Annotated in this window: 45 protein-coding genes (1 of these 45 running past the window's edge); 31 read left to right on the forward strand and 14 right to left on the reverse strand. The window is 65.6% G+C overall.

What is annotated here, in order from left to right; translation table 11 throughout:
- Positions 1–829 (forward strand): plasmid replication protein RepC (gene repC, locus RA26_RS21310; protein WP_039187391.1); only part of this gene is annotated, 829 nt, incomplete at its 5' end.
- Between the two features lie 320 nt (positions 830–1,149).
- On the opposite strand, the gene RA26_RS21315 is transcribed toward repC, so the two are convergent.
- Entirely contained in the window at positions 1,150–1,965 is an 816-nt protein-coding gene (locus RA26_RS21315; protein WP_241482712.1) for a FadR/GntR family transcriptional regulator, read from the reverse strand.
- 288 nt (positions 1,966–2,253) lie between these two features.
- Here RA26_RS21315 and RA26_RS21320 point away from each other — a divergent pair, with 288 nt between their 5' ends.
- The 7 genes from RA26_RS21320 to lpdA all read left to right on the forward strand — a co-directional run bounded on the left by RA26_RS21320 (position 2,254) and on the right by lpdA (position 12,334).
- Positions 2,254–3,306 carry a TRAP transporter substrate-binding protein gene (locus tag RA26_RS21320; RefSeq protein ID WP_039187394.1) on the forward strand — a complete coding sequence of 351 codons (1,053 nt, stop codon included), beginning with the start codon at positions 2,254–2,256 and terminating at the stop codon, positions 3,304–3,306.
- 122 nt (positions 3,307–3,428) lie between these two features.
- Complete coding sequence (locus tag RA26_RS21325) at positions 3,429–5,495, forward strand: TRAP transporter large permease subunit (RefSeq protein ID WP_039187396.1); 2,067 nt, start codon at positions 3,429–3,431, stop codon at positions 5,493–5,495.
- A gap of 19 nt (positions 5,496–5,514) precedes the next feature.
- Entirely contained in the window at positions 5,515–7,197 is a 1,683-nt protein-coding gene (gene dld / locus RA26_RS21330) for a D-lactate dehydrogenase (RefSeq protein WP_039187397.1), read from the forward strand.
- Positions 7,198–7,449: 252 nt separating this feature from the next.
- A complete protein-coding gene (locus RA26_RS21335; protein ID WP_039187398.1) occupies positions 7,450–8,685 on the forward strand; it encodes a 3-methyl-2-oxobutanoate dehydrogenase (2-methylpropanoyl-transferring) subunit alpha in 1,236 nt (411 codons plus the stop codon).
- Position 8,686: 1 nt separating this feature from the next.
- Entirely contained in the window at positions 8,687–9,700 is a 1,014-nt protein-coding gene (locus RA26_RS21340) for an alpha-ketoacid dehydrogenase subunit beta (RefSeq protein WP_039187400.1), read from the forward strand.
- Between the two features lie 3 nt (positions 9,701–9,703).
- Positions 9,704–10,975: a dihydrolipoamide acetyltransferase family protein gene (locus RA26_RS21345; RefSeq protein ID WP_039187402.1), complete on the forward strand. Its 1,272-nt coding sequence runs from the start codon at positions 9,704–9,706 to the stop codon at positions 10,973–10,975.
- Positions 10,976–12,334, forward strand: a complete 1,359-nt coding sequence (gene lpdA / locus RA26_RS21350; protein WP_039187403.1) for a dihydrolipoyl dehydrogenase — start codon at positions 10,976–10,978, stop codon at positions 12,332–12,334. It begins immediately after the preceding gene.
- Between the two features lie 16 nt (positions 12,335–12,350).
- Here lpdA and RA26_RS21355 read toward each other — a convergent pair whose 3' ends face one another.
- From RA26_RS21355 to RA26_RS21365, 3 genes are all read right to left on the reverse strand, one after another.
- The gene (locus tag RA26_RS21355; RefSeq protein ID WP_052272527.1) at positions 12,351–13,154 is read right to left on the reverse strand and encodes a VOC family protein; all 804 of its coding nucleotides are present in this window, start codon (positions 13,152–13,154) and stop codon (positions 12,351–12,353) included.
- A 4-nt stretch (positions 13,155–13,158) separates the two neighbouring features.
- A complete protein-coding gene (gene rsgA, locus RA26_RS21360) occupies positions 13,159–14,235 on the reverse strand; it encodes a ribosome small subunit-dependent GTPase A (RefSeq protein WP_039187405.1) in 1,077 nt (358 codons plus the stop codon).
- A gap of 263 nt (positions 14,236–14,498) precedes the next feature.
- A complete protein-coding gene (locus RA26_RS21365; RefSeq protein ID WP_052272528.1) occupies positions 14,499–15,074 on the reverse strand; it encodes an exopolysaccharide biosynthesis protein in 576 nt (191 codons plus the stop codon).
- Positions 15,075–15,380: 306 nt separating this feature from the next.
- Here RA26_RS21365 and RA26_RS21370 point away from each other — a divergent pair, with 306 nt between their 5' ends.
- The 8 genes from RA26_RS21370 to RA26_RS21405 all read left to right on the forward strand — a co-directional run bounded on the left by RA26_RS21370 (position 15,381) and on the right by RA26_RS21405 (position 27,041).
- Complete coding sequence (locus tag RA26_RS21370; RefSeq protein WP_039187455.1) at positions 15,381–15,965, forward strand: ANTAR domain-containing response regulator; 585 nt, start codon at positions 15,381–15,383, stop codon at positions 15,963–15,965.
- A complete protein-coding gene (locus RA26_RS21375; protein ID WP_039187407.1) occupies positions 15,962–17,140 on the forward strand; it encodes a CmpA/NrtA family ABC transporter substrate-binding protein in 1,179 nt (392 codons plus the stop codon). Before RA26_RS21370 ends, RA26_RS21375 begins: the two co-directional genes overlap by 4 nt.
- Positions 17,141–17,405: 265 nt before the next feature.
- Complete coding sequence (locus RA26_RS21380; RefSeq protein WP_039187409.1) at positions 17,406–18,773, forward strand: CmpA/NrtA family ABC transporter substrate-binding protein; 1,368 nt, start codon at positions 17,406–17,408, stop codon at positions 18,771–18,773.
- A gap of 85 nt (positions 18,774–18,858) precedes the next feature.
- The gene (locus tag RA26_RS21385; protein WP_039187410.1) at positions 18,859–19,947 is read left to right on the forward strand and encodes an ABC transporter permease; all 1,089 of its coding nucleotides are present in this window, start codon (positions 18,859–18,861) and stop codon (positions 19,945–19,947) included.
- Between the two features lie 6 nt (positions 19,948–19,953).
- Entirely contained in the window at positions 19,954–21,636 is a 1,683-nt protein-coding gene (locus RA26_RS21390; RefSeq protein ID WP_039187412.1) for an ABC transporter ATP-binding protein, read from the forward strand.
- Positions 21,637–21,640: 4 nt separating this feature from the next.
- Positions 21,641–24,082: a nitrite reductase large subunit NirB gene (gene nirB / locus RA26_RS21395; protein WP_039187414.1), complete on the forward strand. Its 2,442-nt coding sequence runs from the start codon at positions 21,641–21,643 to the stop codon at positions 24,080–24,082.
- Complete coding sequence (gene nirD / locus RA26_RS21400) at positions 24,079–24,411, forward strand: nitrite reductase small subunit NirD (protein WP_039172797.1); 333 nt, start codon at positions 24,079–24,081, stop codon at positions 24,409–24,411. The genes nirB and nirD overlap by 4 nt, the downstream gene beginning before the upstream one ends.
- Positions 24,411–27,041 carry a nitrate reductase gene (locus RA26_RS21405; protein ID WP_039187415.1) on the forward strand — a complete coding sequence of 877 codons (2,631 nt, stop codon included), beginning with the start codon at positions 24,411–24,413 and terminating at the stop codon, positions 27,039–27,041. The genes nirD and RA26_RS21405 overlap by 1 nt, the downstream gene beginning before the upstream one ends.
- 144 nt (positions 27,042–27,185) lie before the next feature.
- Here RA26_RS21405 and RA26_RS21410 read toward each other — a convergent pair whose 3' ends face one another.
- Positions 27,186–28,769, reverse strand: a complete 1,584-nt coding sequence (locus RA26_RS21410; RefSeq protein ID WP_039187417.1) for an ABC transporter substrate-binding protein — start codon at positions 28,767–28,769, stop codon at positions 27,186–27,188.
- Between the two features lie 129 nt (positions 28,770–28,898).
- Here RA26_RS21410 and pdxR point away from each other — a divergent pair, with 129 nt between their 5' ends.
- The 8 genes from pdxR (at position 28,899) to RA26_RS21445 (ending at position 38,824) form a co-directional block, all read left to right on the forward strand.
- A complete protein-coding gene (gene pdxR, locus RA26_RS21415) occupies positions 28,899–30,407 on the forward strand; it encodes a MocR-like pyridoxine biosynthesis transcription factor PdxR (protein ID WP_052272529.1) in 1,509 nt (502 codons plus the stop codon).
- Between the two features lie 623 nt (positions 30,408–31,030).
- Entirely contained in the window at positions 31,031–31,222 is a 192-nt protein-coding gene (locus RA26_RS22835; RefSeq protein WP_152612684.1) for a hypothetical protein, read from the forward strand.
- A complete protein-coding gene (locus RA26_RS22240; RefSeq protein WP_052272530.1) occupies positions 31,200–33,161 on the forward strand; it encodes a serine/threonine-protein kinase in 1,962 nt (653 codons plus the stop codon). Before RA26_RS22835 ends, RA26_RS22240 begins: the two co-directional genes overlap by 23 nt.
- 124 nt (positions 33,162–33,285) lie before the next feature.
- Positions 33,286–34,428, forward strand: coding sequence for a transporter substrate-binding domain-containing protein (locus RA26_RS21425; RefSeq protein ID WP_193747650.1), 1,143 nt, complete (start codon positions 33,286–33,288; stop codon positions 34,426–34,428).
- Positions 34,429–34,510: 82 nt separating this feature from the next.
- On the forward strand, positions 34,511–35,608 hold the full coding sequence (locus RA26_RS21430; RefSeq protein WP_152612685.1) for a LysM peptidoglycan-binding domain-containing protein: 1,098 nt from the start codon (positions 34,511–34,513) through the stop codon (positions 35,606–35,608).
- A 138-nt stretch (positions 35,609–35,746) separates the two neighbouring features.
- Entirely contained in the window at positions 35,747–36,571 is an 825-nt protein-coding gene (locus RA26_RS22245) for an FHA domain-containing protein (RefSeq protein WP_052272531.1), read from the forward strand.
- Entirely contained in the window at positions 36,555–37,505 is a 951-nt protein-coding gene (locus RA26_RS21440; RefSeq protein WP_082015907.1) for a PP2C family protein-serine/threonine phosphatase, read from the forward strand. The genes RA26_RS22245 and RA26_RS21440 overlap by 17 nt, the downstream gene beginning before the upstream one ends.
- A gap of 2 nt (positions 37,506–37,507) precedes the next feature.
- Positions 37,508–38,824 (forward strand): hypothetical protein, encoded by a 1,317-nt coding sequence (locus RA26_RS21445; protein WP_052272532.1) that lies wholly within the window; start codon positions 37,508–37,510, stop codon positions 38,822–38,824.
- Between the two features lie 39 nt (positions 38,825–38,863).
- Here RA26_RS21445 and RA26_RS21450 read toward each other — a convergent pair whose 3' ends face one another.
- From RA26_RS21450 to RA26_RS21470, 5 genes are all read right to left on the reverse strand, one after another.
- On the reverse strand, positions 38,864–39,652 hold the full coding sequence (locus RA26_RS21450) for a hypothetical protein (protein ID WP_039187421.1): 789 nt from the start codon (positions 39,650–39,652) through the stop codon (positions 38,864–38,866).
- A gap of 39 nt (positions 39,653–39,691) precedes the next feature.
- Positions 39,692–40,057, reverse strand: a complete 366-nt coding sequence (locus RA26_RS21455; RefSeq protein ID WP_039187423.1) for a hypothetical protein — start codon at positions 40,055–40,057, stop codon at positions 39,692–39,694.
- A 90-nt stretch (positions 40,058–40,147) separates the two neighbouring features.
- Positions 40,148–41,065 carry a dynamin family protein gene (locus RA26_RS21460; protein WP_052272533.1) on the reverse strand — a complete coding sequence of 306 codons (918 nt, stop codon included), beginning with the start codon at positions 41,063–41,065 and terminating at the stop codon, positions 40,148–40,150.
- Positions 41,062–43,164 (reverse strand): dynamin family protein, encoded by a 2,103-nt coding sequence (locus RA26_RS21465; RefSeq protein ID WP_052272534.1) that lies wholly within the window; start codon positions 43,162–43,164, stop codon positions 41,062–41,064. Before RA26_RS21465 ends, RA26_RS21460 begins: the two co-directional genes overlap by 4 nt.
- 235 nt (positions 43,165–43,399) lie before the next feature.
- Positions 43,400–43,816 carry a c-type cytochrome gene (locus tag RA26_RS21470; protein WP_039187425.1) on the reverse strand — a complete coding sequence of 139 codons (417 nt, stop codon included), beginning with the start codon at positions 43,814–43,816 and terminating at the stop codon, positions 43,400–43,402.
- A 174-nt stretch (positions 43,817–43,990) separates the two neighbouring features.
- On the opposite strand from RA26_RS21470, the gene RA26_RS21475 reads away from it, so the two are divergent.
- From RA26_RS21475 to RA26_RS21485, 3 genes are read left to right on the forward strand one after another with little or no spacing between them, the layout of a single operon-like run.
- Positions 43,991–44,986 (forward strand): HlyD family secretion protein, encoded by a 996-nt coding sequence (locus tag RA26_RS21475; protein ID WP_039187426.1) that lies wholly within the window; start codon positions 43,991–43,993, stop codon positions 44,984–44,986.
- Positions 44,983–47,673 (forward strand): ribosome-associated ATPase/putative transporter RbbA, encoded by a 2,691-nt coding sequence (rbbA, locus tag RA26_RS21480; RefSeq protein ID WP_039187427.1) that lies wholly within the window; start codon positions 44,983–44,985, stop codon positions 47,671–47,673. Before RA26_RS21475 ends, rbbA begins: the two co-directional genes overlap by 4 nt.
- On the forward strand, positions 47,674–48,798 hold the full coding sequence (locus tag RA26_RS21485; protein ID WP_039187429.1) for an ABC transporter permease: 1,125 nt from the start codon (positions 47,674–47,676) through the stop codon (positions 48,796–48,798).
- Here RA26_RS21485 and RA26_RS21490 read toward each other — a convergent pair.
- On the reverse strand, positions 48,795–49,202 hold the full coding sequence (locus RA26_RS21490) for a universal stress protein (RefSeq protein ID WP_039187431.1): 408 nt from the start codon (positions 49,200–49,202) through the stop codon (positions 48,795–48,797). The genes RA26_RS21485 and RA26_RS21490 overlap by 4 nt on opposite strands.
- 181 nt (positions 49,203–49,383) lie before the next feature.
- Here RA26_RS21490 and RA26_RS21495 point away from each other — a divergent pair, with 181 nt between their 5' ends.
- The gene (locus tag RA26_RS21495) at positions 49,384–50,229 is read left to right on the forward strand and encodes a universal stress protein (protein ID WP_039187433.1); all 846 of its coding nucleotides are present in this window, start codon (positions 49,384–49,386) and stop codon (positions 50,227–50,229) included.
- A gap of 40 nt (positions 50,230–50,269) precedes the next feature.
- Positions 50,270–51,088 (forward strand): formate/nitrite transporter family protein, encoded by an 819-nt coding sequence (locus RA26_RS21500; protein WP_039187435.1) that lies wholly within the window; start codon positions 50,270–50,272, stop codon positions 51,086–51,088.
- Between the two features lie 10 nt (positions 51,089–51,098).
- Here RA26_RS21500 and RA26_RS21505 read toward each other — a convergent pair whose 3' ends face one another.
- The 3 genes from RA26_RS21505 to RA26_RS21515 are packed head-to-tail and all read right to left on the reverse strand — an operon-like array spanning position 51,099 to position 55,678.
- Complete coding sequence (locus tag RA26_RS21505; RefSeq protein ID WP_039187437.1) at positions 51,099–52,244, reverse strand: site-2 protease family protein; 1,146 nt, start codon at positions 52,242–52,244, stop codon at positions 51,099–51,101.
- Between the two features lie 57 nt (positions 52,245–52,301).
- Positions 52,302–53,015 carry a VIT1/CCC1 transporter family protein gene (locus RA26_RS21510; RefSeq protein WP_039187466.1) on the reverse strand — a complete coding sequence of 238 codons (714 nt, stop codon included), beginning with the start codon at positions 53,013–53,015 and terminating at the stop codon, positions 52,302–52,304.
- Positions 53,016–53,059: 44 nt separating this feature from the next.
- Positions 53,060–55,678: a cation-translocating P-type ATPase gene (locus RA26_RS21515; protein ID WP_039187439.1), complete on the reverse strand. Its 2,619-nt coding sequence runs from the start codon at positions 55,676–55,678 to the stop codon at positions 53,060–53,062.
- A gap of 289 nt (positions 55,679–55,967) precedes the next feature.
- Here RA26_RS21515 and RA26_RS21520 point away from each other — a divergent pair, with 289 nt between their 5' ends.
- Together RA26_RS21520 and repA are read left to right on the forward strand one after the other, a co-directional pair.
- Positions 55,968–57,176, forward strand: coding sequence for a Fic family protein (locus RA26_RS21520; protein ID WP_039187441.1), 1,209 nt, complete (start codon positions 55,968–55,970; stop codon positions 57,174–57,176).
- A gap of 174 nt (positions 57,177–57,350) precedes the next feature.
- A protein-coding gene (gene repA, locus RA26_RS21525) for a plasmid partitioning protein RepA (protein ID WP_039187443.1) crosses the window boundary here: on the forward strand, positions 57,351–57,671 show its 5' end (the start). 867 nt of this gene lie beyond the right edge of the window; 321 of the gene's 1,188 nt are visible here — the first part of the coding sequence; it begins with the start codon at positions 57,351–57,353; its stop codon lies beyond the right edge, outside the window.

Genomic DNA, 57,671 nt, shown 5'->3' on the forward strand with positions numbered 1-57,671 from the left:
CGCCCGCCGCTACGCCGAGTTTTCGGACGCAGCAGAGGAGGAGCGCATCCAGGCAACCCGCATCAAGGCACTGCGCGAGACCGTCAGCCTAATGCGCCGCGACCTGTTGAACCTGGCGCTGCTCGGCGCGGCGGAGCGTCCTGAGATTGCCGTCTGGGACCAGTTCCAGGACCTCGCGCATCTCACCGCCCGCGACTTGCGCCGCAAGCTCGGGCTGACGGACCTGGCTCACATCCAGGCATCCCTCTCCGCCGCACTGGAGGAAGCCAAACGCCAATTAGAGACCCTTTTTGCAGAGGAACCGGGCACCAGTGACGCCCAAATTGAGCACCACTATCAGAATTCTAAGAAAGACTCTTTTGAATCTGAACAGGCCGTTAAGCCAGCGCACGCGCCGCATACGGAATCGAAAGAGGATACCGGCTATGCTGAGAAATCCTCAGAACAAGGTTCCGTGAACCATGAAACTTTGCCCCAGTCACCAAAGGCCCCTGCCCCCAGCGGCCCAAACCTCCCCCTGCGCCTGATCCTCTCGGCCTGCGGTGAAATCCAGAGCTATGCGGATGGCCCCATCCGCCATTGGCCCGACCTCCTGCGGGCGGCCGATACCGTACGCCCGATGATGGGGATTTCCGCGGCCGTCTGGGAAGAGGCCAAAGCCACCATGGGCGCGGCAGAAGCAGCAACCGTGGCCGCTGCCATGCTCGAACGGTTCCAGGATATCCGCTCGCCCAGCGGATATCTCCGTCATCTGAGCGCCAAGGCAGATTCGGGAACCTTCACCAGTGCCCCGATGGTCATGGCACTGGCCCGCAAGGCCGCAGCCTAGAGAGTTCACAGCTGTGAACTCCTTGCCCAGTCCTTGCCGCTGTGAAAACAGCCAAGCCGGTTTACGGCGGCAAATGCGGGGATCCGGAACCGGCCGAAACTGGCGGTATGGCGATTCAGCTGGAACTTGGCATCGCGTGCTACCAGCGGTCGAAGCGGAGGATTGCGATCCCAGTCTGTCCAGGAAAAACGGGGCTTTGAAATGCGGGGCCAATTACCCGAATTGCAGGGAGCAGAATACTGGGGCAGGGCGGCTTTGCCGACTGGGTAGGGCGTCGGGCGCGGTTGAGGTAGAAACGCTCGTGCGGGCGGGACGCGGGCCTATCTGGTCAGCTGCCGCCGCTTGGCAGCGCGGATTTCGCGGGCTTGCTGCTCCTGGCCGGTGCGGAAGGATTCCTCCACGAAATCCATGTGGCGCCGGGCAGCAGCCTCGGCGCGTTCCGGGTCGCCGTCGATGATTGCCTGGGCGATCTCCTTGTGCTGCTTCAGCAGATCCGCGCCGGTGCCATCCATGGTGCGCAGGAATTCCCGGTTGTAGAACACCCCCTGCCGGGTCAGATCGTAGACCGAGGCCATCATGTGAATCAGCGTGGTGTTCTGGCTGGCATCGACGACGGCGGTGTGCAGGCGGAAGTCGGCCTCCTGGCTGACATCCTGATCGTCCTGTTCCCAGGCTTTCTGCATATCGGCGATGATCTCGGCCAGCCGTGCCTTGTCGGAGTCCGTGGCGCGGGCGGCGGCCAGGCGGCTGGCAAAGGCCTCCTGCTCGCGGCGGTATTCCAGGTAGTCGTAGAAGGCGCCGCCGTGGCGGGTGTAGAGGGACAGAAGGGCAGGGGACATGGCCCGGCCGGTGAGCGGCGCGATGAAGGTGCCCTCGCCATGGCGGACATTGACCAGGCCGCGGCTTTCCAGCGTTTGCAGCGCCTCGCGCAGTTTGGGGCGCGACACCCCCATGGCCTCTGCCAGCTCCCGCTCGGAGGGCAGTTTGCGGCCTTCCTTGAGGATGCCGTCGACGATCATCGTCTCAATCTGCTCCACCACGGCATCGGCAATCGATTCGTGTCCAACTGGGTCAAACGGGCGGATATCGGTCATGGCGTCCACTTTGATGCAGGGAAACCTCAAGCCAGAGGTCATTCCGAAACTTTACCACTGCGCCGCAAAACTGCAAGCCGCGGTACCCAGAAATACGGATATCCGGGGTTGAGACAATAGCATGAAAGAAAACAATCTTTTCTGAACCTGTCTTCAAAGTGCGAAAAATGCATGCGGTTTTGCGCGCTTCACGTTCCCGCGGTCAGTCTGCTCAGTGGTAAATAAAGTTGTTGACTGATTTGTGTGGTCAACAATATTTACCAGTCATGCCGCATCAGCGGTTGGAATTGCGGCCGGAGGAGCGGCCGGACTGAACCCGGAGGAGATCCCATGAAGAAGACCCTGACCTCGCTGGCCGTGGCCGCATCGCTGCTGACGGCCCCTGCCGCACAGGCCGCCGACAAGCTGCTGCTGAAAACCCCGATTGCGTTTTCGACCGCGCTGCCGGGCCTCGGCACGCCGATCCCGCGGGTGGCTGAGCAGCTGGAACTGATGTCCGGCGGCAGCCTCAAGATGAAGGTCTATGAGCCCGGCAAGCTGGTGCCGCCGTTCGAGATCCTTGATGCGGTGTCCTCGGGCAAGATCAACTCCGGCTACACCACCGCCGGCTATTGGGCTGGCAAGATCCCCGCCGCACCGCTGTTCTCCGCAGTGCCGTTCGGCCCGGAGGCGGGCGAATACATGGCCTGGCTCTACTATGGCAACGGCATGACCCTGTATCAGGAGATGTACGACCAAGCGGGTTATAACGTGAAGGTGCTGCCCTGCGCGGTGATCGCGCCGGAGACCTCCGGCTGGTTCGCCAAGGAGATCAACAGCGCCGAAGATCTGAACGGCCTGAAGATGCGGTTCTTCGGCCTGGGCGGCAAGGTGATGCAGAAGCTGGGTGTGGCCACATCGCTGCTGCCCGGCGGCGAGATCTTCCCGGCGCTGGAGAAGGGCGCGATTGACGCGACCGAATTCTCGATGCCTGCCATCGACGCCCGCCTCGGTTTTCACAAGCTGGTGAAATACAACTACTTCCCCGGCTGGCACCAGCAGGCCACCGTGTTTGAACTGCTGGTCAACAAGGACGTCTGGAACGAAGCCAGCGACCAGCACAAGGCGATCATCGAGAACGCCTGCAAGGCGTCGATGGCCGACAGCTTTGCCGAGGGCGAGGCGATCCAGCACGCGGCACTGATTGACAACGTTGAAAACAACGGCGTCCACATCAAACAGTGGGACGCGCAGATGCTGGAGCTGTTCCGTGCCACCTGGGACGAGGTTGCCGCGGAAGAGGCCACCAACGACCAGTTCTTCGGCCGGGTGCTGCTGGACATGCAGACCTTCCGCGAAGGCTATGCGGTCTGGAAGGAAAACGCTTTCCTCCCGCGCAAGTAATCCGCTTGCGCACCTTGGGGCGGCAGTATTTCCGCCGCCCCGCCTTTCCCGATTTTCGTCATTTCCCTGACTGACACGGGCGCATTCACGTCCGCGCACGCCACGTTCCGGAGGAGGAAACCATGGCTGAGAATCTGCACCTGCAGGACGACCCGATCGAACGCTACGAAGAGATCCTGGAGCATGGCGACGAGGACCGGCAGCAGCTGGCGGTGTGGATCGACAACGCGGTCAAGGGGACCGGCAATCTGGTGATGTGGACCAACCTGCTGCTGGTGCTGGCCATCGTGTCGCAGGTCGCGCTGCGCTACTTGCTGAACCAGAACTATCCCAAGCTGGACGAGATCCAGTGGCATTTCTATGGGCTGGTGACGATGATCGGCATTTCCTATGCGCTGGTCACCGACAGCCATGTGCGGGTGGATGTGCTGCATATGCAGCTGAGCCGCCGCGCCCGGCGGATCATCGAGGTGATCGGCATCCTGACCCTGCTGGTGCCGTTCATCTATCTGATGATCGATCAGGGCTATGATTATTTCTACGAAAGCTGGCGGGTGAGCGAACGTTCCGACAGCCCCACCGGCCTGCCGGCCCGCTGGGCGCTGAAGGCGGTGATCCCGCTGAGTTTTCTGCTGCTGGCGGCAGCGGCGCTGGCGCGGCTGATCCACGACGGCCACGCGCTGCTGACAGGCCCGGCAGAGGAGCGCGCGGGCAAAAGCCTGCGGCTGGTGATCTGGGCGCTGGTTGGCTTTGCCATTGTGGCCACCGCGCTGACCTTCCTGGTGGAGACCACCGAGGAAAAGCTGGTCATCGCCATGTTCCTCACCTTCATTGCGCTGTTGTTCACCGGCTTTCCGGTGGCCTGGACGCTGGCCGGTGTGGGCGTGGCCTATTGCGGGCTGGCCTATCTGTTCGACAACGGAATGATGAACTGGACCGGGCTGGAGGAAACCCTGACCGGGCTGGACTATCTGACCCTGGGGGCGGTGGTGAACCGGGTCTATGCCACCATGTCGAACGCGGTGCTGGTGGCGCTGCCGATGTTCATCTTCATGGGTCTGATGCTGGATGAAAGCGGCGTGGCGGAACGGCTGATGGGGGCGATGCAGCGCCTGTTCGGCACCGTGCGCGGCGGGCTGGCGATCACCGTCACCATGATCGGCATCATCCTGGCGGCATCTACCGGCATTATCGGTGCCTCTGTTGTGCTGCTGGGTGTCTTGTCGCTGCCGTCGATGATGGAGCAGAAGTATTCGCCTGCGCTGGCGGCAGGCGTGGTCTCGGCCTCCGGCACGCTGGGCATTCTGATCCCGCCCTCGATCATGCTGGTGATCATGGCCGACCAGATGGCGCTGAGTGTGGGCGACCTGTTCATGGCCGCGGTGTTCCCCGGCGTGATCATCGGTGCGCTGTACCTCACCTATATCTTCGTGATTGCGCTGATCAAACGCGACGTCGCGCCGGTGCCTGCAGGGGCCAAGCGCCCGGACTGGGCGGCGGTCAAGGACGTGCTGATTGCGGTGCTGCCGACGCTGGGGCTTATTCTGGCGGTGTTAGGCTCTATTTTTGCGGGCCTCACCACGCCGACCGAGGCGTCGGGCGTGGGCGCATTGGGGGCGACCCTGCTGGCGCTTGGCTACCGCAAGCTGACGCTGGCGAAGCTGGTCAATGTGCTCAAGGCGACCTTCAACACCACCGCCTATATCTTTGCGATCTTCCTCGGCGCGACGGTGTTTTCCTATGTGCTGCGGGAGCTGGGCGGCGACGCGCTGATCGAGGAGATGATCCAGGGCACCGGTTTCGGGCCTGAGGGCACCGTCTTCATGATCCTGTTCATCGTGTTCCTCTTGGGGTTTGTACTGGACTGGATCGAGATCACCCTGATCGTGCTGCCGCTGATGCGCCCGATCGTGAACGGGCTGGGGCTGGATATTCCTGGTTTCGGCGCCATTGATGAGCCGGCCCTGGTGTGGTTCGTGATCCTGGTGGCGGTGACATTGCAGACGTCCTTCCTGACGCCACCGGTTGGCTTTGCGCTGTTCTACCTCAAGGGCGTCTGCCCGCCGGAAATCCGCCTGGGCCATATCTACAAGGGCATCATTCCTTTCGTGCTGCTGCAGCTGACCGGGCTGATGTTCGTCTACCTGTGGCCGGCACTGGCGACCTGGCTGCCATCTGTGGCTTACTGAGCAGGGGAGGGCGGCTGTCATGAGCGATGCAGAGCTGATCCGGACGCTGAAATCCATTTGCGGGCGCCGCCACGTGCTGACCAGCGCCCGCGCCACACGGCGGTTCCGCAAGGGGTTCCGCTCCGGCGAGGGGGAGGCGCTGGCGGTGGTCCAGCCCGCAACCCTGCTGGAGCAATGGAAGGTGCTGCAGGCCTGTGTGGCGGCGAACAAGATCGTCATCATGCAGGCGGCCAATACCGGGCTGACCGAGGGGTCCACCCCCAAGGGCAGCTATGACCGCGATGTGGTGCTGATCAACACCCGGCGGATGGACCAGCTGCAGCTGCTGGACGGCGGCAGGCAGGTCATCAGCTTCCCCGGCAGCACGCTGTTTGCGCTGGAAAAGCTGCTGGCGCCTCTGGACCGGCAGCCGCATTCGGTGATCGGGTCCTCCTGCATCGGGGCGTCGATTGTGGGCGGGGTCTGCAACAACTCAGGCGGATCTCTGGTGGAGCGGGGGCCGTCCTATACCGAGCTGTCGCTGTTTGCCCGCATCACCGGGGACGGCCAGCTGGAGCTGGTCAACCATCTGGGCATCAACCTGGGCGCCAGCCCGGAGGAGATCCTGACCCGGCTGCAGAACGGCGATTACAGCCCTGAAGATATCGAGACCGGCAACAAGAAGGCCTCTGACACTTCCTATGCCCGCAGGGTCCGCGACATCGACGCGCCGACCCCGGCGCGTTTCAATGCCGACAAGTCGCGGCTTTATGAGGCGGCGGGCTGCGCGGGCAAGCTGGCGGTGTTTGCGGTGCGGCTGGACACCTACGCCAGGAACAGTGAAGAGCTGACGTTTTACGCCGGCAGCCGGACCACGGCGGCGCTGACCGTCCTGCGCCGCCGCATTCTGGCGGAGTTTGCCACCCTGCCGGTCAGCGCCGAATACATGCACCGGGATGTCTTTGACCTGTCGGACCGCTATGGCAAGGACACCATGGTGATGATCGACAAGCTGGGTACGGACCGGCTGCCCATGTTCTTTGCGCTGAAAGGCGCAGTGGATGCGCGGCTGGCCGGCATTCCCGGCCTGGGCAATCTGACCGACCGGGTGATGCAGATGCTGTCGCGCCTGTGGCCGGATATCCTGCCGCGGCGGATGCGGGCGTTCCGCCAATCCCACCCGCATCACCTGATCCTCAAGATGCGCGATGGCGGCATCGCCGAGGCCCGCGCCCTGCTGGCGGAGATGGCGGGCGACGGCAGTCTCAGCTACTTCGAATGCACCCCGCGCGAGGCCAAGATGGCCGGGCTGCACCGCTTTGCCGCGGCTGGCGCCGCGGTGCGCTACATGGCCGTGCACCGGGCCGAGGTGGAGGACATAATCGCGCTGGATATCGCCCTGCGCCGCAACGATCAGGACTGGTTCGAGGAACTGCCGCCGGAGATCGGGGATCAGCTGGTTAGTAGGCTCTATTACGGGCATTTCATGTGCCATGTGCTGCATCAGGATTACATCGTGAAGAAGGGTGCAGACGTGAAGGCGTTGAAGGACGCGATGCTGGCTCTGCTGGACAAACGCGGGGCCGAATACCCGGCAGAGCACAACGTCGGCCACCTGTACCCGGCCAAGCCGGATCTGGCGGCGTTCTACAAATCGGTGGACCCCACCAACAGCATGAACCCCGGCATCGGCAAGATGTCCCGGAACAAGCATTACGCCTGACCGGCCGGCGGCACTCCCGGAACCGAAAAGTTGCGTTAAACCAGCTGCCTGGGCCGCCGCCCGGGCGGTTTTCTGTCATGCAAAGGTTGCCGCGGCGGCGCGGTTCTGCAACCGTGGCAGCCATTGGTTACCGGACTATGTGGTAAAAAACGGGGCAGGGCAGACGGCAGCGGCACAGACCGGCGGCGTCCGCCCGGCACGGAGCAGCCCGCCCGACGGCGTCCCGGGGCTGCACAGCCAGAAAGGTGCAGCATGACCAGTGACACCCGACCGCTTTCGCTGAATGTTCCTGAGCCGGGCTGCCGCCCGGGCAATACGCCGGATTTTTCCGGTTTTGAAATTCCGCGTGCGGGCGCGGTGCCGCGGCCGCCGGTGGATGTGGACCCGGATGCGATCCGGGACATGGCGTTTTCCATTGTGCGGGTGCTGAACAAGGACGGCGAGGCGGTGGGCGACTGGGCCGGCGCGCTGAGCACCGAAGAGCTGCACGAGGGGCTGCGCCACATGCTGCTGCTGCGGACCTTCGATGCGCGGATGCTGAATGCGCAGCGGCAGGGCAAGACCAGTTTCTATATGCAGCATCTGGGCGAGGAGGCGGTCAGCTGCGCCTTCAGCCGGGCGCTGGAGCCGGGCGACATGAATTTCCCGACCTACCGGCAGGCCGGGCTGCTGATCGCCAGCGGCTATCCGATGGTCACGATGATGAACCAGATCTACTCCAACGCCGAGGACCCGCTGCACGGGCGGCAGCTGCCGATCATGTATTCCTCCAAGGAACACGGGTTTTTCACGATTTCCGGCAATCTGGGCACCCAGTTCGTGCAGTCGGTGGGCTGGGCGATGGCCTCTGCCATTTCCGGCGACACGCGGATCGCGGCTGGCTGGATCGGCGACGGCTCCACCGCAGAGAACGATTTTCATGCGGCGATGGTCTTTGCCTCGACCTACACCGCGCCGGTGGTGCTGAATATCGTCAACAACCAATGGGCCATCTCGACCTTTCAGGGCATTGCCCGCGGCGGGGTCGGCACCTTTGCCGCGCGCGGCCACGGGTTCGGCATCGCCTCTGTCCGGGTGGATGGCAACGACTATCTGGCAGTGCATGCGGTGGCGAAATGGGCCTGTGAGCGGGCGCGGCGGGGGCATGGGCCGACCTTGATCGAACATGTGACCTACCGGGCGGGCGGCCATTCCACCAGCGACGACCCGTCCGCCTACCGGTCCCGGCGCGAGGCGGCGGCCTGGCCGCTGGGCGACCCGGTGGAGCGGCTGAAAAAGCACCTGATCGCCATCGGGGAGTGGAGCGAGGAGCGCCACGCCCAGGCCGAGGCAGAGGTGCTGGACACGGTGCGCACGGCGCAGAAGGAGGCGGAGGCCATCGGCACGCTGAGCGCCGGCAAGGTCCCCAGCCCGCGCGACATGTTCGAAGGCGTCTATGAAACCATGCCGCCGCATCTGATCCGGCAGCGCCAGGAAGCGGGGTTCTGAGATGGCGCGGATGACGATGATCGAAGCCATCCGCGAGGCCCATGACGCGGCGATGGCGGCGGACGAAAGGGTGGTGGTTTTCGGCGAGGATGTGGGATTTTTCGGTGGTGTCTTCCGCTGCACCGCGGGGCTGCAGGAAAAATACGGCAAATCCCGCTGCTTTGACGCGCCGATCAATGAATCCGGCATTGTCGGCACCGCCATCGGCATGGCGGCCTATGGGCTGAAGCCGGTGATCGAGATCCAGTTCGCGGATTACGTCTATCCGGCCTATGACCAGATCGTCTCGGAGGCGGCGCGGCTGCGGCACCGCTCGAACGCGGATTTCACCTGCCCGCTGGTGATCCGGATGCCCACCGGCGGCGGCATTTTCGGCGGCCAGACCCACAGCCAGAGCCCGGAGGCGCTGTTTACCCATGTGTCGGGGCTGAAGGTGGTGATGCCCTCCAATCCGCGCGACGCCAAGGGGCTGCTGCTGGCGTCGATTGCCGACCCGGATCCGGTGATCTTTTTCGAGCCGAAGCGGCTCTATAACGGGCCATTTGACGGCCATCACGACCAGCCGGTGGAAAGCTGGAAGTCCCATCCGCTGGGTGAGGTGCCGGACGGGGACGACATCGTGCCGCTGGGCAAGGCGGCCATCCGCCGCGAGGGCGCGGAGGTGACGGTGCTGGCCTATGGCACCATGGTGTTTGTGGCCGAAGCCGCGGCTGAGGAGACCGGCGTGGACGCCGAGGTGATCGACCTGCGCAGCCTGATGCCGCTGGACCTGGAGGCCATCGTGGGTTCGGTGCAGAAGACCGGGCGCTGCGTGATCGTGCATGAGGCGACCCGCACCTCCGGTTTCGGGGCGGAGCTGATGGCGCTGGTGCAGGAGCATTGCTTTTACCACCTGGAGGCGCCGGTGATCCGGGTGACGGGCTGGGACACGCCCTATCCGCATGCGCAGGAGTGGGAGTATTTTCCGGGGCCTGGCCGGGTGGGCGAGGCGCTGAAGAAAGTCATGGAGGACTGATCCATGGGGGTGTTTGAAATCCGGCTGCCCGATGTGGGCGAGGGCGTTGCCGAGGCGGAGCTGATCGAGTGGCATGTGAAGCCGGGCGACGTGGTGCGGGAGGATGACATCCTGGCCGCGGTGATGACCGACAAGGCGGCGGTGGAGGTGCCGTCCTCGGCCGACGGCACGGTGCTGGAGCTGGGCGGTGACATCGGCGCGATGATCCCGGTAGGCGGGGTTCTGGTGCGGCTGGAGGTTGAGGGCGCGGGCAATGCCGCCGCCCCCGCACCGGAGGCAGAAGCTGAGCGGGCTGCTGAGACAGCGCCAGAGACACAGCCAGAAACAAGGCCAGAAACAGGGCCAGAGCCGGCGCCGGAGCCTGCGGCAAAGAAACCGGGGCGCCGGATGCCGCCGCCGGAAGGCGCCAAGCCGCTGGCTGCGCCCTCGGTGCGGGCGCGGGCACGGGCCGAGGGGGTGAACCTGCGGCAGGTGCCGGGCAGCGGCCCGGCGGGGCGCATCAGCCATGAGGACCTGGACAACTGGATTGCCTCGGGCGGCATCAAGCAGGGCGGCGTCACCCGCGGCCGCAACACCGGGGTCGAGGAGATCCGGGTGGTCGGCATGCGCCGCAAGATCGCCGAGAAGATGGCGCAGGCGAAACGGCAGATCCCGCATATCACCATCGTCGAGGAGGTGGAGATGGGGGCGCTGGAGGATCTGCGGGCGGCGCTGAACAAGAAGCACGAGGGCAGCCGCCCCAAACTGACCCTGCTGCCCTTCCTGCTGCGCGCTATTGTCGAGGCAGTGCGCGAGCAGCCCGGGCTGAACGCCCGCTTTGACGATGAGGACGGGGTGATCCACCGCCACGGCGGCGTGCATGCGGGCATTGCCACCCAGACAGGGCAGGGGCTGACGGTGCCGGTGGTGCACCACGCCGAGGCGGGCAGCCTGTGGGACAATGCGGCGGAAATCCAGCGGCTGGCGGAGGCCGCCCGCGACGGCTCGATCAAGCGGGAGGAGCTGAGCGGCGGCACCATCACCATCACCTCGCTGGGGCCCTTGGGCGCCATCGCCACAACCCCGATCGTGAATTACCCGGAGGTTGCCATCGTCGGCGTCAACAAGATGCAGATCCGCCCGGTCTGGGACGGTCAGCAGTTCCGGCCGCGCAAGATGATGAACCTGTCCTGCTCCTTTGATCACCGGGTGGTCGATGGCTGGGACGCCGCGGTCTTTGTGCAGAAACTGAAATCCCTGCTGGAAACTCCAGCGATGCTTTTTGTCGAGGGCTGAATGTCTGATCTGAAATGCAAACTGCTGATCATCGGCGCCGGTCCCGGCGGCTATGTCTGTGCTATCCGCGCGGGCCAGCTGGGCATCGACACCATCGTGGTGGACGAGGGCAGGGCGGGCGGCACCTGCCTGAACGTGGGCTGCATCCCGTCGAAGGCGCTGATCCATGCGGCGGAGGAATTTCACCGGATCGCAAGCGCGCCGCAGGGCCCGCTGGGGATCAGCTGCGGCGCGCCTGCGATTGATCTGGCCAAAACAGTGGCCTGGAAGGATGGCATCGTGCAGCGCCTGAACAGCGGTGTCACGGCGCTGATGAAGAAGGCGGGCGTGCGGTTCGTGCAGGGCCGTGCCCGGTTTCTGGATGGCAAGACGGTTTCAGTGAACGGCAACGGCGACGGCCAGGTGATCCATGCGCAGCATATCGTGATCGCCTCAGGCTCTGCCCCGGTGGAGTTGCCGGATCTGCCGTTCGGCGGCCCCATCCTGTCCTCGACCGGAGCGATGGAGCTGACGCAGGTGCCGGAGAGCCTGGCGGTGGTCGGCGGCGGCTATATCGGGCTGGAGCTGGGCACCGCCTTTGCCAAGCTGGGCGCCAAGGTCACGGTGGTCGAGGCGGAGGAGCGTATTCTGCCGCTTTATGATGCGGAGCTGACCCGCCCGGTTGCGGCGCGGCTGGAGGCGCTGGGGGTGGCGGTGAAGACCGGCACCCTGGCACGGAGCTATGAGAACGGCAGGCTGCAGACCAGTCAGGGCGGCGTGGCGGCGGAGAAGGTGCTGGTGACCGTCGGGCGGCGGCCCCGCACCGCGGGGATCGGCATCGAGGAGCTGGCGCTGACCCAGGACGGGCCGTTTGTCAAAACCGACAGCCATTGCCAGTCGTCGATGCGCGGCATCTATGCCATCGGGGATGTGACCGGCGAGCCGATGCTGGCCCATCGCGCCATGGCGCAGGGCGAAATGGTCGCGGAGCATATCGCGGGCCATGCGGTGCAATGGGACAAGCGGGCCATCCCGGCGGTCTGTTTCACCGACCCGGAGGTGGTGGCCTGCGGCGCGCTGCCGGGCGAGGTCGAGGGCACTGCTGCCACGCTGTTTCCGCTGCAGGCCAACGGGCGCGCGCTGACCGCGGAACGCGAGGATGGCTTTCTCCGGGTTGTCTGGCGCCAGAGCGACCATGCGGTGATGGGCCTGCAGGCGGTTGGGGCAGGGGTGCCGGAACTCTCTGCCGCGTTTGCGCTGGCCATCGAAATGGGTGCCTGCCTGGAGGATATCGGCGCGACGATCCATGCCCATCCGACCCAGTCGGAAGCCCTGCAGGAGGCCTGCCTCAGAGCACTGGGGCAGGCGCTGCATATCTAGGGTCCTGATGCTAGGGTCAGCCGGAGGTGCTGACCGGGCCGCCCCGGGCCGGGGCGGTGCTGAACACGGCAGTTGCGCCGCCGGGCGTCTGCAGCAGGAAGCAAGGGGTCTGCGTGCCGGGCAATACGGCTTCGCCTGCAAACCGGGCTCCCAGTGCTTCGGCGGCCAGACGCCCGGCGGCGGCAGAGGCGGTTTTGATGTTCGGCACCCAGGCGGGGCGGGGAAGCGGCGGCAAGACGTGCGTCAGGTGCCAGCCGGCAAGTCTGTTCGAGGGCCCGAGGATGGGCACTGCTGCCTGCGCCTGCGCCTGTGGCTGTGCCTGTGCGGCCTGCAGCTGCCAGCCGCAGACCGCGGCGTAGAACTTCGCGGGGAAGCCCGCGCCGTTTGACAGGTAGATCTCGGGGCCGAATTGCCGGGCCGGGGCAGGAAAGCTGTGGCGTGAGAGCGAAATGCCAAGCAGCGCCCCCAAGGGATCGCGCAGCAGCGCGTTGCGCCCGACGCCGGGCACCTCGAACGGGGATCGGAGAATGTCTCCGCCCAGATCTTCGGCCTGCGCCGCGGCAGCGTCGACATCGGCAACTTCGGCATAGGGAATCCAGCCGTCCGGCAGGCCGGGCGGGGTTTCCGCGAACCCCGCCCCCGCCTCGCCGTCCAGCAGTGCCAGGACAAACGCTTTTTCACCGCCGCCCCAGGCGAAATCGGCGGCCTGTTCGGTCTGGTAGTTCCAGCCTGCGGCCTGCCGGTAGAAGTCCATCGCGCGGGTCCGGTCCGGGGTGAACAGGTCATGCCAGACAATCTGGCCGGTTTTCGAAGCCTGCATCACGTTACCTCCGCTTTTCTTTGATTTTCTTGGCGCCGCGGACCATCTTGCCAAAGGCCTTGCCGCGGGCGCGGCGCTCCGCGAGGCTGGCGGAGTTGAAGGCGTCCTCGGCCATCAGCTTGCGCCAGCGGTCCAGCTGGGCCTGTTCGATCTCCCCCTGTTCGACGGCCTGCAGAACGGCGCAGCCCGGTTCGCTGTCGTGGCGGCAGTTGCTGAAGCGGCAGCCCGCGGCGTGGTCTGTGATGTTTGCAAACAGGCTGCTGATGCCGTCCGCCGCCCCGGTCAGCTGCAATTCCCGCATGCCGGGGGTGTCGAGGATCAGGCAGCCGTTCGGTGCCGCGTGCAATTCGCGGTGCGTGGTGGTGTGGCGGCCCTTGGCGTCGTCCTCGCGGATCTCTTGCGTGGCGATGGCGCTTGTGCCGAGCAGCGCATTGGCCAGCGTCGATTTGCCAACACCCGACGAGCCGAGGAAGGCCACCGTCCGCCCTGGTTTGCACCAGGGCGCCAGCGCGGTCTGCACGCCGCTGCCACGGGCGTCCAGCGCCACAACCTCAGCCCTGTCCGAGATGGCGCGGGCGGCCTGAACATAGGCCTGCGGATCATCCGTCAGGTCCGCCTTGGTCAGCACGATGACCGGGGTGATCTGCGCCTCAAGCATCAGGGCCAGGTAGCGTTCCAGCCGGGCGGTGTTGAAATCCTGGTTGCAGGAGGTGACGGCAAAACCGGTGTCGATGTTGGCCGCGATCAGCTGGTCCTGCCGTCCGGTGCCGGGCGCCCGCCGCCGGATCAGGCTGGCGCGTTCCAGCAGCCGGCTGTTCTGCGGCAGCGCGCGGTCCAGCATCAGCCAGTCGCCGACGGTTGCATCCGGGCGCGGCGGCAGGGTGGTTTCAAACCCGCCGCCTGCGGCGTGCAGTGAGCTGCGGTGCACCGCGGTGATGCGGACGGGCGGGGTGGCGGCCATCTCTTCGGTGCTGACCTGCTGCGCGAAATGCGGCTGCCAGCCCAGGGCCTGCAGCGGGGTGAGGGAAGGTTTTTGCGTGTCCAGCGGGCTGGAAAAGAACTGGGAATAGTCCCGTGTCATTGGGGGGTCTTTCATGTCGTTGCCGCGGGCAGGGCCCGGGCGCATGGGGAAGGAAAAAGCACGTGCACAGAAGCTGGGCCGCTCTCCGGCGGGAGGCGGGCGGTTCAATCGGCTGCTGTGCACCGGGAGGCCTGCTGCCTCCCATCCTTACCAGGACATAAAATCTCCATTTCCGGTGCCTGCAATATAGGTGCCCGATGCAGGCGGGACAACTGGCAAGAGGCGCGCGCAAACCGTTGCGGGCGCAGTGTTGCGGAAGGGGGTCAGTGCAGCAGGCTGTTGGCCCCGATCAGGAGCGAGGCGGCCACAAACACCGTCAGGGCAATCGACAGCAGCCCGGCGCAGGCGCCTGCCAGCACGATCACCCCGTCCCGCTCCACCAGCCCGATGCTGGTGATGAACAGGGCGATGGCCGGAAACCAGCCGCTGAGAGGCAGGGGAATGAACAGCGCCAGCGAGACCAGGAACAGCAGGCCGCCGGTCAGCTGCTCCCGCCGCGGCTGGAACACCGCTCCGAGGCGCGGGCGGGCAATCCGCTCCAGCCGCCGCGACACCGGGCGCAGGCGCAGCACGATCCGGCGCATGGCCGCGCCGGAAATCCGGATCCGGGCGATCCTGCGCGGCAGCCGGACATTGGCAAAGCCAAGCCCCATCTGGGCGCAGAAAAACAGAAGCGGCAGGGCGGTGACAATGGTTGCCCCAGGCGGCAGCGGCAGCAGGTTGATCAGGCAGGACAGGAGGATGGCCCAGCCGAAGGACCGGTCGCCGAGCTGTTCCAGAAAGGCGCCAAGGGAAATGTCATCGTCGCTTTGATGGCCGCGGATCACCCGCAGCAGCATGAAGGACAAGGACCGCTTTCTGACCAGGGTTGCGGCGGCGGAACCGGGGCATCCAGAAACAGATTTCACTCTCGCCTCGCAACTCCAACTGCGCCGCTGCCTGCTTAGCCGCTTCCTGCTGCTGCGGCAACCGTCTAAGGCGCAGCCCCGGCGTTGGAGCGCACAAGGATCACCGCCGGGGCGTGTCTTCCGGATGCCGGATGTCCGGGCAGATTGCCTAAAAATCCGGCGTTCGCAGGGTATCCGGAAGACACGCCCCGGCCGTTTCCTTTACAGCCGTCCGCAACGCTCTGCATGGTTCAGTGCATGCCGGATACCCTGTCCATTGCCGTTGTCGAAACCGACCGTGAACGCGCCTTGATGATCGTGGAGGGGCTGCGGGAAGCCGGGGATTTTGACGTCCAGGTGATCTCAGAGCCTTCGGGCCTTGCGCGCCAGATACAGATACGCGACCCGGATGTGGTGCTGATCGATATCGCCGATCCCTCCCGCGATGTGCTGGAGGAGCTGACGCTGGCATCCGGGCCAAAAGACCGTCCGGTTGCCATTTTCGCCGGCCGCAGCGAGGACGGGTTGTCTGCCGCCGCGGTGGAGGCGGGGGTTTCGGCCTATGTGGTTGACGGGTTGCATCCGGCCCGGCTGAAGCCGGTTCTGGATGCCGCCATTGCCCGTTTCCGGCTGTTTCAGCGCATGCGCACTGAGCTTGCCGAGGCCAAACGCGCGCTGGAGGAGCGCAAGGTCATCGACCGCGCCAAGGGGATGGTGATGAAGGCCCGCGGCATTGGCGAGGACGAAGCCTATGCGCTGCTGCGCAAGGCTGCGATGGACCAGAACAAGCGGGTCGCCGAGGTGGCGCAGGCGCTGGTCACGGCGGCGGGGCTGCTGGCATGAGCGTGACGCGGATCCCCGCAGGCTATGTCCCGCTGACCGATGCGGCGCCACTGATTGCGGCGCAGGAAATGGGGTTCGCCGCCGAGGAGAAGCTGGCGCTGGACCTGCGCCGCGCGCCCTCCTGGTCGTCGCTGCGGGACATGCTGGCCTTTGGCCAGGTGGACGCGGCCCAGATGCTGGCGCCCGTGCCGGTTGCGGCGGCGCTAGGCCTGGGCGGCGCCAGCGCGCCTTTGTCGGTGCTGTCGGTGCTGTCCGTCAACGGCACGGTGATCGGGGTCAGCGGCAGCCTGGCCTGCAGGATGGCCTATGCCGGGCATGGGTTTTCGTTCGATGATGCCGTATCCGCCGGCAGGGCGCTGTTTGCCGCCGTCGGCCCGGAGTTGCGGATCGGCGTCCCGTTTCCCTTTTCCATGCATGCCGAACTTCTGACCTATTGGCTGAAGGGGCTGGGGGCGGACACGCCCGGGGACATCAGCATCCGCACGGTACCGCCGCCGCTGATGGTGGAGGCTATCCGTAGCGGCGAGATCGACGCCTTCTGCGTTGGCGAGCCCTGGGGGTCGATGGCGGTGGAGCAGGGGGCCGGTGCGCTGCTGCTGCCCGGGCGCGCGATCTGGTCCTTTGCGCCGGAGAAGGTGCTGGCGGTCCGCAGTGCCTGGGCGGACGCAGAACCCGGCCTGTCCAGCCGCCTGATCCGTGCGCTGTGGCGCGCAGGCCGCTGGCTGGCCGATCCGGCCTCACGCGGGCTGGCGGCGGAAATCCTGTCCGCGCGGCGATACCTTGATCTGCCGGCAGAAATCATCGAGCGCGCACTGTCGGGGACGTTCACGGTGACGCCGCAAGGGCTGCAGCGCGAAGCCCCCGGTTTCATCGGCTTCCACGATGGCGCGGCGGGTTTTCCCTGGCGCAGCCAGGCGCAGTGGATTGCCGGGCAGCTGGCCCGGCGCACCGGGCTGGACCGCCGGACAGCGCTGGAAACAGCCGGGTCCGTCTTCCGCAGCGATCTGTACGGTGCCGCCCTGCGGGGCACTGGCGCGGAATTGCCGGGCGTCTCCTCGAAACCGGAGGGGGCGGTTGGCGCGCCGCGGACGGCTGGCGGAGAATCGGAACCGGCCGGCCTGCTGCAGAACCGGTTTTTCGATGGCCGCGTTTTTGATCCCCTGGCCGCGGACTGATGAAAATACAGGCAGCGTGCTGCGCCGCGACGCTGCAATGCAGAATTTCTTGCTGCATGAGCAAAGAAACCTTTGGCGCAGGCCGGTTCTTCCGGCAGTCTGAGGTCAGACAGGCAACGGAGCCTGACTGAGAATTTTCCCGAAGACCGGGGTTCACTGAGCAAAGCCGCTCGACCCACCGCCACTCCTCCCGGCGGTGCGTGTCAGCGGCTTTTTCTGTTCCGGCGCCTGCCGCCGGACGCAGCTAGAAAAAGGAACCAACCCGATGAAGACACTCATCATGGCGCTTGCGGCCTCAACTGCACTGTCCGGACCGGCCCTGGCCGCCACCCCGGAACTGGAAAAGGATGTGCTGACCTTCGGATTTATCAAGCTGACCGATATGGCACCCCTGGCTGTGGCCTATGAGCAGGGTTTTTTCGATGACGAGGGGTTGTTTGTCACGCTGGAAGCGCAGGCGAACTGGAAGGTTCTGCTGGATGGGGTGATCAGCGGCACGCTGGACGGCGCCCATATGCTGGCAGGCCAGCCGCTGGCCGCGACCATCGGCTACGGCACCGAGGCCCATATCGTCACACCGTTTTCGATGGACCTGAACGGCAACGGCATCACGCTGTCGAACGAAGTGTGGGAGATGATGAAGCCGAACCTGCCCACGGATGCGGACGGCAAGATCGCGCATCCCATCTCCGCCTCCTACCTGAAGCCGGTGATCGAGGATTTCAACGCCAAGGGCAAGCCGTTCAACATGGGCATGGTGTTCCCGGTCTCCACCCACAACTACGAGCTGCGCTACTGGCTGGCGGCTGGTGGCATCAACCCCGGCTATTACTCGCCGGAGAACGTGACCGGGCAGATCGGCGCCGAGGCGTTCCTGTCGGTGACGCCGCCGCCGCAGATGCCCGCGACGCTGGAGGCCGGGACCATCTCCGGTTACTGCGTCGGTGAGCCGTGGAACCAGCAGGCGGTGTTCAAGGGCATCGGTGTGCCGGTGATCACCGATTACGAGCTGTGGAAGAACAACCCGGAAAAGGTGTTCGGCATCACCGCGGAATTTGCCGAGGAAAACCCGAACACCACGCTGGCGCTGGTCAAGGCGCTGATCCGCGCGGCCCAGTGGCTGGATGAAAACGAAAACGCCAACCGCCCCGAAGCGGTGGAGATCCTGTCGCGGCCCGAATACGTCGGTGCCGATTACGAGGTGATCGCCAATTCGATGACCGGCACCTTCGAATACGAGAAGGGCGACACACGCGATGTTCCGGATTTCAACGTATTCTTCCGCTACAACGCCACTTACCCGTTTTATTCGGACGCTGTCTGGTACCTGACGCAGATGCGCCGCTGGGGGCAGATTGCCGAGCCCAAGCCGGACAGCTGGTATGACGAGGTTGCGCGCTCTGTCTACAAGCCGGAGATCTATCTGGAAGCCGCGAAAATGCTGGTGGATGAAGGGCTTGCCAGCCCCGGGGACTTCCCCTGGAACAGTGACGGCTACAAGGCCCCGACGCCCGCAGAGGACATCATCGATGGTATCCCCTTCGATGGCAAAACACCCAACGCCTATATCGACAGCCTGCCGATCGGACTGAAGTCCGGCCAGACCGTCGTTGGCAGCGCCATTCAGGGCTGACCCCGGACAGGAGGGCAGGGGACGGTTTCCCGGTAAGGGGAACCGCCGCGCCTCTCCCTCCCCGCAACTCCCAGAGGACGACACCATGACGATTGCCGACCCCGATACTCTCAGCCCTGCCAGTGAGCAAAAGGAGGCCCGCCGTGCCCGGCTGTTCACCCGCATCAGCAAGATGGACGCCTGGTTCCAGGTCTTTGGACTGGCCTGGGTGACCCCGGTGCTGAAAGCCGCCGCCGGGGACAATCCCAGGGCGCAGATCAGGGAAATCTGGCGCTTGCTGGCGGTTCCCGTCATCGCCATTGCCGCGTTCCTGATGCTGTGGGCCCTGCTGGCGCCCAAGGTGCAGACCTCGCTGGGCGCCATCCCCGGACCTGCTGCAGTCTGGACCGAAGCGGTGAACCTGCATCAGGATGCGCAGGCCAAGGCCGCCAAGGAGCGCGCCCATTCCGAGAAGGTGGAGGCCCGCAACCAGCGATTCATCGATCGCGGCCAGCCGGACCGGGTCAAGGACATCCCCTTTACCGGCGCGCCGTCTTATTACCAGCAGATCGGTACCTCGATCCTGACTGTCTTTTTCGGGTTCCTGATCGCCGCCGCCGTGGCGATCCCGCTGGGCATCCTGGCCGGGCTTTCACCGGCTGCAAACGCGGCCATCAATCCGCTGGTGCAGATCTTCAAGCCGGTGTCGCCGCTGGCCTGGCTGCCAATCGTGACCATGGTGGTTTCGGCGCTTTACGCCACCAACGACGGGCTGTTCGCGAAATCCTTCCTGGTCTCGGCCATCACTGTCACGCTGTGTTCGCTGTGGCCTGCGCTGATCAATACCGCGCTGGGGGTGGCCTCCATCGACAAGGACCTGGTGAATGTCTCCAAGGTTCTGAAAATGAACACCTGGACCAAGATCACCAAGCTGGTGCTGCCCTCGGCGCTGCCACTGATCTTCACCGGGCTGCGGCTGTCGCTGGGGGTCGGCTGGATGGTGCTGATCGCCGCCGAAATGCTGGCGCAGAACCCGGGCCTCGGCAAGTTTGTCTGGGACGAGTTCCAGAACGGCTCCAGCCAGTCGCTGGCCCGGATCATCGTTGCGGTGCTGACCATCGGAATCATCGGCTTCCTCTTGGACCGGGTGATGTACGCGCTGCAGTCGCTGTTTACCTTCACGAACAACCGGTGAGCCGCCATGAGCATTCTTGAATTCAAAAATGTCTCCAAGAGCTTTGGTGAGGGTACCAGCCGCACCCGGGTTCTGAACAACATCAATCTGGAGGTGCAGGAGGGCGAGTTCCTGGTGCTGCTGGGCTTTTCCGGCACCGGCAAGACGACGCTGATCAATCTGATGGCCGGGCTGGAAAGGCCGTCGCAAGGGGCGGTCACGTACCGGGGCAGGGAGGTCACCGGCCCCGGTCCCGAGCGCGGTGTGGTTTTTCAGAATTATTCGCTGATGCCGTGGCTGACGGTGAACGGCAATGTCGGGCTTGCAGTGGAGACCATCTTCCCGGGTCTGCCCAAGGCGGAGAAGCAGGCAAAGGTCGACCACTATGTGGAAATGGTTGGCCTCAGCCACGCCGCGCACCGCCGCCCGGCGGAGCTGTCAGGAGGGATGCGCCAGCGGGTCAACGTGGCGCGGGCGCTGGCGATGGATCCGGAAATGCTCTTGCTGGATGAGCCGCTGTCGGCGCTGGACGCGCTGACGCGGGCCAATCTGGCGGATGAAATCGAAGCCATCCGGGAGGCGGACAAGAAAACCTGCGTGCTGATCACCAACGACGTGGATGAGGCGATCCTGCTGGCCGACCGCATCCTCGTCCTGAACCCGGACGGCAGCCTGGGCGAGGCGTTTCCTGTTGCCATTCCCCGCCCGCGCGACCGTTCCGCGATGAACACGGACGAAGGCTTCAAGCGCCTGCGGGCGGCGGTCACCTCCTGCCTGATGGACGTTGGCATCAAGGCGCGGGCCGAGGGGTCCAAGACTCTGCCAGACGTGACACCGATCCACGGGCTGCCGGCGGCTGTGGCGGAGGCTGCGAAGTCGATCACCGAGGAGCGGTTTCTGGATTTTTCCCAGCTGCACAAGATCTACCCGACGCCCAAGGGGCCGCTGACGGTGGTCGAAGATTTCAACCTCAAGATCAGCAAGGGCGAGTTCATCTCGCTGATCGGCCACTCCGGCTGTGGTAAATCCACCGTGCTGACCATGGCGGCGGGGCTGAACCCGATCTCCAAGGGTGCAATCAAGCTGGACCGCCGCCACGTCGAGGGTGCCGACCCGGAGCGCGCGGTGGTGTTCCAGTCGCCCAATCTGTTTCCCTGGCTGACGGCGCGGGAGAACTGCGCCATTGGCGTCGACAAGGTCTATCCCAAGGCGACGCAGGCCGAACGGCAGGACGTGGTGGAATACTACCTGGAGCGCGTCGGCCTGGCGGATGCGATGGACAAGCCCGCAAACGCCATGTCGAACGGCATGCAGCAGCGGGTCGGCATCGCCCGCGCCTTTGCGCTCTCGCCCAAGCTGCTGCTGCTGGATGAACCCTTCGGCATGCTCGACAGCCTGACCCGCTGGGAGCTGCAGGAGGTGCTGATGGAGGTCTGGAGCCGCACCAAGGTGACCGCGATCTGCGTCACCCACGATGTCGATGAGGCGATCCTGCTTGCCGACCGGGTGGTGATGATGACCAACGGGCCCCAGGCCACCATCGGCAAGATCGCGAAAGTGAATCTGCCGCGCCCCCGCACCCGCAAGGCGCTGCTGGAGCACCCGGATTACTACACCTACCGGCAGGAGGTGCTCGATTTCCTGGAGGAATATGAGCACGGGGCGAAACCTGCCCCCAAACCAGCCGCAGACAAGATTGCAGCGGAGTGAGACCATGACCCAGAAACTCGTCATCATCGGGGCCGGTATGGCCTCTGGCCGGGTGATCGAGCACCTGCTCGATGCCGATCCCGGCGCCTATGACATCACCCTGTTCAACGCCGAACCGCGCGGCAATTACAACCGTATCATGCTGAGCCCGGTGCTGTCGGGCGAGAAGACCTATGAGGAGATCGTCACCCATTCGGACGACTGGTACGCAGAGCACGGCATCACCTGCCGGTTCGGAGAGCATGTGGTGAAGATCGACCGCGGGATGAAGGTGGTCGAGGGCGAAAACGGCCATGTGCCTTATGACAAGCTGGTGATTGCCACCGGCTCCGCCCCCTTTATCATCCCGGTGCCGGGGCACGACCTGCTGGGGGTGGTCTCTTACCGCGACCTGGACGACACCAACGCGATGATCGATGCTGCCGCCAAGGGCGGCAAGGCGGTGGTGATCGGCGGCGGCCTCCTCGGGCTGGAGGCTGCTGCCGGGCTCAAGGAGCGCGGCATGGACGTGACCGTGCTGCACCTGACGGGCCACCTGATGGAGCGCCAGCTCGATGAGGCGGCGGGGTATCTGTTGCGCAAGGATTTGGAGGCGCGCGGCATCACCGTGAAAACCCAGGCCTCAACCAAGGCGATCCTGGGCGAGGACCGGGCGCAAGCGGTACTGCTGGAAAGCGGCGAGACGCTGGGCGCGGATCTGGTGGTGATGGCGGTGGGCATCCGCCCGGAGACCCGGCTGGCCACTGACGCGCATCTGGATGTGGCGCGCGGTATCGAGGTGAACGCGCAGATGCAGACCTCCGACCCGGACATCTACGCGGTCGGCGAATGCGTGGAGTTCGATGGCCATCTGTTCGGCCTCGTGGCGCCGCTCTACGATCAGGCTAGGGTGCTGGCGGACAGCCTGCTGGATCAGCCCAACGCCTTTGCGGTCAAGGAGCTGGCGACCAAGCTCAAGGTCACCGGCTGCGATCTGTTCAGCGCCGGGGATTTTGCCGAGGGCGAGACCCGCGAGGATATCGTCTTCCGCGATCCTGCCCGCGGCATCTACAAGCGGCTGGTGATCGAGGACGGCCGGCTGGTTGGCGCGGTGATGTATGGCGACACTGCTGACGGCAGCTGGTTCTTCGGGCTGATCAAGGACGGCGCGGATATCGAGGAGATGCGCGGGACGCTGATCTTCGGCCCGGCCTTTCAGGGGGGCGCTTCCGCGGACCCTCTGTCAGCCGTTGCAGCCTTGCCGCCTGAGGCGGAGATCTGCGGCTGCAACGGCGTCTGCAAGGGACAGATCACCCGCGCCATCGAAGGCGGCGCAACAGACCTTGGCGCGATCCGCGCCACGACCAAAGCCAGCGCCTCCTGCGGCACCTGCACCGGGCTGGTGGATCAGCTGCTGGCGGTGACGCTGGGGCATGGCTATGCGGCGCCTCAGGCCCAACCCGTCTGCGGCTGCACCCATCACACCCACGAGGATGTCCGCCGCCTGATCAAGTCGCAGGAGCTGAAAAGCCAGGCCGCGGTCTGGCAGGAGCTGGGTTGGACCACCCCCAACGGCTGCCATGTCTGCCGCCCGGCGGTGAACTATTACCTTCTGGCAGACTGGCCGCTGGAATACCGCGACGATCCGCAAAGCCGTTTCGTGAATGAACGCAAGCACGCCAACATCCAGAAGGACGGCACCTTCTCGGTGGTGCCCCGGATGTGGGGCGGTATCACTACGCCGGATGAGCTGCGCGCGATTGCCGATGCTGCCGACAAATTCGCGGTTCCGACGGTCAAGGTGACCGGCGGCCAGCGTATCGACTTGCTGGGCGTCAGGGGCGAGGACCTGCCCGCGATCTGGTCCGACCTGAACCGCGCCGGACTGGTTTCCGGCCATGCCTATTCCAAGGGGTTGCGCACGGTGAAGACTTGTGTCGGCACCGACCATTGCCGGTTCGGCACCCAGGACTCCACCGGGCTGGGCATCAAGCTGGAAAAGCACCTGTGGGGCTCCTGGACGCCGCACAAGCTGAAGCTCGCGGTCTCCGGCTGCCCGCGCAACTGCGCTGAGGCCACCTGCAAGGACATCGGCGTGATTTGCGTCGACAGCGGCTATGAAATCCACGTCGGCGGCGCTGCCGGAATGGAAATCAAGGGCACCGAGCTGCTGTGTAGGGTGGCAACCGGGGAGGAGGCGATCGAGGTGATCTCGGCCATGACCCAGATCTACCGCGAAAACGCCCGGTATCTGGACCGGATCTACAAATGGCTGGACCGGGTGGGGCTCGACTGGGTCAAGGCGCAGATCGTGGACGACGCCGAGAACCGCAGGGCGCTGGCGGCCCGGTTTCAGCTGTCGCAGTCCGTCTACCGCAAGGACCCCTGGGCGGAGCACACGCAGGACAGCACCACGCGGGCGCAATATGCGCCGCTTGCCAATCTCACACTGGAGGCTGCGGAATGAACTGGATCGACATCGGCCATATCGACGATATCCCGCTGCATGGCGCGCGGGTGGTGAAAACCCCGGCGGGTTGCGTTGCGCTGTTCCGCACCGGCGCGGCAGAGGTCTTTGCCGCCGACGACCGCTGCCCGCACAAGGGCGGGCCGCTGTCGGAAGGGATCGTGCATGGCCAGAGCGTCACCTGCCCGCTGCACAACTGGGTGTTCGATCTGAACACCGGTGCGGCGCAGGGGGCGGATGAGGGCCGGATCGGCACCTATCCGCTGCGCGTGGAGGCCGGCCGCCTGCTGATCGACGGTGCCGCCGTGGGCAAGCGGAGCGCGGCGTGATGGCGGGAACGGCTTGCCAGGAGGTCCGGTCCACCTGCCCCTATTGCGGCACCGGCTGCGGCGTGCTGCTGCGTCCGGACGGCGCAGGCGGGCTGGCGGTGCGCGGTGACCCTGAGCACCCGGCCAACCGCGGCCGCCTCTGCTCCAAGGGGCTGGCGCTGGGGGAGACGCTGGGGCTGGAGGGCCGCCTGCTGGCGCCGCGGGTGAACGGGAAGGAAACCGATTGGGACAGCGCCCTGGATCTGGTGGCCGCCAGGTTCCGGCAGACGGTGGAACAGCACGGCCCGGACAGCGTCGGCTTTTACCTGTCGGGCCAGATGCTGACCGAGGATTATTACGTCGCCAACAAGCTGATGAAGGGCTTTCTCGGCTCCGCCAATATCGACACCAACTCGCGCCTGTGCATGGCGTCTACCGTGGCGGGGCACAAACGCGCCTTTGGCACCGACACGGTGCCCGGCACCTATGAGGATCTGGAGGCGGCGGATCTGATCGTGCTGGTAGGCTCCAACCTGGCCTGGTGCCACCCGGTGCTGCATCAGCGCATCCTGGCGGCGCGGAAGGCGCGCGGCACCAAACTGGTGGTGATCGACCCGCGCCGCACCGCCAGCTGCGATCAGGCGGACATGCATCTGAAACTGCGGGCAGGTAGCGATGTGGCACTGTTTAACCGGCTGCTGGCGGCGCTTCACGAAGGTGGTGCGCTGGATGCGGAATACCTGCAGCATGTGAACGGGCTGGGTGAGGCGTTGGACGCCGCCGCCGCGGAGGATGCTTCTGTGACCGGGCTGTCTGACCGCGAAATGACAGCCTTCTGCAATTTGTGGATGCGCACCGAAAAGGTGGTGACGGTCTTCAGCCAGGGGGTGAACCAGTCCACATCCGGCGCGGACAAGGTGAATGCGATCCTCAACTGCCATCTGGCCGCCGGCCGGATCGGTAAACCTGGCTGCGGGCCGTTTTCGGTGACCGGCCAGCCCAATGCCATGGGCGGGCGCGAGGTCGGCGGGCTGGCCAATATGCTAGCCTGCCACATGGATCTGGAAAACAGCCGCCACCGGGCCGCGGTGCAGGCGTTCTGGGGGGCGCCTGCAATGCCGGAGCGGGCAGGCCTGAAGGCGGTCGACCTGTTCCGCGCCGCGGGTGACGGGCGGCTCAAGGCGCTGTGGATCATCCACACCAACCCTGCTGTGACCATGCCAGAGGCCGATGCTGTATCGGCCGCCATCAAGGCCTGCGAGTTCACCGTGGTCAGCGACATCACTGCCGCAACCGATACCGCGCGGCTGGCGGATGTGCTGCTGCCCGCCGCCGCCTGGGCGGAAAAGGACGGCACCGTCACCAACTCGGACCGCACCATCAGCCGTCAGCGCGCCGCCCTGCCGGCGCCGGGAGAGGCCCGCCCGGACTGGGACATTCTGGCCGATGCGGCCCGGCGTATGGGCTGGGGCGCGGCGTTTGATTACCAGTCTCCTGCGCAGATTTTCCGCGAGCATGCGGCCTTGTCCGGGCTGGCGGGCAGTTTCGGGCTGGACTTCGATATCTCCGGTCTTAGCGGCCTGTCTGCGCCTGACTACGAAGAACTGGCCCCGGTGCGCTGGCCGGTCAGCCGGACCCGCCAGGGCGGGCGGTTCTTTGCGGACGGGCGGTTCTTTCACCCGGACGGCAAGGCGCGCATGCTGGCGGTCCGGCACCGGCCCCCAGCGGCCGTGCCAGACGGCCAGTATCCGTTCCGCCTGAACACCGGCCGCATCCGGGACCAGTGGCACACGATGACCCGCACCGGCAAAGCGCCGCGCCTGTCGGGCCACCTGGCGGAACCCTTTGCCGATATCCACCCGGAGGACGCCCGGCGGCTGGGCGTGCAGCCTGCGGACCTGCTGCGCCTCAGCAGCCCGCACGGGCAGGCCATCCTGCGGGCCCGGATCACTGCGGACGTGCAGCCCGGCGACCTGTTTGTGCCGATCCACTGGACCGGCGAAACCGCGCCTTCTGCGCGCATAGATACCCTTGCCGCAGCGGCGGTTGATCCGGTTTCGGGCCAGCCCGAAAGCAAGGCTGCCGTTGTTGCGGCGGAACGCTGGCAGCCCGCCTGGTACGGCTTTGCGGTTTCTTCGCAGCCGATGCGCCCCCGGGCGGAGTACTGGGCTGCGGCACGCACCGGCACCGGATACCGGGCGGAACTGGCCGGGCTGGCCCCGCTTGCGGACCTGGAGGCGGTTGCGCGGGATCTGTTCGCGCTGCCGGAGGCAGATGTGCAGGTGATGACGGACCGCGGCAAGGGTATTGCCCGGCTCGCCTTGTTTCAGGAGGGCAAGGTCATGGCTGCCCTGTTCACCGCGCCTGAGCCGGTGGCGGTCCGCCGGGATTACCTGGCAGGGCTGCCGGGCAGCTACGCGCCGGACGTCCTGACTGGCTTTGCCGCAGCGGGCCGGCCCGACCCCGGCCCGGTGGTCTGCGCGTGTTTCAGCGTCGGAGCCAATACGATTGTGCACGCCATCGAAAGCGGCGGGCTGGTGAGCGTTGAGGAGGTCGGCGCAGCGTTGCAGGCGGGCACAAATTGCGGCTCCTGCCGCCCTGACATTGCGGACCTGCTGGCACGGCACCCGTTCCGGCAGGCGGCGGAATAGGGCGAGTTCAGATGCGTTTTTCCCTGCATCCCTTTCGGTGACGGGGATCTGTGTCCGGGGCTGGCCGGTCAGCGGCTTTGACCGCAGCGTTCAAAAACCGGCGGGCAGCCCAAGGGCGCCCGCCGCAGTCTTCGGGACATCAGCTCATAGCAGCCAGGTTTTCACCAGCGCGCCGTCATACATCATGCCGCCGCCCGGATCGTTCTCCCAGCCGCCGATCTGCTCGCTGACGCCGTCGATGAAGTCGTTGAACATCGGGATGATGGCGCCGCCCTCGTCGCGCACCATGAGGCCCATTTCGCGGTAGAGCGCGGTACGCTTGGCGGTGTCGAGCTCTCCCTTGGCCTGCAGCAGAAGCGCGTCGAAATCCTCGCGTTTGAACCGGGTGTCGTTCCAGTCGGCGTCGGATTTGTAGGCGGTGGAGAACATCTGGTCCTGCACCGGGCGACCGCCCCAGTAGGAGGCGCAGAAGGGTTCCTTGTTCCAGACCTCGGACCAGTAGCCGTCGCTGGGCACACGTTCGATCTGCAGCGGGATGCCTGCCTTGGCCGCGCTCTGCTGGAACAGCGCCGCGGCATCCACCGCGCCGGGGAAGGCGTTGTCGGACACTTTCAGGACAACCGGACCGTCATGGCCGGACTTCTGATAGTAGTGGCGGGCCTGATCCGGGTCATAGTTGCGCTGCTCGATATCGCCGGAGAACAGCGGGTAGGCGGCGTTGATCGGCATGTCGTTGCCCACGCTGCCATAGCCGCGCAGCACCTTGTCGACCATCTCCTGCCGGTCCACCGCCAGTTTCAGCGCCATCCGCAGGTCGTTGCTGGCAAAGGGCGCGGTGTCGCAATGCATGAGGAAGCAGTAATGGCCGCGGCCCGAAATGCTCTCGATCCGCAGGCCGGGTGCGCGGCCCAGCAGGCCGGCGATCTTGGGCGATACCCGGTTGATGAAATGCACCTGGCCGCTTTGCAGCGCGGCGGTGCGGGCGGTGTCGTCGTTCAGCACCAGGATCTCGATCTCCTCAGCGTGGCCGCGGTCCGCATCCCAGTAGTTCGCGAATTTCTTGAAGGCATGGCGGGCGCCGGGTTCATTGACCTCAACCGTGTAGGGGCCTGTGCCGATGCCCGCAGCGGGCGCGTCCATGCCGCCGTCAGGCTGCACCACCAGGTGATAATCCGCCATCAGATAGGGCAGGTCTGCATTCGGTGTGTCCAGGGTGACACTGAAGTAACCGCCGTCCGCCTTCATCGACTCGATGCCGCGCATGATGCCCAGGGCGCCGGACTGGCTGTCCTCGCTGGAATGGCGCTGCATGGTTTTCAGCACGTCTTCCGGTGTCAGCGTCTTGCCGTTGTGGAACTCCACCCCTTGGCGGATCTTGAAGGTCCAGGTCTTGGCGTCGGCGCTGGCCTCAACCGTTTCCGCCAGGCGCGGCACGATTTCGCCCTGCGGGCTGACTTCGACCAGCAGATCGCCATAGGCGGTCAGCACGTTGTTGGCGACCGAACTGGCTGCCAGTGCCGGGTCCAGGCTGTCGGTGCTGGCCCCGCCCTGCAGGCCGGACCGGATCAGCCCGCCCTTTTTCGGGCCTTCCGCCCTGGCGGCGGAGGCCAGCAGGCTGTTGGCGCTGGCGGCGGCAACCCCGAGCGCGCCGAGGCGGCCGATGAATTCGCGGCGGGTCATGAAGCCTTTGACCGCCCGCTCCACGTAGTGGCTGATGATGTCGGACATGTTGTTTCCCTGCTGGCTGCACCACGGCCCGGACAGGGCAATACAGCCTGTTTCTGTTCACCCCCTGTCAAGGCAGGCCAGGATGTGGTGGCAGAAAATGGTTTTGCCCGCTACGTCCATTTTGATTAAATGATGCAAACCATTTTGGAGATGCCGGTGCCGGAGCAGACCAAGCATTTTGCCCCGCTGCCATTTTTGCAGCTGGACCGCACATCGGCCACGCCGCTGTATCTGCAGCTGGTCCAGCAGCTGCGGCGGATGATCCGGGACGGCGGCATCAAACCCGGACAGAAGCTGCCGTCGACCCGCTGGCTGAAAGAGCATCACGGGATTGCCCGCAGCACCCTGGTTGCCGCATTCGAGCAATTGGCCAGTGAAGGCTACCTGCAAAGCCGCACCGGGTCCGGCACTTTCGTGAACCCGGAATTTCCCGGCTTGCATCCCGGCACTGGCATCGCCGCGGAAGCGCCGCAGCCGCCCAGGCTGTCGCAGCGCGGCAGGGCGGCTGCGGAGGGGCTGGATCCGACCTATTTCGATCCGGTCCGGGTGCGCCCGTTCCTTGCTAACGTTCCGGCCATCGACCTGTTCCCGCACAAGATCTGGGGCCGCATCGAAAACCGCATCCGCAACCGGCTGGACAGCACCATGATGGCCTATGGCCAGCCCGGCGGTTATGCGCCGCTGCGCGCGGCGATCTGCGACCATGTGCTGAACCGGCGCGGCTTGAAATGCAGCCCCGGTCAGGTGATTGTAACCAATGGCTCGCAGCAGTCCTTGAACCTGATTGCCGCGCTGCTGCTCGACCCCGGCGGCAGGGTGCTGATGGAGGACCCCTCCAGCCCGGTGGTGCGGCTGAGCTTTCAGGCCCAGGGGGGAACCGTCGTGCCGGTCCGGGTCAACGAAACCGGCGCCGCGGTTCCGCAGGACGGCCCGCAGACCGATGGCGCGCGGCTGGCCTATCTGACCCCCTCCTGCCAGTACCCGCTGGGTGCGGTGATGCCGATTGCGCAGCGGCTGGAGTGGATGGACTGGGCCCGGCGCAGGGATGCCTGGCTGATTGAGGATGACCTGGACAACGAGTTCATGTTCGGCGGGCGGCCCGATCCGGCGATCTATTGCGACGACCATCAGGGCCGCACGATCTATGTCTCGAGCTTTAATAACGCGCTGTTCCCGTCGCTGCGGCTGGGGTTCATCATTGCGCCCCCGGCGCTGGCCCGGCCGCTGATGGCGCTGAGCGCGATCACCGACCGCGGCCCCAATACCTGGCTGCAGGCAGTGCTGGCGGAGTTCATCAGCGAGGGCCACCTGAGCACCCACATGCGCCGCATGCACAGCGCCTATGTGCGCCGCCGCAGGGCGATGATCAGCAGCTTTGACCGTATCGCCAGCCCGCATGTGTCGCTGCGCCAGAATACCAGCGGCCTGCGGGTGATTGCCGATCTGCCGCCGGGCACCCGCGACCTGGATGTGCTGAGCAGTTTGGATTCGCGCGGACTGTCTGCCTACGCGCTGTCCTATTACTGTATGCAGCGGCGGGACTTGAACGGGTTGCTGCTCGGGTTCGGCTGCACCCATGAAGACCGCATTCCTGCAGCCGTCGAAGAGCTTTGCGCCTGCCTGTGCGCTCTGGCATAGGCGCTGCCGCCACCGTTTTTCCAGTATCTGACCCATGCCTGCCGCAGATCAGAGGTTGTTTGCTGTTTTGCCCTGGCCGAATTCACCGCTGCGGCTTTCGCCCGCTTTCCTGAGAGCCAAAGTGATGAGCCGGAAGAACTGCCGCGGACGATGAGATCCTGGCTGGCTTTAATACTCAAGGCTTGCCGAGCACGGGAGTGCGCCCCGCGTGCAGTCAGTTAGCGCGTAAGGTAGTTTATGTTAATTTCTGTAACCGGCATCCGTCTGTGCGGTCTCATCTGCCGGCGCCCAGCAGTACCGGGATTTGGCGCCAGCTGCGGCCAGCACCGGTCTGCGGAGGAAGCTGGCCTGATCCGGACGCAGACATAAGCCCACTGAGCGATCCGCTTGTCTGCTGCATATTGTTGCGATTGCGTTAACCAAGCCGCGGCTTTTAACTTCGCCGGCGGGCCGATTCCGGGGGCAAAACAGCCCGATTCCGGCCGGAAACCGCATCTGTCCAAGCGTACTGCCGTCAAATGGCGGTTCAAGCCCATTGTTCAGCCAGACCACGTCCAGGCGGCCGCTTTCCTGCATAAAGCATTGAGAAAAAGCGCGAAAATCCAGCGATCTCAGCAGCGATCATGTTTCCCGGCCCGGTTGAAAAGCCTGGAAAAACCCGCTTCGCCAATATTCCCTCTTTGCGCCTTATTGTTGCCGGTTTCTCAACAGATCAGCTTAACAAAGAATTAACGCAAGAAGCGGGCAGCAGCAGACGCAGCGGCCAGACAACATTGAGACGGGAGCAACAAAATGGCACTCAATTCGCTTGTTGAGACTTCAGTTGACGCGGATCAACAGGACGATCTGCAGCCGGGCACGACTCTGCTCCATGGCCAGTACACCATCACACGCTTTCTGAACAACGGCGGCTTTGGCATCACCTATCTTGCCAAGGACAGCCTCGACCGGACGGTGGTGATCAAGGAATGCTTTGCCGATGCCTTCTGCCGCCGGACCAACGCGCTGGTCAGCGCCCGGTCCCGGGCGCATCAGAGCGAGCTGAAGTCGATCATCCGCCACTTCATCCGTGAAGCTCAGAGCCTGTCCAAGCTGAAGCACCCCAACATCGTCGGCGTGCATCAGGTGTTCGAGGACAACGACACCGCCTATATGGCGATCGACTATGTCGACGGCCGCGACCTGCAGGACATCCTGGATGATCAGAAAACCGTTCTGACCCCGGAGCAGATCACTGGCATGACCCGCAAGCTGCTGGGCGCCATCGGGTATGTGCATGACGCCAACCTGCTGCACCGCGACATTTCCCCCGACAACATCCTGCTGACCGCAGAGGGCGAGCCGGTGCTGATCGATTTCGGCGCCGCCCGCGAAGACACCAGCGAGGACGGCCGCAAGCATTCCGCGCTGCGGGTGGTCAAGGACGGCTACTCACCGCAGGAATTCTACATTGCCGGCAGCGAACAGGGCCCCTGGAGCGATCTCTATGCGCTGGCAGCCTCCCTCTATCATGTGATCCGGGGCGAGGCGCCGGTCAATGGCCAGGCCCGCCTGGTCGCCATCGCCGAACAGCGCCCCGACCCTTATCAGCCCCTGGCCGGTGCCGTGGATGGTTATCCCGAAGGCTTCCTGGAGGCCATCGACAAGGCGATGAACACCAAGCCCTCCATGCGCCTGCAATCGGCTGAGGAATGGCTGGCAATGCTGGACGGCAAGAAACCCGCGGCAGCTGCGCCGCAGCCGGCCAACAGCACCGCAGCCCCGGCCCATGAGGAAAAGAAGCGCAGCCGCCTGCCGGCGGTCTCCGTTCTGGCGGTTCTGGCCGGTCTGGGCGCTGCTGGCTACATCTACTATGGCAACACCCAGGCGGATGCAGCGGCGGAGCAGCCAGCAGCAGCGGTTGTAACCGCGGCAGTTGCGGATCCGGCCCCGGCAGCTGCTGACCCGGTCCCGTTTGCGGACACGGAAGCTGCCAGTGCCACAGCCGTGGCAGACAGCGTTGCCGCTGCAGAAACAGAAGCTGCAGCACCCGCTGAACCTGCACCGCAGGCGGCAGAGCCGGTCCCCGCTGAAGTTTCTGAAGAAGCCAGCGACGTTGCGGCAGTTGCCGAGCCTGCGCAGCCGGAACCGGCGGCGGCACTCGCGCCCTTTGCGGGCCATGAGGTCAGCTATGCGCTGTGGGATGTCTCGATCCCCTTCGAGTACGAAGAACGGACCGTCCGCAAGGCGCAGGTGGTGTCCATTACCGGAACCGGGGAAAACACCGACCTCAGCAAGGCCGGCAGCTGGATTGCACCGGGTGTGGAAATCCTGACCGTCAACAATCAGCCGCTGACGGCAGACTCGCCGTTCGCGTCGCAGCTGCTGACTGCGATGCAGATCGACCCGGACGGCTACACCCGCGCCTCCATCCGCTACAAGGATGCCGAAAGCAAGCGGTTCGAAATGGGTCTGCTGGCGGTTCCGGTGGTGCGCCGGACCGGTCTGAACAGCGGCCTGCAGTTCGAAGCCCGGATGCAGGATGGCGCTTGGGTTACCTCTGTCAGCCAGCAGGCTGCCCAGGGAGCCGCGGATCTGCAGCCCGGCGACGTGCTGCTGCGTGAAACCGCAACCGGCACCACTCTGACCGGCGCGGAGTCGCTGGCTGAGATCATGCAAGCGCTGCAGGACAAGGACGCAGCCACTGCAACCTTCGACATTCTGCGCGACGGGGCTGCGGCCTCAGCCAGCCTGGAACTGGCGGGAAACAGCTAACCCCCGCCAGCCTTTCACCCAATCACAAGCATCAGGCGGTCAGCCCCACCGGCGGCCGTTCCCGGGAGAGCTTTGCCTCTCTGACCCACGAAGGACAGATTTAATGCGCAATACTGCTAAATTTATGGGTGCATCCCTGATCGCCATCGCGGCTGCCGGTCAGTCTGCCCAGGCCCAGGAAGCCTGCCAGGTTTATGAGGTCCAGTCCGGCGACAACCTGCGGGAAATCACCGAGAAGGCCTACGGCCACTCCAAATTCCGGGTGATCTACAACGCCAACCGCGCTGTCATCGGCCGTAACCCGAACATCATTGAAATCGGCATGCAGCTGGTCCTGCCCTGCGCTGACGGCAGCCTGCCGGCTGAGGCGGCCGCAGCTCAGGAAGCTGAAGCCCCGGCGGCGGACGTTCAGGAGGCATCCGCCGCAGAAACCGCTGCCGCAGAGGCGCCGGCAACTGAAACCGCAGCGGCAGACGCCGTGCCCGCAGAGACCCCGGCTGCACCTGCAACCCCGGAGCCGATGGTTCTGATCACCGGCAATGATTTCCCGCCCTTCACCGGCGAGGACCTGCCCGGCCGCGGCATGTTCACCCAGCTGATCGAAACCGCCGCCCTGCGCGCCGCACCGCAGACCGAGATCTCGGTCACCTTTGTCAACGACTGGGAATCGCATCTGGAAACCCTGCTGCCTGCAATGGCGTTCGAAGGCTCTTTCCCCTGGCTGAAACCCAATTGCGGCGACTATGGCCTGTTGTCCGCCGGCGACAAGTTCCGCTGCGACAACTACCGGTTCTCCGATCCCTTCTATGAAGTTGTCGACGGCTTCTTTGCCGCCACCGGCAGCCCCTATGCCGCCGCCTTTGACTATGGCGAGTTGATGGGCACCCGGATCTGCCGCCCCGAAGGCTATTCCATGGCCCATCTGGATACCGCGGGCCTCACGGAGCAAACCGTGAATTTCTACCGCCCGGTCCAGATCGCGGAGTGCTTTACCGCTCTGGCCGCCGGCGCTGTCGATGTGGTCGCCCTGGATACCCTGGTTGCCAGCGACACGCTCGCCACCATGGGCCTGGCCGGCCAGATCAAGGAAAACCCGAACCTCGGCGAGGTGAAATCCCTGCACGCCATCGTTCACAAGGATCACCCCCGGGCCCAGGAGACCCTGGATCTGCTCAACAGCGGGCTGAAAGAAATGTCCGTCTCCGGCGAATGGTACGCCATCGTCTCCAAAGCTCTGCAACGCGAAATCAGAACCCTCACCAACTGACCTCCCCCCAACACAAACCATGACCCACTGCCTGCAGCCCCCTGCGCAACGGCGGTGCCCCATTGAAAAGGAACTAACTCTCATGTCGATGATCAAATCCCTGGTTCAATACAGCGCAACCACCGTTTCCGCCGCCCTGTTCATCTCCACCTCGGCAGCCGCGCAGGAGGCCTGTGCCCCTTACACCGTGCAGGATGGCGACAGCCTCGGCTCCATCGCCCAGGCAGCATATGGCTCCTTTGACTATCAGATGATCTTCAACGCCAACCGCAACGCGATTGCCAACCCCAACAGCCTGGAGGCCGGCACCGTTCTGCAGATCCCCTGTGAAGACGGCCGCCTGACCGCCGACAGCGACGTCACCGAGATCATCGCGCAGGAAGAGGAAAAACAGGCCAAACGGGCCAAGTCCAGCATCTACGAGCCGCCGATCAAGATGGTGTCCGGCAATGGCTGGGAACCCTTCACCGGCGAAAGCCTCAAGGGCGGCGGCATGCTGGTGCGCCTGGCCACCACCGCGCTGAACCGCGGCGGCAACGACCGTGAATACAACCTCAGCTTCGTGGACGACTGGAAGGCCCATTTCGACACGCTGCTGCCGCTTGGCGCCTTCGACGTGTCGATCGCCTGGTACAAGCCGGCAGATTGCTCCAACCTCGAAAACACCGACGCGGACACCAAGTACCGCTGCACCCAGCTGAACTTCTCGCTGCCGATCTATGAATCGGTATCCGCCCACTGGACCATGGCCGACAACCCCTATGCCAACATCAAGGATTATGCGGATTACGCCGGCGCCAAGATTTGCCGCCCGGAAGGCTGGTCCCTGGCTGAGCTTTCCGGCGAAGGCCTGGTGGAGCCGGTGATCTCCCTGGTGCATCCGTCCTCTGCGGTTGAATGCATCCGCAAGCTGGTGAGCGGCGAGGCCGACATGGCGCTGCTGGACCTCGAAGCAGGCGATGCCGCAGTCCGCGAAGTGGCGGAAGCCGAAGGCAAGGTGCAGCTGAACTCCAACCTGTCGCAGCTGCAGGCGATCCACTTCGTGACGCATAAGACCAACCCGCGCGGCCGTGTCTATCTGACCCTCCTGAACAAGGGCCTTAACGAGATGCGCGAAAGCGGCGAATGGTACGCGATCATCGCCGACAGCCTGGCCGAATTCAACAAGATCGGCAGCTGATCCGGGCAACAGCCATGCCCCCGGTGCGGGGGCATGGCAGGCCGCAAGGGCCGCGAACGGGCGGCTCTCCGCACATAGGGTAAACCGGGCGCCTGCCGTGACTGCACGGACGCCTGTAAAACAAAAAAGGCAGACGACATGGGATTTTTCGGAAAACTTATCGGACGGCAGGACCCGCTTTCTGAGCCCGCCCCGATGGAGCGGATGCAGGTCGCGGATGAGACGATGCAGCAGGAAGTGCTGAAGGCCGTCGCCCAGCACACCCGCTCCGTGGAACTGGATCTGGACCCGCAGGCAAGCCAGGCTGCAGACAGCCAGCCGGAAGCAGCCGCGCCCGCCGCCGCGGATCCGGCAGCCGGCATCTGGGACCTGGACCCTGCCGCCGCCGCCCCGGCTGCCCCGCCCGCTGGCGCGGCGCAGATGCCCCAGCCCGGTGGCGAGCTGCCCGACCTGACCGCGCATGTCAGCGCCGCCCCGGCCCGCAAGCGCCGCGCCAAGACCCGCCTCCTGGGCTTTGACACCTCCGACGGCGATGTCGTCAACCTGTTCGACAGCACCGGCGCCGCCGCTCCGGCCCGCGACACCAAGTTCCCGGTGGGCTGGATCGTGGTCGCCGACGGCCCGGGCTATGGCGAGAGCTTCACGCTCAAGGCCGGCATGTCGGCCATCGGCCGCGGCGAGGATCAGGCGGTTGCGCTGGATTTCGGCGACACCGCGATCTCCCGCAGCAACCATGCTGCCATCGTCTTTGATCCCGAAAGCTCGCAATTCTATCTGGGCCACGGCGGCAAGAGCAACATCGTGCGCCTGAACGGCCAGCCGGTGATCAGCAACGAGGTTCTGAAAAGCGGCGACCTGATCCGCCTGGGCGAAACAACGCTGCGTTTCATGGCGCTCTGCGGCAAAGACTTCAACTGGACCAGCGCTGGCGGGCAGGAGGCGGAACATGTGGAAATCGCCTGAACCGCGCTTTGACGTTGCCGCCGCCATCTGCCAAGGAGCGCGCGACTACCAGGAAGACGCCATCATCACCGACTTCCCGGCCGGCACCGACATCGGCATGGCCATCCTGGCGGACGGCATGGGCGGCCACGCGGCCGGCGATGTCGCCTCCAAGATGGTGGTGACCGAGGCCTTCAGCAAGCTGAAGTTCGAAAGCGTCAACTTCGCCGAATACGAAAAGCAGATCCCCTATCACTTGACCCACGCCGCGGCAGAGGCCAACACCTGCGTGCAGGAATATGTCCAGGACAATCCCAGCGTCCGCGGCATGGGTGCGACCCTGGTATCGGTGGTGATGATCGAGGACCGCCTGTACTGGCTGTCGATCGGCGACTCGCCGCTCTATCTGATGCGCGGCGGCAAGCTGCAGCAGCTGAACGAGGACCACTCGATGGCGCCGCAGATCGACATGATGGTCAAGGCGGGCCTGCTGGACGCCGAGGCCGGCCGCGACCATCCCGACCGCAACTGCCTGACCTCTGTGATCCTGGGCGACCGGGTGACGCGCACCGACTGCCCCAAGGCCCCGTTCCGGCTGGAGGTCGGCGACCTGGTGGTTGTCTCCAGCGACGGGCTGCAGTTCCTCGAGGACGCGCGAATCGAGAAGATCCTGCACAAGTACCGCCGCCGCAAGAGCGCGGAAATCGTCGAACGGCTGCTGGCGGCGCTGGATGACTTGGCGGACCCGGATCAGGACAACATTTCCTTTGCGGTGATCAAGCTCAACCACAACAAGCCGGTGACCCGCAAGATGCGCCGCAAGCCGGTTGACCTGGTGGGCGACCAATCGGCCAGCGCAACCCGCGTGGTGGCCATGAACAGCAACTCCTATGACGGACCGTCCCTGCCGGAGCAGGATGCCAAAGTGGTCCGGCTGGCCGGGAAAGGGCGCTAGGAATGACCCAAGCGGAAACCGCCGCCGCTGCCGCATCGCTGCGGCACGCACTGGCACAGGGCCGGATCCCCGCCCGCCTGCAGGCCGGCACCGGAACGCTGCTGGAGCAGTTGGAGAAACCGGTGGCCGTCACCCTGTTCGGCCTGGCCGGTTCGGGCAAGTCCAGCGTCGCCAACCTGCTGCTGGGCAGCCAGGTGATCCCGGCGGGCGTCTCCCTGCCCACCCTGCAGGTCAGCGGCGGCGGAACAGCGGCTTGCAGCGGCGTGCTGGCGGATGGCAGCGGCTTCAGCCTGCCCGGTTTCGACACCGGCGCGCTGGCGGCCCGGGGTGCGGTCTTTGCCGAAGCGCAGCTGCCCCTGCCCGCCCTGAACCAGATCAGCCTCCTGGAGATTTCTGCTCCGGATGCCGCTGCGCTGGAACGCGCAGTGCCCTGGGCTGCCCAGCGGACCGGCATTGCCCTGTGGTGCACCCAGGACTTCACCGCCGCTGAGCAGGCCGCCTGGGCGCGCGCGCCGGAACAGATGAAGGACGGCGCTTTCCTTCTGGTGACCAAGGCGGATGAGCTGGCGGCCCAGGACCGGCTGACCCCCGCGCTGGCGGGCATTCAGGACGCGGCCTCCGAACAGTTCAACGGCATCCTGCCGCTGGCCGCGCTGGAGGCGCAGGCCGCACGGGCGCCCGATGGCACGGTGGACCGCGACCGGCTGCGCCGTTCCGGCGGGCAGGCGCTGATCTCGGCCATCATGCATGAGGTGAAGCTGCGGCGTCAGGCAGCGCTGGATCAGGCTGGTGTGCTGCTTGCGAAATACGCTCCCGCAGCCGCCGCTCCGGCAGAGGACACCGCGGCACCGCCCCCTCCGGTGGCCCCCCTGGCAGAGCCGGACGCTCCGCTTGCGCCGGAAACTCCTGTACAGGACCGCTCTGCCCCCGTGGCACAGGCGCCTGTTGCGGCCGCAGAATCCGCAGCACCGCAGGACGCGGCGCTCAGCCCGGAGGCCCGGCAGGCCTATGATCAGGCGCTGGACTACCTGTCCGCGCAGGGGCGCAGCATGGGCCAGGCGCTGCAGGACGGCACCGGCACCGGCAGCAGCAGCCAGCTGATCCGCACCGCTCTGAAGTCGGTGCAGTGGCTGGACAGTCATTTCGAGGAGTTTGGCGGCAACGGCGGCAACGCGCTGGCAGAGATCCGCGGCGCGGTGTCGGAAGCGGAAGACCTCATTCAGCTGATCCAGGTGGAACAGGACGGCACGTCGCTGTTTGACGCCACCAGCATTCTGCTTCAGCTGAAACGCGACATGCAGGCGCAGCTCGCCGCCTGAAGGCGGCCAAGCTGCGGAAGAACAGCACGGGTTTTCACCCTACAGGGTGAAAACCCGCTGCCAGATGCCGTGCAGCCCGGCCAGATCTGCCTCGCCATGGGCGAACAGGGCGCATTCGCCATCCGCCCAGACAACCGACACACAGCTGCCGCCGTCCAGAACCGGACCCAGCGAAATCAGCCGCGGCGTTTCTGTCAGCGCCGCATGTTTGGCATAAGATGCCTGAAACCGGTCCCACTGCGCATCGGCAATCTTCTGCAGCGCAGTCAGCACAGCTGCATCCTCGCCGCCGCCCAGCCAGGCGCCGCCGGCGTGCAGCAGGCAGGCCGAATACATACCGGCGGCGGCCTCGATGAAAAATTCCATCGGCCGTTCCTGCTCGCCCGGGTCGAGCTCCATCACCTCTTCCAGCATCGCCGCCGGCAGTCCCAGCCCGGCAGGGCTGCCGCCGGGCGCGGCAAAGGCGGTCTCAACCGTCAGCGGTTCCTCGGCCTGCGCCAGCCGCACCATGGCCGCGGCAACCGCTTCCAGCACATCCGGCTGGTCATGGGACAGGCCGTCGCCGGCCAGATGCTGCACCTCTTCCAGATCGCTGCTGGCTGAAACCAGCGCCATCAGCCGCCGTTCTGACACCACAAAGGACAGCGCGCTCTCCCGGGAGCGGAAGGTCAGCTGCCGCTGCAGCACCGTGGTGCCGATTTCCTGCAGCAGGGCGGGCAGCGGCGGCGGGAACAGCCCATTGGACAGAACCCGTTTGCCATCCCGGAACACGGTCTGCCGGGCACCGAGGGCCGCCAGGTTGCCGGCAATTGCGTCGTCGTGAGTCACTTTGAAATTCCCGTTCGAAGGTCGTGGTGCGCCGGTCCGTCAGCCATCCGCGGTGATCCGGTCCAGGCAGTCCCGGGCGGCGGCCTGAAACGCGCCCAGATCCAGATCCGGCGCCGCAAGGCACAACAGGGCATCAGTTGGTTGAAGGGGCGATTTGAAGGCCAGCATCACCCTGCCCGGCTCCCGCGCCAGCGCAAAGGCAGGCGCGCCGGACCCGAGAGGCGGCGCGCTGTTTTCACCCAGCAGGCAGCCGGCCTGGGCACAGAGGGCATCCAGCGCATGACGGTCCAGCGGTGAATGGCTGTTGGCCACCAGCACCATGCCCGCGGCCAGATCCGCATAGGCCACCGTCCCGCAGGCGGGAAACTGAGCGTGCAAACTGTCCAGTTCTTCCGATACCGTCATAATGCGCCCTTGCCTGATGGGCCGGTTCCGCCCGGCCCGCAGGTCAATTCACAACCGCAACGGGCCCGGGATTACAAGCCTCTTTTTTTTTTAGCTCTCCAGCAATTCCCTGCGCAGGGCTGCCAGATCCGCATCCGGGCGCGGGGTACGCTTGGCGCCTTGCGGGCGCACCCGGCGCGGCATGACGCGGCCGGGCTGCACCTCCTGCGGGCTGTCCGCTTGGGGCGTGCCTTGGGATGCTGCTGCCGGCTCCGCCGCAGCAGAGTGCTCCGCCGGCCCGGCCGCAGCCGCGGCCGGGACAGGCTCCTGCACCGCAGGCGTGCTGCCGTCGCGGGCAGCCGTCACAATGGCCTCCAGCGCCGCAGCAAATCCTTGGGCGCCCGAGGTCTCCCATGCCGTGCTCTCAGGTTCTGCATCCAGCGCCTGGGTCAGCGAGATCGGGCAGACGCCGACAAACTGGCCTTCGGTCTCCCGTGCAACCCTTGTCTGCACCCGCAGCTTGTCCAGCGGCGTCGTCAGCTTGTCGAACCGGGTGATCAGCAGCAGGCTGCGCTGGCGCACCATCTCCGGCACCAGCCCCCAGGCCGCCGCCTCCGACTGCCGCCAGGCCTGGGTCGCATGGGTGCACCACAGAACGCAGTCCACCTCTTCCAGCATCCGTTCCCAGACCTCGGGCGGCATGTTGGGGTCGGAGATGCCGGGAAAGTCGATCAGGTCGCATTCCTCCAGCACCTGCGCCTCGCAGCTGATCTGCACAAAAAGCGTCTCTTCCAGCGGCACTGCTTCCAGCGCCTCCAGCGAGACCGGATGCAGACTGCCGTCCAGCGCCTTGCGCTCGGGCGGTGCCTCTCCTTCGGTGATCCAGACCGGCGGCAGCCGGGTTGCCGTCACCTTCTCCGGCAGGATGCGCCGCCCCAAGAGCAGGTTCGACAGGGTGCTTTTGCCCGCGCTGAACTCGCCCATGATGGCGACACGGGGTTTGCGGTCCAATGGCTGCGGGTTCGTCATGCCGCCGCTCCTTTACGTGCTGCCCGGGCCGGTTCTGCGACCGGCTCCGCGTCCTCTGATGCCAGTTCCTTGAGCAGTAGCTCCAGCAGCTCCGCCCGCTCCTGCTGGGCGCTGATGCCGAACAGGTTATTCAAGTCATTCATGCTGATCCGCGTCTTCTCGGCCACGTCCATCAGCAGCTCCCGCTGCTCGGTGAAGAACGCCATCAGCCGCTCGCGGGCGTCCTGCCGGATCTCCGCCGCCTGCTGTTCCTTCAGCTCATGGATGATCGGTGCCGTCTCCGCCTTGATCAGGTCGTAATAGCCGCTGGCATAGGCGCGGTATCCGCGGCGGCGCTGCCACCAGCCCTTCCACCAGGAGGTCTGCAGGTCCAGCGCGATGGTGGCGCCGATCGCCACCGGCGGCGGCACCTCGGGCACCGCTGCGGGCGCAATGCGGAAATCGCTGACCTGAATAGAGACCGCCTGCTGATAGGTGTCATGGATCGCCGAGGCCGCATCGCTGTAGACCTGTGTGCAGGCCGCCATCAGATTCTTGCGCATCACCTGGTAGCTGGAGCGCAGCAGGATCCGCAGCCCGTCCGGCGCATACTGCCAGGTTTCGTTCTCGCCGTAGTTCTCCAGATGCTGCAGCAGGGAAGCCACCGCCCGTTCCAGGAACTTGTTATGCGCCTGGTCCACCCGCGAGGAGAAGGTGGTGAACACCTGATCCAGCGCGGTGTCCATCTGCGCCATGCTCACGGTTTCCAGCCGCCGCAGCAGCTGGCTCAGCGCGGCGGGCTCTATCACCGAAATCCGGTTGCCGTCGATCCGCATCGACGCCACGGTTGAGGCCGCCTTCATGCTGGACACCTGGTTGGCGGCGCGCTGGCGCACCTCGGACAGCAGCCGCGCACCGGCGCCTTCGGCTATCCGCGCGCCGATGGTTTCAAACAGTTCCGGCACGCCGGACAGCTGCCACATCAGCGCCGGGTCGCTCAGCACATCCTGCCCGTCTGCGCCTGCCTCCGGCCCGGCGTACTGCCGCAGCACGGCAGCGCTGTCCTCGCCCAGCGGATGGGTGTCCGGCGCCAGCGCCGCATTGGCCCACAACGCGCTGCCAAAGACGATCCTGGGATTTTCCGGCCCGTTCATCTTCTCCAGTGTCGCCAGGATGCTGTCGCGGATATCGGGGATCTGGGTCTCGGGGTCCGACAGCTCATCAATCCGGTTGACGAAGATCACGATCCCTTCCGACCGCACGTTGGAGATCATCCGGATCAGCCCCATATCGACTGAGCTCAGCGCCTGCGACGCGGACAGCACCACCACGCACAGGCGGCTGTTGCGCAGCGACTTAATGGTGATCTGCTCGCGCATCAGGAAGGTGTCGTTGACGCCGGGCGTGTCGCGCAGGCACAGCGGCACCGGCAGCGAGGGCAGCGGCAGGAACAGGTCGGCGGATTTGGTGATATCAGCAAACCGGCCCTGCTGGTCGCTGCTGCCCGCCATCTCGAAATCATCGCCCAGGCAGACATAGCGCTGCATCAGGTCGTCATCCAGATGCCGGTAATCATGCTTCTGGCCCAGCAGCAGCTCAAACCGCCGCCCCAGCCGCTTGCGGGTTTTCTCGCGCATTTCCGCAATCTGCGCCTGGATCTTCTGCAGCTCCTCATCAGCGCCCGTCCGCATCGACAGTTCGCCGATCCGGCCGCCGTTGGAAACCAGATGGTCCCATTCATCGCCGTTGAAGAACTGGAAGGAGGCTACCGGGTCGCCATCCTTGCGCGGCGCATTCAGATGCAGCGAGGTGACAACCGAGGTCCAGGGGTTCACATCGGCAGGCAGCAGCCCGGGCCGGGCCACCATCGCATTGACCAGAGAGGTCTTGCCGGATTTGATCTGCCCGATCATCGTGACGCTGGGCTTGAACTCGTCCAGTTCCTTCAGCTGCCGGGCGATCTGGCTGCGGCTGCCCTTGGCTTCCAGCGCCTGAATGTCCAGCAGCAGGTCCTTCAGCTCCACAATCTCGCCTGCAAGCCCGCCCAGGCTGTCATGGCCGTTACGCAAAAAGGGAAAACGACCAAAGCCAGCCGGCTGGCAGTCGGGTGTCTCATCCATAGTGGTAATTTCCTTGTCGGTCTGTGCGAGCAACGAATGAATTCGCGGTCAAAGCTGCCTTCTTTATTTTCTGGTTAACGAACAATCAGCCATCAAAGGCAAAATTGCGGCAGACCGTGGCCGACAACTTGTCTTTGCGTAAAATATTCAGACTTTTTTAACTTTTCACGGGAGTTCCGGGCGGGTTTTGAGCGTCAGCGGTGTGCTGCGCCGGCCACCCGCACGGGATGCGGTGCTACTCGCTCCCGGTCCCGTCTTGCTGCACCGATTGCAGATAGGTGATCAGGCTGCCCAGGGCCTGCGAAACCATCATCGGCTGGCCGTTCGGCAGGGCCAAGGCCACATACTGGTCCTCGTCCAGCGACGGGCCGAACACGGGCATGTCGCCATGGGCGGCAACCGGCTTGCGGCCGTCTATCTGCTTGGCTACCGCCTCAACCGGGAATGCGCCGTTGTTGCGCGCCGCCAGTTGGGTAAGATCCGGCGGTTGCAGCGCCATCATTTCCGCCATCGGCCCCTGGCTTGCTGCGTCCTTGCCGTGGCATTCGGCGCAGAAGTACAGGAACAGGTCCCGCCCCTCACCGGCACCGGATTCCTGCGCCCAGACCGGGCCTGCTGCCATCGCAAGTGTTACTGCCAGCCGTATCAGCATCGCCGTTCTCCTTTGCTCCGGATCCTCTTCCCCGCGCGGCCCGAACCCGGTGCCCGCCGCAGATGATGTGATGATAGCGGCAATCGGGCAGCGCAGAGTTGACTCAGAGCAAGGCGGACCGTGCAGAACCGGACTAGGCTCCGCAGGTGCCGCAACAGGACGGGAGGCCTTGCCATGACCAAAACCGCCGGTGCGCTGCTGGCCGCTGCGGCTGTTCTGCTGGCGGCCGCCGCTGCCTATCTGTTTGTCGCGGACAACGGCGCGGACCTGCCCGAGGGTTTCGTCCAGGGCAACGGCCGGATCGAGGCCGAGCAGGTTGAGATCGCCCCCGCACGGGCGGGCCGGGTGGCCAAGGTGCTGGCCGCCGAGGGCAGCCTGGTGTCAGCCGACAGCATCCTGGTGGAAATGGACACCGATGAGCTGTCGGCGGCGCATGACCGGGCCAAAGCCGAGGCTGCCCTGGCGCGCCAGACCAAGGCCGAGGCGGAAGCGCTGGTTGTCCAGCGCCAGAGCGAGCACCGCCGCGCAGAACATGAGCTGGACCGCGCCACCGCCCTGCTGGCCGGGCACAACATTTCAGAAACCGTGTTTGAGGAACGCGAAACCGCCCACCAGGTCGCCGAGGCGGTTCTGGGCGCGGCCAAGGCGCGGGTCGCCACCGCAGAGGCCCGCATCGCGGCAGCTGAGGCCGAAGTGCGCCGGATCGCCGCGCAGATCGAGGACAGCACCCTCACCGCACCGGTGCCGGGCCGGGTCCTGTACCGGCTGGCGGAACAGGGTGAGGTGGTCGGCGCCGGCGGCCCGATCCTGACGCTCCTGAGCCTTGAAAACATCTACATGGAGGTGTTCCTTCCCGCCCGCGAGGCCGGTCTTCTGCCGATCGGCGCCGAGGCCCGCATCGTGCTGGACGCCCTGCCCGATTACGCCATTCCCGCCGCCGTCACTTTTGTCTCGCCAGAGGCCCAGTTCACGCCCAAGCAGGTGGAAACCCTTAGCGAGCGCGAGCAGCTGGTGTTCCGCGTCCGCGTCCGCATCCCGCAGGATCTGGTGGCGGCGCGGATCGAACATGTGAAAACCGGCCTGCGCGGCATCGCCGTGATCCGGCTCGACACCGCCAAGGAATGGCCCGAAGCGCTGGAGCGGCGCATCCCGCCTGAGCTGTTCGAATGACTTCCCGGGCTGACAGTCCTGGGATACGCATCGCGGAGATCAGCCACCGCTACCGCAAGCATGTGGCACTGGATGGGATCTCCTTGGACCTGCTCCCGGGCCGGCTGGTGGGGCTCATCGGCCCGGACGGGGTAGGCAAGTCGACCCTTCTGGGCCTGATCACCGGCGCCAAGCAACTGCAGGCCGGGTCGATAGATGTGCTTGGCGGCCCGATCGGCAACGCCGCCCATCGGCGCCGCATCTGCTCTGCTATTGCCTTCATGCCGCAGGGGCTGGGCCGCAACCTCTATCCCGAACTGTCCGTGCGCGAAAACCTGGAGTTCTTCTCGCGGCTGTTCGGCCAGGGCGCGGCAGAGCGCGAGGCCCGCATCGCATCCCTCCTCACTGCAACCGGGCTGGCGCCTTTTGAAGACCGGCTGATGGGCAGGCTGTCGGGCGGCATGAAGCAGAAGCTGGGGCTGTGCTGCGCCCTGATCCACGACCCCAAGCTGCTGGTGCTGGATGAACCGACCACCGGCGTTGACCCGCTCTCGCGCCGCCAGTTCTGGGCGCTGATCGGCGCCATCCGGGAGCAAAGCCCCGGCCTCACCGTGCTGGTCTCAACTGCTTATATGGAGGAGGCGCAGAGCTTCGACCGGATCGTCGCCATGGATGCGGGCCGGGTGCTGTACCAGGGCCCGCCGGAAGACTTGCGGGGCGGGGCTGAAGACCTCGAGACAGCCTACCAGCAGCTGCGCGCGCAAGGGAAACCGCCGCCGGTTCAGCTCCAGCCCGCGGCTGCGCACAGCGGCGAACCGGTCATCACCGCCCGCGGCCTGACCCGCCGCTTTGGCGATTTCACTGCGGTTGACCACGTCGATTTCAGCATTGCCCGCGGCGAAATCTTCGGCTTTCTAGGCTCCAACGGCTGCGGCAAGTCGACCACCATGAAAATGCTGACCGGCCTCTTGCCCATCAGTTCCGGCGAGGCGCAGCTGTTCGGCCGGCCGGTGGACGCCAAGAACCGCGCCCTGCGCCGCGAGATCGGCTATATGAGTCAGGCGTTTTCGCTCTATGGCGAACTGACCGTAGAGCAGAACCTGCAGCTGCACGCCCGCATTTTCGGGATCAAAGACCGCGCGGCCCGGGTCGCCGAACTGACCCGGCGCTTCGGCCTCTCGGCGCACAGCGCCTCCCTGGCTGCCGCCCTGCCGCTTGGCATCAAGCAGCGGCTGTCGCTGGCGGTTGCGGTGATCCACCGCCCGCGGGTGCTGATCCTGGACGAACCGACCTCCGGCGTCGACCCGGAGGCCCGGGACATGTTCTGGGCGCTGCTGATTGAGCTGTCGCGCAACGAAGGCGTCACGATCTTTGTCTCCACCCATTTCATGAGCGAGGCCGAACGCTGCGACCGGGTCTCCTTCATGCACGCGGGCAAGGTTCTGGCAGAAGGCACGCCCAAGGCGCTGATGGCATCGCAATCCGCGGACACGCTGGAACAGGCCTTTGTCGCCATCCTCCAGGCCGCCGACCCCCCTGCCCCGGTCTCCGCACCGGAAACCGCCATTCGGGCGAGGGGCAGCGCGGCGGGCGGCCTCAGCCGCGCCCTGGCCTATGCCCGGCGCGAAACGGTCGAGGTCCTGCGCGACCGGGTGCGGCTTGCCTTTGCCTTCCTTGGCTCCGTGATCCTGATGCTGGTATTCTGCTTCGGCATTTCGCTGGACATTGATGAGCTGGACTATGCCGCCCTCGACCTGTCGCAAAGCCCCGAAAGCCGCGCCTATCTGGCGGAGATTTCCGGCTCACGCTACTTCCGCCTCACCCCGCCCCTGTCCAGCGCTGCCGAGGGCCGCAGCCGGCTGGTCTCGGGCGAGGTTTCGCTGGTGATTGAGTTGCCCCCGGATTTCGGCCGCAAGCTGCGCACCGGTGAACCGGCAGAGGTGCTGGCGATTGTCGATGGCGCGATCCCCTTCAAGGGCGAAACGGTGGAGGGCTACGCCGCCGGTCTGCATCAGACATTCCTGACCGCACAGGCCGCCGCCCGCGGCACCCGCCAGCCCGAAATCGCCCGCATAGAGCCGCGGTTCCGCTACAATCAGAGCTTTGAAAGCATCGCCGCGATGGCGCCTGCAATGCCCGCAATCTTGCTGATCATGCTGCCTGCGGTGCTGATGGCAGTCAGCGTCGCGCGGGAAAAGGAGCTGGGCTCGGTCACCAACTTCTACGTCACCCCGACCACCCGGCTGGAGTTCCTGATCGGCAAGCAGATCCCCTATATCGCAATCGCCTATCTGAACTTCCTGCTGCTGACGGCAATGACCATCGCGGTCTTCGGGGTGCCGCTCAAGGGCGACCCGCTGCCGCTGGCCCTTGGCGGGTTGCTCTATGTCTGGGCCGCCACGTCCTACGGGCTGCTGATCGCCACCATGACCTCCAGCCAGGTGGCGGCGACCTTTGCAACCACCATCGCCTCGGTGGTGCCGACAATCCAGTTCTCCGGCCTGCTGCAGCCGGTCTCGACACTGGAGGATGGCGCCCAGACCATCGGCGCGCTGTGGCCGTCGTCTTATTTCCTGCATCTGAACGTCGGCGCCTTCACCAAGGGGCTGGGCTGGGAGGCGCTGCTGCCCGACATCCTGGCGCTGGCCTGCTTCGGGCCGGCCCTCACCCTGCTGGCCGCGCTGGTGCTGCGCGCGCAGGAGAAATAGATGCGGCGGCTCTCCTGCATATTCTGGCTTGGCCTCAAGGAAATGATGAGCCTGCGCCGCGACTGGGTGATGATGGTGCTCCTGGCCTGGTCTTTCACCCTGGCGCCGGTGATGGAGGCGACCGGGGTCGCCACCTCGGTCAACAACGCCTCGATCGCCTTTGCGGATGAGGACAACTCCCCCCTGTCCCGCACCCTGGCCGCCGCCTTCTTCCCGCCCGAGTTCCAGCCGGTGGTGCAGATCGAACCGGGCACCGGTGCCGCCCGGATGGATGCGGGCGATTTTCTGTTCGTCGTCGCTGTACCGCCCGGGTTCGAAAAAGACCTGCGCGCAGGCCGGGGGCCGGAAATCCAGGTGCTGATCGACGCCACCGCAATGGAACAGGCGGGCATCGGCGCCAGCTACATCACCAGCATCCTCAGCACCGAGATCCGCCGCTTTGCCATCGGCGCCGATCTGGCCCAGCCACAGCCGCTGGACATCATCATCCGCAGCGCCTTCAACCCGAACCGCGACACTGTGCGCTTTGCAGGCATCAACGCGCTGATCGGCCAGATCATGTGGCTGACCACCATCCTCACCGGCGCCGCGATGATCCGCGAGCGCGAGCACGGCACCATCGAGCATCTTTTGGCGATGCCGCTGTCACCCTTCGACATTGCGGTTGCCAAGATCTGGGCCAACGCCGCGGTGGTGCTGGCTGCGGCGGCGCTTTCGCTGGGTTTTGTCATGCAGGGGGTGCTGGACATCACCATCGCGGGGTCCTCGGTGCTGTTCCTATGCGGTACCGCGCTGTTCCTGTTCACCGCAACCGCGCTGGGAGTGTTCCTGGCAACCATCGCGCGCTCGATGGCGCAGTTTGCGCTGCTGGTGATGCTGACCATCCTGCCGATGCTGATGCTGTCGGGCGGCGAAACCCCGGTGGAAAGCCAGCCCGCCTGGCTGCAGGCCGCCACCACCCTCCTGCCCTCGCGCCACTACATGGCCGCCAGCCAGGCCATCGTCTTCAAGGGTGCGGGGTTCCAGACCGTCTGGCCAGAATTCCTGTGGATGGCGCTGCTGGGCGCGGCCCTGCTGGCGACCAGCCTGGTGCTGTTCCGCCGCTCAGTGGCGCAGGACGGCTAACGTATCACAACCACGGTGCATTTGGCATGGCGCACCACCCGCGCCGCGGTCGAGCCCAGGAAGTAATCCTGCAGACCCGGCCGGTGCGAGGCGATGACGATGCAGTCGGCGCCATGCGCGTCAGCGTAATCGGTGATCGTGCGCCCGGCATGGCCGGTGACCAAGTCCGTCTCAACGTCCGTAACCCCGCCCAGATCCGCCTTCAGCTCTGCCAGCATCTCGGCGAGGGTGTTTTCCAGCAGACCCTTGGGCAGCTGCTGAACCACATAGCCGGGGATCTCGTCGGCCACGGTCAGCGCGGTGATCCTGGCATCACTGTCGGCCAGCAGGCGGGCAGCCTCCAGCGACCGGGCCGTATTGGCACCGTGATCCGGGGCAATCGGAACCAGAATATGCTTGTACATCGCATTCCTCCTCTGATGCAGCCCGAGTCTATGCCGGTTCGCAGCGGCCCGCCTTGACACAGGTTAGCCGCCCCCGCGGCAGCGGATTGATCCGGATCATGGCAACCGCCTGCAAAACTGCTCTAATGGTGAACGCGGTGTGCATGCCCGCCTGCCGCGAACCAGCTGCCGGAGGCCCGCCATGCAACGCCAAACCTCTCTCTTCGTGCTCGCCCCTGACACCAGCAATGAAGCCATCGCCGCCGCCGCCGAGGCGGCGCAAGCCCAGGACGCCTATCTCGCCTGCCTGCTTTTGGACAGCCTGCCCGCCAGGCCATATTTCGTTTACAGTGCGACGGGGTTCGGCGCGGCTGCAATGCCTGCGGACTGGGTTGATCATTTGCGGGACGCACGTCAGGCGGCAGAAACCCGCGCTGCAGAGGTGAACGATCTCCTCACGCGCAACATCTGTTCCGGCGATGTGCACTATGCGGTGTGCGCCGGCGCCGACATCCGGCAGCTATGCGCCCAGCGGGCCAAGACCTGCGATTTTGCGCAATTTGCCGATGACCTCAGAACCCGCGACGACGTCTTCCGCGACGCTCTGCACGGCTTGCTGTTCCAGTCGCCGGTTCCGGTCATCGTGAATGGCTCGCCTTTTGCCAGCTTCAGCCGCGTCTTCCTCGCCTGGGACAGCAGCCTTGCCGCCTCCCGCGCCGCCCATGCAGCCCTGCCCTATCTGCGCCACGCTGACGAGGTCGTGATCGGCTGCTTTGAAACCAGCACCTCCGATCAGCGCGGCGATGAGGATCCGGGCACCGATGCCGCCGCCTGGCTCAGCCACCAGGGCTGCAAGGTGACCGTGTCGCAGTTCCCCGGCGGCGGGCAGGATGTCGGCCACGGCATTCAGCAGCGCGCGCGCGAGGCCGGGGCCGGGCTGGTGGTGATGGGCGCCTATGGCCATTCCCGCCTGCGCGAGGCAGTATTCGGCGGCACCACCCGCACGATGATCGAGCAGACGGACCTGCCGGTCCTGTTTGCCCACTGACGCCCGCTGCCCCCTAGCCCATGACCTCAGGAGCCGCCCTATGACCAGCCAGGCCCCGTTTGATGCCTACAAGCCTGCTGAAATCGCAAACCTGGCAGAGACCGCCGGAACCGCCAAGGCCCGGCTGCCGCTGCCGCAGATGTTCGTGCTGGCGATGCTGGCGGGCGCTTTCATCGGTTTTGGCGCGGCGGCCTATACCATGACCCTGACCGGTGCATCCCCCGTCACAGGGCCGGTCCGGGTGCTGGGCGGGGCGGTGTTCTCGCTCGGCCTGATCCTGGTGGTGATCGCCGGGGCAGAGCTGTTCACCGGCAATGTGCTGATGGTGATCGCCGCGGTGGACCGCAAGATTCCGCTGCGCCTGCTGCTGCGCAGCTGGGGCGTGGTCTATGCCGGCAATCTGGCAGGCGCCGCCGGACTGGCCGCCGCATTTGCCTTTACCGGGCTGCTGGACGGCCCGATGGGCGCAACCGCCGCCGGGATCGCAGAGGCCAAGGCCGGCCTTGGCCCGCTTGAGGCCTTTGTGCGCGGCGCGCTGTGCAACGCCCTGGTCTGCCTCGCCGTCTGGCTGTCCTTCGCCGCCCGCACCGCCGCCGGCAAGGTGCTGGCCATCCTCTGGCCGATCACCGCCTTTGTGCTGTTGGGGCTCGAACACTCGATTGCCAACATGTATTTCTTCCCGCAGGCGTGGGCAGCGGGAGCGGACATTCCGCTTTCTGCGGCAGCCGCCAATCTGTTCTGGGTCACCCTCGGCAACATCGCAGGCGGCGCGGGCGGGGTCGCCCTGGCCTACTGGTTTGCCTTCCTGGGAGGCTCTGCGCAGCGCCAGCCTGAACAGCCGACTGAGCAAAGCCGCTGACGCCGCCGCCTTATTCTGCCTTGCGGTCTGGCAGCCGGATCTCCTGCAGCACCGCCAGATAGCCCGTCAGGTCAGACAAGGTGACCACCCCCAGCAGCTGGCGCTCCTCTGCCACCAGGAATTTGCGCCGCCCGGTGGAGGAGATCTTTGCCATCAGCTCCGCAGCCGGCATTTCAGGGCCGACCGTATTGTCCGCATCCGCCGGAACATAGACGTCGCCGACATGGGTTTCCGCCCAGTCCGCGCGCGGGGTCTGCGCCAGCAGGCTGGTATCTGCATAGCCCAGCAGCACGTCGCCCAGCACCACCGGCACAAAGCTTTTGCGGCCGCTTAGCATCACGTCATCCGCAAGGTATTGCAGGCTGACCTCCGGCTGCACCGAAATCACATGACGTGTCATCAGAGCGGCAACCGTCTTGCCCTTGAACGCAGCCTCCTGCAGCTGGCGGGCATAGGTGCCCTTGGCCGCCGCTAGCACAAACACCCCGATCAGCACCTGCCACAGCGACGCGACCGGATTGCCGGAAAACAGCCCGATGACACCAAAGAGGATCAGCGCATAGGCAAAATAGCTGCTGATCTTCGTGGCGGTGGCGGTCGCCTGCAGCAGGTCGCGGCTGCGGCTCCACAGAAAGGCGCGGAAGATCCGCCCGCCATCCAGCGGAAAGGCCGGCAGCAGATTGAACACCGCCAGCACCAGGTTGATCAGCGCCAGGTAGTCCAGCACAGGGTTCAGCGCCATCCCCGGCGCAAGCCACCCGCCCATCTGCGCCAGCAGCCAGAAGCCAAAGGCCAGCGCAAAGCTCATCAGCGGGCCGGCAATGGCAATCCAGAACTCGCTGGCGGCGGTCTTCGGCTCCGATCCCAGCTCGGCAACGCCGCCGAAGATGAACAGGGTGATCCCCTTGATCTCAACCCCGAAGCGGCGGGCCACCACCGAATGGGACATCTCGTGCAGGATCAGCGAGCCGAAAAACCCCAGCATCGCCAGCAGCGCCAGGGTCAGATAGACGCTGCCGCCGGCACCGGGATACACCATCGGAAAATACTGCGACGACAGGCTCCAGGTGATCAGCGCGGCAATCAGCGCCCAGCTCGGATCAATCCTGATGTCAAACCCCTGCAGGGTGGCGATTTTGATGGCATTTGAAAACATATGCGTCCCTCCGGTCATCAGCTTATGGCCAAACCGCCCCGCCCCCCTTGATCCGGCTCAAACCCGGAACAGGCTGCCCGCCAGATAGGCCACGGCGGCAGCGCAGGAGCCGATGGCCAGCGTTTCCAGCCCGGATTTCCACCAGGGCGCCAGCGACCAGACGCTCTTGCTGGCGCCGATGCCGAAAAACACCGCCCCGGTGGCAATCGCCGCCGTCAGGAACGGATCGGGCAGCCCCAGCATGAAGGGCAAGAGCGGCACGATGCCCGCGGCCATAAAGGCGGCAAAAGTGGTCAGCGCCGCCGCCACCGGGTTGGGCTCGGCCGGCGCCAGCCCGTATTCGCTGGTCAGCATCACAGAGATCCACTTCTCCGGCTTGGCGGCCACGGACCGCACCGCCCCTTCCAGCACCTCGCCGCTCAGCCCCAGTTCCTGGAATATCTGGCGCAGCTCCTCGCGCTCGCCCTCCGGATATTCGCGGATATGGCGCTTCTCCACCTTATAAAGCCGCCGCCGGTCGTCCAGATCCGCCTTGGTGCCCAGGTAATTGGCCGCCGCCATGGAAAACCCGTCCGCCAGCACGTTGGCAATGCCCAGGGCAATGATCACACCTTGCGAAAACCCGGCCCCCTCGACGCCCGCGGCAATCGCAAAGGTGGTGACTGCGCCGTCGATACCGCCATAGACCGCGTCCCGCAGCCGCCCGGTGCCGTTGCTGCCCGCAAGCCGCCGCGCGATGTCCTCCTTGCTGTGCCCGTGATCGCCCTTCATGCCCGCAGCATGGCCCGGAACGGCAAAACCCGCATTGAGGGAGGTCAAGCCGCCGCCGCAGCCCGCCTGGTCCGGCGGCTGGCGAGATAGCGCAGGGTTTTCAGCACCTCCGGCACCACCAGGATCGGCAGCACCAGCAGCGCGATCAGCCCCCAGTGCTCCGCCTGCAGCGGCACCGTATGCAGCAGCACCTGCAGCGGCGGCCAGTACACTGCCGCAACCTGCGCCCCGATGGTCACCGCCAGCGCCGCCAGCAGCAGCGGATTGCTGAACACCCCGATTCGCCAGCACGGCAGATGCAGCGAACGGAAGGCAAAGACGCTCGCCTTCTCAAACACCACCATGGCAGTAAAGGCGGCGGTGCGGGCCAGATCCTCGTTGCCGTCCAAGAGATGCAGGAACAGCCACAGGCTGGCCAGCCCGGTATAAAGCCCCAGCGCCAGAATGGTCAGCAGACCGGCCTGTCCCACAATCGGCGCGTCCTTCCGGCGCGGCGGATGCTCCATCTGATCCGGCTCGCCCTTCTCCAGCCCCAACGCCACCGCCGTCACCCCGTCGGTGACCAGGTTCATCCACAGGATCTGGGTCGCCAGAAAGATCAGCGGCCCGCCGATCAGGATATTGATCAAGAGCGCAATCACCTCCCCCGCGTTGGAGGACAAGAGGTAGCGCACGAACTTGCGCACATTGGTGAACTGCCGCCGCCCCTCGCCGATGGCGCGGACGATGGTGGCAAAATTATCATCCAGCAGCACCAGGTCAGAGGCATCCTTGGCCACATCCGTCCCCCGCACCCCCATCGAAACGCCGATATCGGCCTGCTTCAGGGCCGGCGCATCGTTCACCCCGTCCCCGGTCATCGCCACGATCTGATGCTGCCCCTGCAGCGCCGAGACGATCCGCATCTTGTGGGCGGGCCTTGTGCGGGCAAACAGCACATCCTGCTGCAACAGCCGGTCCAGCTCCGCATCCTCCAGCGCCTCCAGCGCATCGCCGGTCAGGGTCTTTCCCGCCGGCAGGCCCAGCTGGGCAGCAATTGCCTTGGCAGTCAGCGGGCTGTCACCGGTGATCATGATCACCCGGATGCCCGCCGCCCGCGCCGCGCCGATGGCGTCGCGCACTTCGGGCCGCGGCGGGTCAATCAGCCCCGCCAGCCCGAGGAAGGTCATGTCCTTTTCCTCGATCCCGCCGCCCTGCGCCGCGCCGGCTGCCAGGCCGATCACCCGCAGCCCTTCTGCGGCCATCGCCTCATAAGCGCCGATGATGGCGGCCCGCTCCTCCGGATCCAGCCTGCGCGGGCCGTCCTGGGTCAGCACCTCCGTGCAGATGTCCAGAACCTGCTCCGGCGCGCCCTTGGTCAGGACCTTTTCGCCGCCGCCACTGCGCGCGAGCACACTCATCCGCTTGCGCTCGCTGCTGAAGGGGATCTCCGCCACCACCGCATCCGGCGGCGGCAGCGCTGCCCAGCCCTTGTAGCCCAATGTGACCAGCGCCCCCTCGGTCGGGGCGCCGGTCATCTGCCAGTGGTCGCCCTCCTGGTGCAGGCTCGCGTGGGTGCAGGTCAGCCCCGCTTCCAGCAGCTCTGCCAGCACCGCATCCTCCCGCGCGCCGGTAACGGCGCCGTTCCAGGCGATATGGCCCGCCGGGTCATAGCCGGTGCCGGTCACCTGATAGCTGCGGTCCAGCGTCCAGACCCGCGTCACGGTCATCTTGTTTTCAGTCAGGGTGCCGGTCTTGTCGGTGCAGATGACCGAGGCCGCGCCCAGCGTTTCCACCGCCTGCAGACGCCGCGCCAAGGCTTTCTGGCGCACCATTGCCGCCGCCCCCAGCGCCAGGGTGATGGTGACCACCGCAGGCAGCCCCTCGGGCACCATCGCCACCGACAGCGACAGGCCGGTCATGAACATCTCCGCCGCGTCCCGCCCCATATACAGCCCCAGCGCCAGGATCGCCGCCGCCACCGCCAGCGCCGCAAAACCCAGCTGCCGCGCCAGCCGGCCCAGCTGCACCTGCAGATTGGTCTTCTTCAGGCCCACCGCCCCGGTCAGCGCCGCAATCTCGCCAAAGGCGGTGCGCGCGCCGGTTGCGGTGACCACCGCTATCGCGCGGCCTGCCGCCACCACCGTGCCGGCAAACACCTCTGCAGTATCTGTGCCGGGCGCCTTGTCCACCGGAACCGATTCCCCGGTCAGCGCGCTTTCATCCAGCCGCAGCCCGGCGGCTTCCTCCAGATGCGCGTCAGCAGGCACCCGGACGCCCGCCTCCAGGATGATCAGATCGCCCGGCACCAGCTCGCGTGCCTCGATCACCTGCTCGCGCCCGTCGCGCACCGCCAGCGCCTGCGGCGACAGCATGCTGCGCAGGCTTTCCAGCGCGGTCTCCGCCCGCCATTCCTGCACAAAGCCAAGGATCCCGTTCAGACCGATCACCAGCCCGATCGCCAGCGTGTCCGTATACTCGCCCAGCGTGAAGGCGATGATCCCCGCAGCGATCAGGATCAGCACCAGGAAATTGCTGAACTGGCGCAGGAACACTTGCAGCGGACCGGTCCGCCTGCCCCGCGGCAGCTCATTCCATCCATACGTCCGCCGCGCCGCTTCCGCCTGCTGCCGCGTCAGCCCGCTGAGCCGCCCGCCACTACTGTCCTGAACCGGGTTTGCCATGCGCTTTGCCCTCCGCTGCCGCCTCCGGCCGCCGTTTCCAGCCTGCCGCAACTTTGGCCCCTCCGGCAACTGCGCCAACGCCGCAGGGGGTCACTCCGAATGCGAACCGGAACACAAACCGGAACTCAAAGCGGAACAGAATCAGCATATGGCACCATATAACATTTATAAAGCAATGATAATAATACGATTTCACCCTATTCCCCGGCGACCGGAATCGGGCTATAAAACGGAATTTGAACAGGAACAAAACGGGCGTCACACCCCGGGATCGGAACAGGGGCAATACATGGCGGCGGACAGGCCAACCAACTTGGCGGATGATGGCGAGCCGATCACCATTGTTGAGCCGCTGATCCCCGAAGAAGCCTCCCGGCACCGCCCTGCCCTCAACGATCTGGCGGTGGAGCTGGCAATGGCCTCCTCAGCCCTGCGCGCCGCCCTGCCAGAGGCCGTCCGCACCCCGCTGGCCGGCCTGGTGCGGTCGATGAACTGCTACTACTCGAACCTGATCGAGGGGCACAACACCCACCCGGTCGATATCGAACGCGCGCTCAACCAGGATTTCAGCCAGGATCAGGCCAAGCGTGATCTGCAGCTGGAGGCGGTCGCCCATATCGCGGTGCAGAAATGGATCGACGAGGGCGGGCTGCCCGGCCACCCGCTCGAGCCTGCGGTGCTGCAGGAGATCCACCGCCGGTTCTGCGAAAACCTGCCCGGCAGCCTGCTGGTCACACGCAGCCCGGACGGCACGGAGACCCGGATCATCCCCGGCGCTTTCCGCACGGATTATGTGCAGGTGGGCAAGCACGTCGCCCCCAGCCCCGGTGCGGTGGCGCGGCTGCTGGCCCATATGCGCAAGATGTACGGCACCCAGGGCCGCAGCGGCGCGATCATCGCCACCGCCTGCGCCCATCACCGGCTGGTCTGGGTGCACCCCTTCCTCGACCTGAACGGGCGGGTGTCGCGCATGGTGGCCCATGCGATGCTGCGCCAGAACGTGAACTCCGAGGGCCTGTGGTCCGCCTCCCGCGGCCTCGCCCGCAAGGAGGCCGAGTACAAGCAGCGCCTGATGGCCGCCGATGAACCCCGCCACGGCGGCGCCGACGGGCGCGGCAGCCTGTCGGAGCAGCGGCTGGCGGAGTTTGCCGCCTTCTTCCTGGAAACCGCGCTCGATCAGGTCCGCTTCATGGAGCAGCTGATGCAGCCGCAGGCCCTGCGCGCCCGGGTTGAGGCCTGGTGCCAGCAGGAAATCAAGGCAGGCCGCCTGTTGACCGGCGCCGAAACCGTCATGCGGGAGGCTCTAACACTGGGCAAACTGGAACGCGGCAGCGTGCACGGCTTGCTTGGCGTCAGCGACCGCCAGGCCCGCAAGGTGACCGCCGGATTGCTGACGGCCGGCGCCCTGGCATCGCCAACCCAGCGCGCGCCCTTGCAGCTGACCTTCCCGGCCACCCTGGCAGGGGACTGGATGCCCGGCCTGTTTCCCAGCCGCTGACGCCGCGCCCCCTGCCCGCCCGGCAGCCGCCAACTATAGAAAACGCTTGCACGAATCCCGCTCTTTGGCCAATAGTCACGGAAAAGAGGCGGCAAACGCCAAATTCCGTGAACACGCCAGACGGCAGAGGCACGGCAAAAAGGCAGAGCGGCAGACGGCAGGCACATAGGGCAGATGGATCATACATACACACCTGAGGATCTCAATGCGGTGATCCGCCAGCATTCCGAATGGATTGCGGCCCAGCTGCATGCGCAGCGCGAAAGCCTGTTCCCCCCGAACGCCTCCAAAACCATGCGCAAATTCACCTCCGGCGAGGCCGCGGCCCTGCTGGGCGTGAATGATTCCTACCTGCGCAAGCTGCATCTGGACGGCAAGGGCCCCTCGCCTGAGCTGACCGCCGGCAACCGCCGCCAGTATTCCGCCGAGGACATCCAGGAGCTGCGCGTGCTGCTGGAAAAAACCGCCCGTAAGCCCGGCGATTACCTGCCCGGC

This window comes from Leisingera sp. ANG-M7 (assembly GCF_000813965.1).
Taxonomy (GTDB): domain Bacteria; phylum Pseudomonadota; class Alphaproteobacteria; order Rhodobacterales; family Rhodobacteraceae; genus Leisingera.

Coding starts and splice junctions, on each gene's coding strand:
- RA26_RS21485 (WP_039187429.1), top strand. CDS start 47,674: ATGCGGCGGCTCTCCTGCATATTCTGGCTTGGCCTCAAGGAAATGATG.
- RA26_RS21465 (WP_052272534.1), bottom strand. CDS start 43,164: ATGGATGAGACACCCGACTGCCAGCCGGCTGGCTTTGGTCGTTTTCCC.
- RA26_RS21445 (WP_052272532.1), top strand. CDS start 37,508: ATGACCCAAGCGGAAACCGCCGCCGCTGCCGCATCGCTGCGGCACGCA.
- lpdA (WP_039187403.1), top strand. CDS start 10,976: ATGTCTGATCTGAAATGCAAACTGCTGATCATCGGCGCCGGTCCCGGC.
- RA26_RS21375 (WP_039187407.1), top strand. CDS start 15,962: ATGAGCGTGACGCGGATCCCCGCAGGCTATGTCCCGCTGACCGATGCG.
- RA26_RS22245 (WP_052272531.1), top strand. CDS start 35,747: ATGGGATTTTTCGGAAAACTTATCGGACGGCAGGACCCGCTTTCTGAG.
- RA26_RS22835 (WP_152612684.1), top strand. CDS start 31,031: ATGTTTCCCGGCCCGGTTGAAAAGCCTGGAAAAACCCGCTTCGCCAAT.
- RA26_RS22240 (WP_052272530.1), top strand. CDS start 31,200: ATGGCACTCAATTCGCTTGTTGAGACTTCAGTTGACGCGGATCAACAG.
- RA26_RS21405 (WP_039187415.1), top strand. CDS start 24,411: ATGGCGGGAACGGCTTGCCAGGAGGTCCGGTCCACCTGCCCCTATTGC.
- RA26_RS21505 (WP_039187437.1), bottom strand. CDS start 52,244: ATGTTTTCAAATGCCATCAAAATCGCCACCCTGCAGGGGTTTGACATC.
- RA26_RS21460 (WP_052272533.1), bottom strand. CDS start 41,065: ATGACGAACCCGCAGCCATTGGACCGCAAACCCCGTGTCGCCATCATG.
- rsgA (WP_039187405.1), bottom strand. CDS start 14,235: ATGACACGGGACTATTCCCAGTTCTTTTCCAGCCCGCTGGACACGCAA.
- RA26_RS21385 (WP_039187410.1), top strand. CDS start 18,859: ATGACGATTGCCGACCCCGATACTCTCAGCCCTGCCAGTGAGCAAAAG.
- RA26_RS21430 (WP_152612685.1), top strand. CDS start 34,511: ATGTCGATGATCAAATCCCTGGTTCAATACAGCGCAACCACCGTTTCC.
- RA26_RS21490 (WP_039187431.1), bottom strand. CDS start 49,202: ATGTACAAGCATATTCTGGTTCCGATTGCCCCGGATCACGGTGCCAAT.
- nirD (WP_039172797.1), top strand. CDS start 24,079: ATGAACTGGATCGACATCGGCCATATCGACGATATCCCGCTGCATGGC.
- RA26_RS21320 (WP_039187394.1), top strand. CDS start 2,254: ATGAAGAAGACCCTGACCTCGCTGGCCGTGGCCGCATCGCTGCTGACG.
- RA26_RS21510 (WP_039187466.1), bottom strand. CDS start 53,015: ATGAAGGGCGATCACGGGCACAGCAAGGAGGACATCGCGCGGCGGCTT.
- RA26_RS21355 (WP_052272527.1), bottom strand. CDS start 13,154: ATGCAGGCTTCGAAAACCGGCCAGATTGTCTGGCATGACCTGTTCACC.
- RA26_RS21345 (WP_039187402.1), top strand. CDS start 9,704: ATGGGGGTGTTTGAAATCCGGCTGCCCGATGTGGGCGAGGGCGTTGCC.
- rbbA (WP_039187427.1), top strand. CDS start 44,983: ATGACTTCCCGGGCTGACAGTCCTGGGATACGCATCGCGGAGATCAGC.
- RA26_RS21495 (WP_039187433.1), top strand. CDS start 49,384: ATGCAACGCCAAACCTCTCTCTTCGTGCTCGCCCCTGACACCAGCAAT.
- pdxR (WP_052272529.1), top strand. CDS start 28,899: ATGATGCAAACCATTTTGGAGATGCCGGTGCCGGAGCAGACCAAGCAT.
- RA26_RS21325 (WP_039187396.1), top strand. CDS start 3,429: ATGGCTGAGAATCTGCACCTGCAGGACGACCCGATCGAACGCTACGAA.
- RA26_RS21475 (WP_039187426.1), top strand. CDS start 43,991: ATGACCAAAACCGCCGGTGCGCTGCTGGCCGCTGCGGCTGTTCTGCTG.
- RA26_RS21470 (WP_039187425.1), bottom strand. CDS start 43,816: ATGCTGATACGGCTGGCAGTAACACTTGCGATGGCAGCAGGCCCGGTC.
- RA26_RS21365 (WP_052272528.1), bottom strand. CDS start 15,074: ATGCTGCTGCGGGTGATCCGCGGCCATCAAAGCGACGATGACATTTCC.
- RA26_RS21335 (WP_039187398.1), top strand. CDS start 7,450: ATGACCAGTGACACCCGACCGCTTTCGCTGAATGTTCCTGAGCCGGGC.
- nirB (WP_039187414.1), top strand. CDS start 21,641: ATGACCCAGAAACTCGTCATCATCGGGGCCGGTATGGCCTCTGGCCGG.
- dld (WP_039187397.1), top strand. CDS start 5,515: ATGAGCGATGCAGAGCTGATCCGGACGCTGAAATCCATTTGCGGGCGC.
- RA26_RS21520 (WP_039187441.1), top strand. CDS start 55,968: ATGGCGGCGGACAGGCCAACCAACTTGGCGGATGATGGCGAGCCGATC.
- RA26_RS21390 (WP_039187412.1), top strand. CDS start 19,954: ATGAGCATTCTTGAATTCAAAAATGTCTCCAAGAGCTTTGGTGAGGGT.
- RA26_RS21315 (WP_241482712.1), bottom strand. CDS start 1,965: ATGACCTCTGGCTTGAGGTTTCCCTGCATCAAAGTGGACGCCATGACC.
- RA26_RS21440 (WP_082015907.1), top strand. CDS start 36,555: ATGTGGAAATCGCCTGAACCGCGCTTTGACGTTGCCGCCGCCATCTGC.
- RA26_RS21370 (WP_039187455.1), top strand. CDS start 15,381: ATGCCGGATACCCTGTCCATTGCCGTTGTCGAAACCGACCGTGAACGC.
- RA26_RS21380 (WP_039187409.1), top strand. CDS start 17,406: ATGAAGACACTCATCATGGCGCTTGCGGCCTCAACTGCACTGTCCGGA.
- RA26_RS21340 (WP_039187400.1), top strand. CDS start 8,687: ATGGCGCGGATGACGATGATCGAAGCCATCCGCGAGGCCCATGACGCG.
- RA26_RS21410 (WP_039187417.1), bottom strand. CDS start 28,769: ATGTCCGACATCATCAGCCACTACGTGGAGCGGGCGGTCAAAGGCTTC.
- RA26_RS21455 (WP_039187423.1), bottom strand. CDS start 40,057: ATGACGGTATCGGAAGAACTGGACAGTTTGCACGCTCAGTTTCCCGCC.
- RA26_RS21425 (WP_193747650.1), top strand. CDS start 33,286: ATGGGTGCATCCCTGATCGCCATCGCGGCTGCCGGTCAGTCTGCCCAG.
- RA26_RS21500 (WP_039187435.1), top strand. CDS start 50,270: ATGACCAGCCAGGCCCCGTTTGATGCCTACAAGCCTGCTGAAATCGCA.
- RA26_RS21515 (WP_039187439.1), bottom strand. CDS start 55,678: ATGGCAAACCCGGTTCAGGACAGTAGTGGCGGGCGGCTCAGCGGGCTG.